The sequence below is a fragment of the Actinacidiphila sp. DG2A-62 genome (genome assembly GCF_035825295.1).
Lineage (GTDB): Bacteria > Actinomycetota > Actinomycetes > Streptomycetales > Streptomycetaceae > Actinacidiphila.
Genome location: NZ_JAYMGI010000002.1, coordinates 7,805,757 through 7,862,701 on the forward strand (window position 1 = coordinate 7,805,757; position 56,945 = coordinate 7,862,701).

The window sequence follows — 56,945 nt, forward strand, 5'->3', positions numbered from 1 at the left end:
CGACGCGCGCGCACCACGTCAGCGCGCCCAGCAGATGGCGGCGGAAGTCCGCGTCGGCGTACGCGGCGGGCAGGTGGCCCAGCGCGGTGTAGAACGTACGCCCGAGGCCGGACCGCCCGCACCACACCAGCGGGTGCGGAGCGCCCATCGCCCCGCCGTCGTACGTGGCCTCGTCCACGGTGGCCAGCACCCGTACGTCCGCGGCCGAGGGGCCGGGACGGAAGTCGTACCACTCGTCGGTCCACGACCAGAGGGCCGGCAGGTGGGCGGTCGCCGGGTGCGCGCGGTCCACGACGGAGATCCGCGCGGGCTGGATCTCCGGGTGACGGGCGAAGCGCGCGCCCACCAACTCCCCGTAGTAGGGCCAGCCGTACTCCGCGCAGGCCGCGGCGTGCACGCCGAGGAACCCGCCGCCGCCGGTGACGTGGGCGCGCAGCGCGCCGCGGGCGCCGGGATCGAGGACGTCGCCGGTGGGGGAGAGGAAGACCACGGCCGCGCAGCCGTCGAGGACGTCCGGGCGCAGGTCCGCCGGGTCCTCGGTGTGCAGTACGGACAGCCCCCGGGAGGCGGCCAGTTCGGCGAGGGCGGCGGCGCCGGCCGGGATCGAGTCGTGCCGGTAGTCCGCGGTCGCGGTGAAGACCACGACGTCCGGGGACGTCACCGCACGCCGTCGGTCGGGCCGTCGGGAAGGCCGTCGGGCGCCTCCGACGCCGACGCCGCGCCGTCCGCGGCGTGCCGCTCGCCGGCGTCGTGCCCGCCGCGCACGGCCGCCCCGTCCGGGCCGTCCGGCCCCGGCACGGGCGCGCCGCAGCGCGCGCACACCGCGGCGCGCGGGTCCTCGCGCATCGCGCCGCACTCGTCGCACACCCGGTCCAGCCAGCACACCGGGTCGCCGCCCTCGGTGAACTCGTGGGCGGGCAGCGGCTGTTCGGCGCCGCCATGGCCGCCCGCGCCGCCGCCGCCCCGCGCGCCCGCTCCGCCGTCGGCTCCGGCGCCGGTTCCCGCTCCGGTTGCCGGCCTCCCGCCTGTGCCGTCCGCGGCTCCCGCGGCCGTACCGGCTGTTCCGCCCGTTGCCGGCCCGCCCGCGTTCCGGCCGTCCGTGGTCATGACGCCTCCGCCTCCTCCTCCGGGCTGGTCGCCCGGCCCGCGGCCACCGTGCTCCGGCGCCGGTCCCGCCCGGCGCCCTCCCGCGTCCGGCCCGGTTCACCGCCGGGCACGCCGCCTGGCTCACGGCCGGTTACGCGGCCCGGTTCACGGCCGGGCACGCCGCCTGGTTCACCGCCGGTTACGCGGCCCGGTTCACCGCCGGGCCCGCCGCCCGGTTCACCGCCGGTTACCCGGCCCGGGACGTCGTCCGGCACACCGTCCCGTGTTCCGTTCCCTACCCCGTCGACGCCCCCGTCGCGCACGGCGTCGCGCAGCAGCGGGCGGGACGCCTCCCGCTCGCGCGCGTCCCACCGGCTCATCGCGCGCCGCAGCGAACGGGACTCGGCGAATCCCAGGCGCGCCGCGCGCTGCGCGGGACCCGCGCAGGTGTGCAGTAGCCCGGCCGACTGCTCGCGCCGTACCGCGTCCAACTCCGCGCGCCAGGTGGTGCCGAACTCGCCCAGGCGGCGCTGCAGGGTGCGCGGGCTGACCGCGAGCATCCGGGCCGCCTCCGCCAACGACGGCCGCCCGTCCGCCAGTTGGGCCCTGATCGCGGCGTGCAGCCCCGGCACCGCGGACTCCGGCGCCTGTCGGGGCGGCGGCAGCGCGTCCGCGGCCCGCCGGATGATGACCGCGAGCGCGGGGTCCGCGGTGACCAACGGCCGGGTCAGATCGGCGCGGTGGAGGGTGATCGTGTCCGCGCCGGTCTCGAAGTCGACGCGGGCCTCGCCGAACGCCTCGGCGTACCCCGCGTGCGCGTCGCGGCGTCGCGGCGCCCGGTGCGCGAAGCCGACGCGGATCGGTGCGAACGCGGTCCCGGTGGCGTGCCGCAGCTGCGCGACGACCACGGCGAGCGCGAACTCGGCGACCACGCCCCGCAGTTCGGCGTCGCCGTGGCGGACCGCGTAGCCGAAGGTGATCTCGTCGTCCGACTCGTGCGAGCTGAACACGGAGTTGCTGCTGACCAGGTGGACGTGGGCGGCGGCGCGGGCGAGCCCCTCGCCGACCGTGGGCGCGGTGCTCAGCAGGTAGTCGAACAGGTCGAGGGTGCCCGGCTCGTACTCCGCCGCGGCCAGCAGGCCCGCGTCCGCGCGTCCGGCACGGGAGACCACCGAGCCCCACAGCCGGTAGGTGTTCGCCGAGGGGGTCCGTACCGTCTCCGGGTCGCGCAGGACGCCCGGGATGCCCGCCGCCCGCACCATGCGCTCCGCGTCCGCGCAGCTGCTCGCGGCGGCTGTGGCGATGAAGCGGGGGACGACCACGCTCTCCGTCATCGCCGGCACCGGTCCGGCGGCGCCCGCGGCGCCCGCGGCGCCCTCCGCCGCCCCCGCCGAGGCGACCGCGTCCCCCGTGCCTGTCGCGTCTCCCGCCCCCGCCGCGCCGGAACCGGGAATTACGCGGACGGGGGCCGGGCCCGGGGCTCGGGTCGGCCGGAGCCGGTCGGCTCGGTCGGCGGGCGGCATCCCGGGCACCTCCGGAGGCTGCTGGACTACGGCTGACTGGCTGGCTGACCGGCTGACCGGCCGGCCGACTCGCGGCGGCCGGCTGCCGCCTGCTCCGGCCGACTGCGGCCGGAGCAGGCCCGATCGCGAGCGGACCGCGATCGGACGCGGCACGCGGACCGCGGCCTCACGGGCCGCCGCGAGGGACGTCATCGCAGCTTACGCGGGATCTGGCGCGTTGTGGCAGGTGGCTGGCACGTTCTGTCCTCCCATGACCGCGGTGTCCGGTACATGATCAGGTGTGCGGCCGGTGTGCCGCGGGCGCCCGCACGGGGGAGTGGCGGGACAGCGGGGGAGAGCCGGTGCGGGCCGCGGCAGCCGTCCGTACCGGCTCCGCCTCGGCGGCGCCCGTCGCCGGCCCGGCCGGCGGTCCCCGGGTCAGCGGTCCAGCCAGTGGGCGCGGCCCAGGCTGATGATCCGCATGCGCAGCCGCGCGGCCCGCACGATGCGCTCGTGCGCCGCCGGGTCCCCGGGGTCCGCGTCGAGGAACGCCGCGGCGGTCATGACCATGTGGTCGACGTAGAGCTGCGCGAGTATCAGCAGCTCGTCGGGCTGCCAGCCGGCCGAGGCGGGCTGGGCCGCCAGACCGGCCGCCACCTCGTCGGCGAACCGGTCCAGCTCGGCCGCGATGGCCTCGCGCACCGGCCGTACCCCGCCGTAGCGCTCGCGGGCGATGAAGCGGATGTGCGGCCGGTGCTCCACGGCGTACGCGGCGGTGATCGCCACGGTGCGGTCGATGATGTCCGCGGAGTCGCCGGACCCCGCCAGCACGTCGCGGACCATCGAGTGCAGGCTGCCCAGCGACTCGGCGACCAGGGCGACCCCGAGGTCGGCCATGCCGGGGAAGTGCCGGTAGAACGCCGCGGGGGAGACGCCCACCTCGCGGGTCAGCTCGCGCAGCCCCAGGCTGCTGAGGTTCTGGTGCTCCAGCAGCCGCAGGCCGGCGTCCAGCAGGGACTGGCGGGTCTGCTGCTTCTGCGCCTGGCGGACGCCGGGAGTGTGACTCATGTCATTCAGTAAACAACCGTTCTCCGACTCTCGCCAGTCCGTGCCCGGCGTAGACTGGAGAAGTCAGTGAACAACTGTGAGCTGAAAACTCAACTCCTCGGAGATGCAGCAGACATGAGCCTCGTCGTCCTCCTTCTCGGCATGGGCGTCCTGATGGGCGCCGCCGCCCACACCTCGCTCACCGTCTTCACCGTCGCGGCCGCGGTCATCGCCGCGTGGCTGGTCGGCTTCGCGGTCCGCGAGCGGATCGGCCGCCACCGCGGCTGAGACCCGCCGCCGAGCCGGCCGGCCGAGCGCCCGCGGCGCCCGCCGATCCCGCCCGTCCACCACCGTCCTCGGAAGGGAACACCGTGAACACCGCAACGCACCCGGCCCCCGCCTCCGCCAAGGCGTCCACCGACGCGCCCGGCAAGGCGTCCACCGACGCACCCGCCAAGGCCGCCCTGTCCGCCGCCGAGCGCGGCCGCCGCGACGCCGACGGCATGGCCGTCGCGTCCTTCCTGCTCGGCCTGCCCGGCCTGCTCGTCATGAACATCGTGCTCGGCCCGGCCGCGATCGTCCTGGCGGTCACCGCGTACGCGCGCGGCACCCGCCGCCGGGGCCGCGCGCTGCTCGGCCTGGCGCTCGGCGTCGCCGACCTGGTGGTCCTCGTCGCACTGACCATCGCCGACCACGGCGTCCTGTGGTCCTTCAGCTGACCCGGCCGGCCGAGCCGGCCTGCTCCGGCCGCGCCGGGCCGGTCAGCCGAGGTCGATCGCCGGGTACAGCGGGAAGCCCGCGACCAGGTCGGCGGCCTGCCCGGCGATCCGCTCGGCCAGGCCGTCGGCCAGCACGTAATTGGCCTTCGACAGGCCGCCCTTGGCAGCCGGGGCCGCGCTCGTCCCGGACAGCACCGCGTCGATCAGGTCGGCGATCTCGTCCATCTCCGCGGTCCCCAGCCCCCGCGTGGTCAGCGCGGGCGTGCCGATCCTGATGCCGGAGGTGTACCAGGCGCCGTTCGGGTCCTGCGGCACCGAGTTGCGGTTGGTGACGATGCCCGACTCCAGCAGCGCCGCCTCCGCCTGGCGGCCGGTCAGACCGTACGAGGACACGTCGATGAGCACCAGGTGGTTGTCCGTGCCGCCGGTCACCAGCTTCGCCCCGCGCTTCAGCAGCCCCTCGGCCAGCGCCCGCGAGTTGTCGACGATCGCCTGCGCGTAGGAGCGGAACTCCGGCCGCGCCGCCTCGGCCAGCGCCACCGCCTTCGCCGCCATCACGTGCGGCAGCGGGCCGCCCAGCACCATCGGGCAGCCGCGGTCGACGTGCTCGGCCAGCGTGTCGTCGCACAGCACCATGCCGCCGCGCGGGCCGCGCAGCGACTTGTGCGTGGTGGTGGTGACGATGTTCGCGTGCGGCACCGGGTCGAAGTCGCCGGTCAGCACCTTGCCCGCGACCAGGCCCGCGAAGTGCGCCATGTCCACCATCAGCGTCGCGCCGACCTCGTCGGCGATCTCGCGCATGATCCGGAAGTTGACCAGCCGCGGGTACGCCGAGTAGCCGGCGACGATGATCAGCGGGCGGAACTCGCGGGCGCTCGCGCGCAGCGCGTCGTAGTCCACCAGGCCGGTGCGCGGGTCGGTGCCGTAGCTGCGCTGGTCGAACATCTTGCCCGAGATGTTGGGCCGGAAGCCGTGGGTGAGGTGGCCGCCGGCGTCCAGGGACATGCCCAGCATGCGCTGGTTGCCGAAGGCCGCGCGCAGCTTCGCCCAGTCCTGCTCGGACAGGTCGTTGACCTGCCGCACGCCGGCCTCGGCGAGCGCCGGGGCCTCCACCCGCTGGGAGAGCACCGCCCAGAACGCGACCAGGTTCGCGTCGATCCCCGAGTGCGGCTGCGCGTACGCGTGCGCGGCGCCGAAGACGCTCTTGGCGTGCTCGGCGGCCAGCGACTCGACGGTGTCCACGTTGCGGCAGCCGGCGTAGAAGCGGCGGCCGACGGTGCCCTCGGCGTACTTGTCGCTGAACCAGTTGCCCATCGCCAGCAGCACGGCGGGCGAGGCGTAGTTCTCGCTCGCGATCAGCTTGAGCATCTCGCGCTGGTCGGTCAGCTCCGCCGCGATCGCGTCGGCGACGCGCGGCTCGACGCCGCGGATCACGTCCAGCGCGCTGCGGAAGGCGGTGGACTCGGTGGTACGGCCGTCCGCCGCATCGGCGGCGGGCGGTGCGGTGAGGTCGTGCTGCTGCGCCATGGCTGTCCTCCGGTCGCGGTACGGGACGGCCCAGGCGCACGGCACATATGTCTTGGACGAGCCGCTCCCCGATGGTTGAACCCATCCCTGCGCGCCAGTCACGGCTCGCGCCGAGCTTATCGCGTCCCGCTCGCGGTCGCTCCGGCTGCCCGGACGCCGGGCGCCGACCACCAGGAGCGCGCGGGGGAACCGCGCCCCCCGCGGTGAACGTCCGGCGTCTAGGCTGCCGGGAGGGGCGACCGGGCCGAAGGGCCGTGACCGGGAGAGGGGAGCGCACGTGAGGGAGTCCGTGCGGGAGCACGTCACCGCCGGGGTCGGCGTCATCGACCTGGACCGCCCGAGCGCGCTGAACGCGCTGGACCTGGCCATGGTGCGGCGGATGACCGACACGCTGACGCGCTGGCGCGCCGACCCCGCGGTCCGCTCGGTGGTGGTGCGCAGCACCTCGCCGAAGGCGTTCTGCGCCGGCGGCGACATCCGGGCGATGCGCGACGCCGGGATGGCCGGCGACGACGCCGCGGTCCGGACGTACTTCTCCGAGGAGTACGCCCTTGACCTGCTGATCGCGCGCTACCCCAAGCCGTACACCGCGCTGATCGACGGCTACGCGATGGGCGGCGGCCTCGGCATCTCGGTGCACGGGTCGGCGCGGGTGGTGACCGAACGCGCGTCGCTGGCCATGCCGGAGAGCGCGATCGGCTTCTTCCCCGACATCGGCGCCAGCTACTTCCTGCCCCGGCTGCCCGGCGCGGTCGGCCGGTGGCTCGGGCTGACCGGCACCCGGATCGGCGGTGCGGCCGCCGTGGAGTGCGGGCTGGCCACCCACTACGTGCCCGCGGCCGAACTGCCGGCGCTGGAGGCCGGCTTGCTCGGCGGCGGGGAGCCGGCCGCCACGCTGGACCTCTTCGCCGCGCCCGCGCCCGTCTCGGAGATCGCCGGGCGCCGCGCCGTGATCGACCGCTGCTTCGGCGCGCCGGACCTGGCCGGGGTGCGCGAGCGGCTGGCCGCGGAGGCGGGGGGCACCGAGACCGGGGGCACCGAGGCGGGGGGCGCCGAGACCGGGGGCGCCGAGGCGGGGGGCGCCGAGACCGGGGGCGCCGAGGAGGACCGGGAGTGGGCCGCGGAGACACTCGCCGTGCTCGACGGCGCCTCGCCGATGAGCCTGCGGATCACCTGGGACCTGCTGCGCGCCGGCGAGGGCGCGACGCTGGAGGACTGCCTCGCCCGCGAGCTGGAGCTGGCCGTACGGACCGCGCGCGAGCCGGACTTCCACGAGGGCGTGCGCGCGCTGCTGGTGGACAAGGACCGCAGACCTGCCTGGTCGTCGCGCGGGTAGCTCAATATGTGAGACCGAGGTGTCAGAATACGGACCGGGCGGCGTAGGGTGACGCCAGGTCCGCCGGCCGTGCGCGCCCGCGGGACCGCCGACGACGACGTCACGACGATTGGAGCGCCATGCCCCGGGAATGGGACGCGCGGACCTACGACTCGCTGCCGCTGCCGCACCTGGGATGGGGCCTGCGGACCCTGGGCAGGCTCCCCTTGCGCGGCGACGAACGGGTCCTCGACGCGGGCTGCGGCACCGGGCGGGACACCGAGGGCCTGCTCGACCGGCTGCCGTCCGGCAGGGTGGTCGCCGTGGACGGGTCGGTCCGGATGCTGGACCAGTTGCGCGAGCGGCTGGCCTGCCGGCTGGACCGGGTCGACGTGGTGCACGCCGACCTGACCCGGCCGCTGCCCTTCGACGGAACGGTCGACGCGGTGTTCAGCGTGGCGGCCTTCCACTGGATCGAGGACCACGACGCGCTCTTCGCCTCGCTGGCCTCCCGGATGCGCGCCGGCGCCCGCCTGGTCAGCGACTGCGGCGGTCGCGGCAACATCGCCGCGGTGAACGCGGCGGTCGCCGAGGTGCGCGGCGCCGCGCCCGGCGGCTGGGAGTTCGCGGGCGTGGCGGACACCGAACGCCGGCTGGCCGCCGCCGGCTTCACCGACGTCGAGGTGCGGCTGCGGCCCGACCCGGCCCGCTTCGAGCCGGGCGAGCAGCTGGAGTCGTTCCTGGCCACGGTGATCCTGGGCCCCGATCTCGACCGGCTGCCGGCCGAGGAGCACGAGCCGTTCGTCAAGGCGGTCGCGGCCCGGCTCGCCGAACCGGTCGTGGACTACGTCCGGCTGGAGATCTCCGCGGTCAGGGCGTAGCCGGGCGGCCGGGAAGACCCGGCGGCGGCTGTGCGTTCAGCGTTGTTAAGGTGTGATCGTTCGCCCGGCCGACCTCCGCACGCGCTCTGCCCCGCACCGCGGCGCCCCACGCGTGCCCCCACGTGCACGCCCTCTGCCCGCCTGCCCGCCGGCTCCTCGCGCGGGCCCGCATCCGCCCGAGGCCGTATGAGCCCGCAGAAGCGTCCCACCATCGCCGACATCGCGGCGGCCGCAGGTGTGTCCAAGGGCGCGGTCTCCTACGCGCTCAACGGCAAGCCGGGCGTCTCGGAGCAGACCCGCGCGCGCGTGCTGGAACTGGCCGCGCGGATGGGCTGGCACCCCAGCAGCGCCGCCCGCGCGCTGTCCGACGGCCGGTCCGGCGCGATCGGCCTGGTCGTGGACCGACCCGCGTGGGTGCTCGGCATCGAGCCGTTCTTCACCCAGCTGATCTCCGGCGTGCAGGCGCAGTTGGCCGGTACGGGCACCGCGCTGATGCTCCAGGTGACCGAGGACGCGGCGGCCGAGGAGGCCGCCTACCGGCGCTGGTGGGGCGAGCGGCGGGTGGACGGCGTGCTGCTGGTGGACCTGCGCGAGGACGACCCGCGGCTCGGCCTGCTGGCCGAACTGGGCCTGCCCGCCGTAGTCGTGGGACACGCCGACCCCGCGCCGGGCCGTCCCTCGGTCTGGCTGGACGACGGCGCCGCGGTCCGCGAGGTGCTCGCCTACCTCGCCGCCATGGGACACCGCAGGATCGCCAGAGTCGCCGGCCCCGCGCACTTCGTGCACACCCGCGAGCGCGGCGAGGACTTCGCCGCCGCGGCCGGCGAACTGGACCTGTCGGAAGTGCGGTGCGTGCACGCCGACTACTCCGGCGACGAGGGCGCCCGCGCCACCCGCCGGCTGCTGTCCGGCGCGAACCGGCCGACCGCGGTGGTCTACGACAACGACGTGATGGCCGTCGCCGCGCTCGGCGTGGCGCAGGAGATGGGCATCGCGGTCCCCGGCGAACTGTCCGTCGTCGCCTGGGACGACAGCGAGCTGTGCCGGCTGGTGCACCCCGCGCTGACCGCGGTCAGCCGCAGCGTCCCCGACTACGGGCGGCGCGTCGCGGCGGCGCTGCTCGCGCTGATCGACGGCGAGGACGTGCCCGACACCCGGCTCGACGCGCCGGTCCTGGTGCCGCGCGGCAGCACCGCGCCCGCCGCGGCCCGCGCCCGCCGCTGACCGCGCGACCCTCCGCGTTCCGGCGTTCCGGCGCACCGGCGCACCGGCGGGGCGACTGTAGCGGCGTTCCGGCGTTCCGGCGGGGGCGGCTGTAGTGGCGCACCCGGTACCGGCGCACCGGCCGTAACGGCTCCGCGCAGGTCACCGGCCAACCCCGGCGGCCTGCCCGTTGTTTCACGGTGTTTCAGGTGTCCGAAGCGTGTCCGACGCCTTGACGTCCCGTGATGCGCGCGAGTTAAATCACGTCGCGATATAAGGCGTGAAACAAGTCGTGAAACAACCGTGCGGGCCCCCTCGCCGCACGGCGCTTCGCGTCACTCGTGCGCGGTCGTCCGTGCCGGCCCCGCCCACCAGGGCGGCCCGGCGCGCCCCCGTGCCCCCCACCGAGAATCCGCCGAGAAAGGCGACGACCCATGAGCGCAGCCCCCCACGGCCGCCGGCCGCGGCGGCGCACGCGGCGCATCCTGCTCGGGATGCTCACCGCGGGCGCCGCGGCCCTCACCCCGGTGCTGGCCCTGTCCGCCACCGCCCACGCCGCCGGCGAGAGCGTGCAGGTGTACCTCACCACCACCAGCGACTCCGGCGGCCGCAACGTCGTCAAGGGACTGGAGCAGCAGGCCCCGATCAGCTTCGCCTCGGGCACCGGCGGCTCCGGCCAGAACGTCACGGTCGACGAGAACACCGCCTACCAGCAGTTCACCGGCGCCGGCGCGTCCTTCACCGACACCGCCGCGTACCTGATGAACTCCAGCGGCGCGCTGTCCGCGAGCACCCGCAACACCGTCATGACCAAGCTCTTCGACCCGGTCAACGGCATCGGCATCGACTTCCTGCGCAACCCGATGGGCGCCTCCGACCTGGCCCGCTCCAACTACACCTACGACGACATGCCGTCCGGCCAGACCGACCCGAGCCTGGCGCACTTCTCCATCGCGCACGACCAGACCGACGTGCTGCCGCTGACCAAGCAGGCCAAGCAGCTCAACCCGGCGCTGAAGGTGATGGGGACGCCCTGGACCCCGCCGCCGTGGATGAAGGACAACGGCTCCTACGTGCACGGCTGGCTGCAGTCGCAGTACTACGCCGCCTACGCGCAGTACTTCGTGAAGTACATCCAGGCCTACCAGGCGGCCGGCGTGCCCATCGACTACGTCTCCGCGCAGAACGAGCCGACCGTCGGCGGCGACTACCCGGGCGCCGACTGGAACGGCTCGGGCCTGGCCTACTTCACCAAGAACGACCTGCTGCCCGCGCTGCACGGCGCGAACCTGTCCACCAAGGTGCTGGCGCTGGACTGGAACCCCGACTCCTACGCCTCCTTCGCTGCGCCCACCGTGGACGACGCCTCGATCCGCAACGACCCCAACTTCGGCGGCATCGCCTGGCACGGCTACGAGGGCAGCGTCAGCACCCAGACCGACATCCACAACCAGTACCCGAACGTGCCCTCCTTCGACACCGAGCACTCCGGCGGGACGTGGATCGGCAACCAGCAGAAGGAGGACATGGAGAACCTGATCGACTACACCCGCAACTGGGGCCAGAGCTGGGTCAAGTGGAGCCTGGCCGTCGACCAGAACATGGGCCCGCACAACGGCGGCTGCGGCACCTGCACCGGACTGATCACCGTGCACAACGGCGACAGCCGCAGCGGGCAGGTCGACTACACCATCGAGTACTACACGATGGGCCACCTCACCAAGTTCGTGAAGCCCGGCGCCCACCGGATCGACTCCGGCGACAACTCCACCATCCGCAACGTCGCGTGGAAGAACCCCGACGGCTCCAAGGCGCTCATCGCCTACAACGAGTCCGCCTCGGCGCAGCAACTGCGCGTCAACTGGGGCAACGAGAACTTCGCCTACACCCTGCCGGCCGGCGCCTCGGCGACCTTCACCTGGTCCGGCACCCAGGGCTCCGGCACCGGCACCGGCCACACCGGCGCCATCACCGGCTACGGCGGCAAGTGCGTGGACGTCGCGGGCGGCGCCAACGCCAACGGCACCGCGGTCCAGCTCTACGACTGCAACGGCACCGCCGCGCAGGCGTGGACCGCCTCCGGGGCCACCCTGCAGGCGCTCGGCAAGTGCATGGACGTGACCGCCGCGGGCACCGCGGACGGCACACAGGTGCAGCTCTACGACTGCAACGGCACGGCGGCCCAGCAGTGGACGAGAGGCTCCGGCGGCACGCTGGTGAACACCGGCTCCGGCAAGTGCCTGGACGCCACGGGACCCAGCTCCGCCAACGGCACCCGGCTGCAGATCTGGACCTGCACCGGAGGGGCCAACCAGCAGTGGACGGCGCCGGCCGCCTGATCGGCCGCCGGGGGAGCGGGAGGAGCCGGAGGAGCCGGAGGTACCGTTTCGTCGGCTGATGTTCCGCCCGACGTTGACCCAAGTGGCCCTGCGCGGGTGGGAGCAACCGTGACCTGACGCCTACTCTTGACGAGCCGTCCCGTGCCGCCGCCGCGTGCCGCCGCCTCCCGCGGCGGCACGCCTGGCGCGTACGGGCGTCTCGTACGCCGCGCCCGCTCACGCGACGAGGAGAGTCCGGTGTCGATCGTCCGCAACGAGGATGCGCTGTGGCGCCGGACGTCGGTGCGCTCCACCGCGATGGCGCTGCCACCGCTGGCCGTGGCGGTCGTCCTCGCGGTCAAGTGGCCGCTGATCGACTCCAGCGCCGGGCGGCTGGGCTCGGCCGACGGGGAGTGGCTGGCCGCGGCCTGCGCCGCCGCCTTCATGACCTGGGTCTGCTCGGCCACCGCGCAGCAGGGCGCGGTCGTCGAGACGCTGCCGCCGGGACGGCTGCTGGCCGCGCAGTTCGCCGCCTCGGCCGCCAACCACGTGCTGCCCGCCGGGGTCGGGGGCAACGCGGTCAACCTGCGCTTCCTGATCCGCCGCGGACTGAGCCCCACCCGGGCGGTCGCCGCGCTCGCGCTGCGGGCCGGCGCCGCGGTGATCGGCCGGTGCGCGCTGCTGCTGGTGGTGCTGGTCTCCTTCCCCGGCGCCCTGCACATCCGCCGGGTGGCCGCCGGCGCCTCGGCGCCGGCGGCAGCCCGCTGGTGGTCGGCCTGGTGGCGGCGGCCGTGCTGACCGGCGCGGTGGCACTGGTCCGCTGTGCGCGGGGCCTGCGCGAGCGGCTGCGCGCGCTGCTGGCGTCGGCCGCCGCCGACCTGCGGGCGCTGCACCGCAACAGGGCGCGGGTCGCGGCGCTGTGGGGCGGATCGCTGGCCTTCCCCGCGACCCACGCGGCGGTGCTGGTCGCCGTCGCGCAGTCGGTGCACGCGTCGGTGCCGGCCAGCGGCGTGGTGGCCGCCTACCTGTGCGCGAGCACGGCGACCGGCTGGCTGCCGACGCCCGCCGGGCTCGGCTCCCTCGACGCCGCGCTCGGACTCGCCCTGGTGACGGCGGGCGCCTCGGCGGTCGCCGCGACGTCGACGGTGCTCGGCTACCGCCTGGTCACCGCGTGGCTGCCGCTGGTCCCCGGCGTGGTGGTGCTGGCGGTGCTGGTGCGCTGCCGCGAGCTGTAGCGACCCGCCCGCGCGAAGCAGCACGGCCGCTGGGGCACGGGAGCGCTCTCCCGTGCCCCAGCGGCCGTCGCCCGTGGTGAGGACGCGCGGGTCAGGCCCTGCGGCGCCCGGTCCACAGCGGGGTGATCACCGCGATCAGCACGGCCGCGACCCCCACCTGGAAGCCGTGGCGGATCCAGTCGACACCGCTGGTGTCCCCGACGCCGAAGGCCGCGGCCAGACCGTTGCCGACCAGGCCGCCGATGATGCCGACCAGCACCGTGGCCCACAGCGGGATGGGCTGCCGCCCGGGCAGCACCAGGCGGGCCAGCAGGCCGATGATCAGTCCGGCGATGATCGCCCACAAGATGGACATGCTGTCCCCTCTTCTCTTCTCTGTCGTCGTCTCTTCGTCTTGTCTTCGTCTGGTCTGCGAGTCCGGTCTTCTCAACCGGCTACTGCCCCATGACACCCGGTACATGCAGCCGGCCCGAGCAGGCGGTGGAACGGGCGTAGGTGACGGAGCGTGGGGAAGACGCCGCTGCGCGAGGCGAACGGCCTGCGCGAGGCGCGCGGGGGACACCGGGGTCAGGGAGGCGGAACCGATGGCGTCACATCTCCTGGGAGGACGCGGCTCGCGCGGCCGGGGCGAACACGCCGTGCACGCCGGGATGGAGCCGGCCGGGCGGGCGGGGTTCGCGGCGCGCGGGGTGATCTACCTCCTGGTCGGGTTCCTCGCCCTGCGGATCGCCTTCGGCGACGGCGGCAAGGAGGCCGACCGGCAGGGCGCGCTGCACCAGATCGGCGCGCAGCCGTTCGGCACGGCGCTGCTGTGGCTGCTCGCGGCCGGGCTCGCCTGCATGACGCTGTGGCGCGCGGCCCGCGCGGTCTACGGCCGGGCGAAGACCGGGAAGCGGCTCGCGGACGCGGGCCGGGCGGTCTTCTATGCACTGGTGTGCTGGGGCACCGCCGCCTACGCGAGCGGCTCCGGCGGCTCCGGCGGAGGGGGCAGCGACAAGGAGTCCAAGGACTGGACGGCCGCCGCGCTGAAACTGCCCGGCGGCCAGTGGATCGCCGGCGCCGCCGGGATCGCCCTGTGCGCGGCGGGAGCCGTCATCGCGGTGCGCGCGGTCCAGCGCCACTTCCTGCGGAAGCTGGAGACCGGCCGGATGGGACGACGCACCAGGTCCGCGGTCACCGCCTCGGGCGTGGCCGGCGGCGTCGCGCGCGGCGCGGTCTACGCCGGCGCCGGCGTCTTCGTGACCGTCGCGGCGGTCCGGTTCGAGCCCGGGCAGGCCAAGGGCATGGACGACACCCTGCGGACCTTTGCGCACACCGCCGCCGGGCCCTGGCTGCTGGCCGCGGTGGCGGTCGGGCTGCTGCTGTTCGGCCTGTTCTCGCTGGCCTCGGCGCGCTGGCGGCGGCTCGACGACACCGGCTCCTGAGCGCGGCGGCAGCCCGGCCGCCGGGTCAGCGCCGACGGCGGCGCCGGGGGGCGTACGACCACCCGGCGCCGAAGCCGGCGAGGTGTAGGGCGACGAAGAACAGCCCCGCGATGGTCAGGCTCTGCGGCGTGAACGCCGCGTCGGTGCTGGTGCTCGTCACGTTGATCAGATAAGCGATCGCGAAGACGACGGCGCCCACGGCTGCGAACATCGCGCGTCCTTCCTGCCGGCGGTCGGCGCGGACGCCGACGACGCTTCCACGGTGGGCGCGGGATGCGCCTCCCCGGCATCGGCTTCCCGCCACGGCGCCCCGCACGCACGCGCGTTCGGGCCGGGGCCGGGCCCTTCGGCACCGGGCGCGCGGCGCCGGCGGGCCGGACGCCCGCGGGGGTCACTCGTCCTTGGTGGGCACCGTGGCCGTCTCCAGGAAGAAGTCGTCGATGCCCTGGACCGCCTGGAGGAAGTCGTCCAGGTTCACCGGCTTGGTGACATAGGCGTTGGCGTGCTGCCGGTAGGCCGCGGTCACGTCGTCCGGGGTGGCCGAGGTGGTGAGCACCACCACGGGGATCAGGCACAGCTCCGGGTCGTCCTTCAGGACGCCCAGGAGTTCGCGGCCGTTCATCCGGGGCATGTTGAGGTCCAGGACGATCAGATCGGGCACGCGGGTGTCAGGGGAGCGCAGGTGCTCGAGTGCGGCGACGCCGTCGGTGGCGCGGGCGATCGAGCGCACCGTCCCCTTGGCGCTGAGCGCCTCCTCCACGAGGAGCGCGTCGGCCTCGTCGTCCTCCACGAGCAGGACCTCGTACGAGTGCTGGGGCAGCAGACTGTTCACGACGGAGCTCCTGGTTCGCAGGGGGAGGGGATGGCGGTCGGCCGGCCGGCGGAACACCAGGCCGGGCCAGCGGCGGCGCGCGCCCTGGCGGGTCATCCCCCAGGCGCGGCCGAGTTCGGGATACGTGGCGCCCGAGCGGGCGGCGTGCTCGGCGGCCTGCGCGGCGCGGCTCTCCACGGCGCGCGCGAGGTGGGCCAGCACCCGCAGCCGCTTCAGCGGCTCCGCGGCGGGGCCCGCCACGCTCATGCCCGCCGGGCGCACGCCCAGCGCGCCCGCGGCGCCTCCCGCGTCCGCGCCCGGTCCCGCCGCCGTGCCCGCGACGGCGGGACCGGCCACGGGCGCGGCGGACGCGGCCGGCGCGGTGACGCGTGCCGCGAGCAGGGTCGCGATGTCGTCGACCGCCCGCTCGGCCAGCTCGGTGAGCAGGGCGTGGTGGAACGGCGCGGAGGACGGAGGGTCGGACACCTGCCCTACCCTATCGTTCGGCGGGGGCCGCGCCGACAATGCCTGTTGTCGTCCGGGGTACGATGGCCCGCCGCACAAACCCGTGGCATGTTCGACCCGCAGGTCCGCCCCCGCGGACCGGCGGGCATGTCCCTTCGAGGAGCCGACGTGACCGGCAGCGGAGCCGTCCCGGGCAACGACGTGCCGGAGGCGGCGGAGCCCGCCTCCGAGCCGCCGGAGCGAAACGACCCCATAGCGCCCCCGCGCGGCCAATGGACGCCCGGCGCCTGGACCACCCGGCGCTGGCTGACCACCGGCATGAGCGCCGCGATCGCCCTGCTGGCGGTCCTCGCCGTCGCCGGGGCCTGGGTCTTCGGCCGCACCACCGACGTCTCCGACCACCTGGTCGGCGTCAGCTCCCCCGCGCTGGTCTCGGCGGTACGGCTGGAGAGCGCGCTGCTGGACCAGGAGACCGGCGTCCGCGGCTACGGACTCACCGGCCAGACCTCCTTCCTCGACCCGTACACCGACGGCGTCGCACGCGAGCGCGACGCCGTGACCCGCATCCGCACGCTGCTCGCCCACGACCACGCCGCGCTCGCCGACCTCGACCGGACGCTCGCCGCCGCCGAGACCTGGCAGAGCAGGTTCGCCCGGCCGATCGCCGCCGCGCCGCCCGGCCGCCCCGTGGCGGTCGCGTCCGAGCGGGCGGACGAGGCCAAGCGGGACTTCGACGCCGTGCGGGCCGGCACCACCCGGCTGCAGCGCACCCTGCAGGCGGTCCAGGCGCACGACCGGGCCGAACTCGACCATGTGCACCGGCTGCGCAACTGGATCTTCTCGCTGATCGTCCTGGTCGTCCTGGTGCTGGTGGTGATGATCTTCGAGGGGCTGCGGCGCGGTGTCACCGCGCCGCTGACCCGGCTCACCGACGACCTGCGCCAGGTCGCCGACGGCGACTTCGACCACGAGGTCACCCCCAGCGGTCCCGCGGACATGCGCGCGCTCGCCGCCGACGTCGACCGGATGCGCGCCCGGCTCGCCCGCGAACTGCGGTTCAGCGACACGGCCCGCAAGAGCCTGGACGCCCAGGCCGTCGACCTGCAGCGGTCCAACGCCGAGCTGGAGCAGTTCGCCTACATCGCCTCCCACGACCTGCAGGAGCCGCTGCGCAAGGTGGCCAGCTTCTGCCAGCTCCTCCAGCGCCGCTACGCCGACCAGCTCGACGAACGCGCCGGCCAGTACATCGCCTTCGCGGTCGACGGCGCCAACCGCATGCAGACCCTCATCAACGACCTGCTCGCCTTCTCCCGGGTCGGCCGGGTGCACGGCGAGACCGCGGAGGTCGACCTGGAGGAGGTCTTTGGCCGGGCCGAGGACGCGCTGAGCCTGGCGATAGCCGAGACCGGCGCCGAGGTGACCCACGACCCGCTCCCGGTGCTGCACGGCGACGCCACCCAACTGGGCATGCTGATGCAGAACATGCTCTCCAACGCGATCAAGTTCCGCTCCCCCGACCGGCCGCCGAAGGTCCACCTGTCCGCCTGGCGGGAGGACGACCACTGGGCCTTCGCCTGCGCCGACAACGGCATCGGCATCGAACCGGAGTTCGCCGAGCGGGTCTTCGTGATCTTCCAGCGGCTGCACACCCGCGACGCCTACCCCGGCAACGGGATCGGCCTGGCACTGTGCAAGAAGGTCGTGGAGTTCCACGGCGGCACCATCGGTATCGACCCCGCCCACGCCCCGGGCGCGCGGATCACCTTCACCCTGTCCGAACCCGCAGTTCCCGCCGTGCTGGAGGCGGCACGCCCGTGACCGCCGACGACACCACCGACGACGTCTCCGTCAGACTCCCGCGGCAGGGCGGTCCCGCCGACGCGGCGGCGGGACCGCCGCGGCTGCTGCTGGTCGAGGACGACCCGGGCGACGCGCTGCTGGTCGAGGAGTACCTCTCCGACGCCCGGCTGGACGCCGACCTCGAGTGGACCCAGACGCTGGCCGGGGCGCTCGCCTCGGCCGCCGAGCGGCCGCCGGACTGCGTGCTGCTCGACCTGCACCTGCCGGACGCGGTCGGCATGGCCGCGGTCCGCCGGATGCAGCGCGCCTGCCCGGACGCGGCGGTCATCGTGCTGACCGGCCTGGCCGAGGACAAGGCCGGCGTCGACGCGGTGGCGGCCGGCGCACAGGACTACATGGTCAAGGGCACGGTCAGCGGCGAACTGCTGGACCGGGCGGTGCGCTACGCCGTGCAGCGCAAGCACGCCGAACGCACCGCGGCGCAACTGCGGGTCAACGAGCAGCGGCAGGCGGAGAACCGCCGGCTCGAACGCGGCCTGCTGCCCACGCCGCTGCTGCACGACACCCCGATCACCCCGACCTCCTGCTACCTGCCCAGCCGCGAGGGCGCCCTGCTGGCCGGGGACTTCCTCGACGCGGTGCAGACGCCGGACGGCACCGTGCACGCCGTCATCGGCGACGTCAGCGGGCACGGCCCGGACGCCGCGGCGATGGGCGTGTGCCTGCGCATCGCCTGGCGCTCGCTGGTCCTCGGCGGCCACCGCGAGGCGGACCTGCTCGGCCCGATGGACCGCCTGCTGGGCGCCGAGCGGACCGCGGGGTCGATGTTCGCCACGCTCGCGCTGCTCGCGCTGCCGCCGGGGACGGGCACGATCCAGGTGGTGCTGGCCGGCCACGAGGCGCCGGTGCTGATCGACGCCGACGGGGTGCGGCAGCTGCGGGTGCCGCCCGGCCTGGCTCTGGGCATCGCGGGCGACGAGGTCCGCTGGCAGGCCACCGAGCTGCCGCTGCCGCAGGCCGGCGCGCTGCTGCTGTGCACCGACGGGCTGATCGAGGGCCACGCGGGTCCGGGCCGCGAACGCCTGGGCACCGACGGCCTGCTCGCGCTGATCGCCTCCGCCGCCGACCGCCGCGGCCAGGACCTGCTGGACCACCTCACCAGCACGACCAAAGCGCTGGACGCGGGCCGGCACCTCGACGACGTCGCCGTGCTGCTGCTGGAGTGGGACCGCCCGCTGTGACCGGCCGCCGGCTGAGCGGCCGGCGCCCGTCCGCGGCGGCGCCGACCGCCTCGACGGCCGCGCGGGGCGGGCGGAGCCGGTGCGGGGGGGCGCGGCGCGCCGGTGCGGGGGGCGCGGCGCGGATCCAGCGGGCAGGCCCTACTTCGCCTCCGCGTAGCAGCGCACCGCGTGCGTCTGCAGCGGGAAGCGCACCGGTGTGGCGCCGAAGACCAGCCGGCGGGCCTCGTCGCCGGCCGCCTCGACGGCCGCCCGCACCGGCTCGGCCAGCTCCCGCGGGGCGTGCACGATCACCTCGTCGTGCTGGAAGAACACCAGCCGCGGCTCCGGGCCGATCGCGGCCAGCCGCCGCCGCAGCGCCGCGAGCATCGCCAGCGCCCAGTCCGAGGCGCTCGCCTGGATCAGGAAGTTGCGGGTGAAGCGCCCCCAGGAGCGGGCCGCGCGGCGGTCGGTGGACGCGCCGTCCCCGGGGTCGGCGTCCTCGTCGAGGAAGCGGTCGGCGGAGGGCGCGGGGGAGGTGCGGCCGAGCCGCGAGCGGACGACCCCGCCCGCCTCGCCGGTCCGGGCCGCTGACTCCACCAGGGCCAGCGCGGCCGGGAAGCGCCGGCGCATCACCGCGAGCAACTGCCCCGCCTCGCCGCTGGTCTGCCCGTACATCGCCGCCAGCAGGCCGATCTTGGCGCGCGGGCGGTCGCCGCGGAACGCGTCGAGGGCCAGCGCCGCGTACAGGTCGTCGCCGGCCGCCGCGGCGCGGACCAGCCCGGGGTCGGCCGACATCGCGGCCAGCACCCGCGGCTCCAGCTGGCCGGCGTCGGCGACCACCAGCCGGTGCCCGGGGTCGGCGACGACCGCGGCCCGCAGCAGCCGCGGGATCTGCAGCGCGCCGCCGCCGCGGGTCGCCCAGCGGCCGGAGACCACGCCGCCCACCACGTACTCGGGGTGGAACCTGCCGTCGCGCACCCAACTCTCCCGCCACGCCCAGCCGTGCGCGGCGTGGATCCTCGACAGCTCCTTGTACCGCAGCAGCAGTCCGGCCGCCGGATGGTCCACCCCGCGCAGCTCGTACGAGCGGGTGGAGGCCAGCCGCACCCCGGCGCGGGCGAAGGCGGGCAGCATCTGGGCCGGCGAGTCGGGGTTGACCGGCCGGCCGCCCAGCGCTTGCTGGATGCGCAGCGCCAGCTCGCCGAGCAGCGCCGGCCGCGCGCCGCCGGCCGGGCGCGGGCCGAGCAGCCCGGTCAGCAGCTCGTCGTGCACCGAGGCGCTCCAGGGCAGGCCGTCGCGGCCCATCTCCACCGCGGCCAGCGCCCCCGCCGACTCCGCGGCGCACAGCAGCCGCATCCGGTCCGGGTGCTCGCCGCCCGCCGTCCGGCGCTGCTGGTCGGCGTGCACCTCCACCAGCGCGGCGAGCGGGTCGACGCCCGGCGGCAGATGACGCCGGTCGGCGGCGAACAGCACCGGCTGGTCGTCCGCGCCGGGCTCGGGGGCGTCCTCCGGCTCGGGGAGGCCGTGCAGCCGCGCCCACGCCGCGCCGAGCGAGCGCGGCCTGCCGTGCCGGCCCTCGCGCCCCAGCAGCAGCGACTCGACGAGCTTCGCGTCGTGGCAGCGGGCCGGGCGACCCGAGCCGCGGTCGAGCAGCCACGGGTAGACCTCGTCGGTGGCCGCCCACACCCAGCGCGGCGCGTCCGCGGCCTCCCGGCGCGCGACCTCGGCCGCCAGATCCGCGTGCCCGCGCGGCGGCCCGGCGACCGCGCCCGCCTCGGTCAGGTCCTGCGACCGCCCGCTTGGGCCCACCGGGTCAGGGACGACGGCCACCCGCGCGCCACCCGCGCCCTCGCCCGCCGCCATCACGCCTCCCGCCGAGCCGTCCCGGCGGACCGCCGCCGCTCCGGCCTTGCGCCGTTCCGCCCCTGCTCCTGGCGCCGACGATAGACGCGGCCACCGACAACCTCATGACGATGGCCCGCACGGCGGGTCAGCCGTGCGGGCCGTGCGGGCAGCACTCAACGCCGGCGCTCCCGGGACGCGCGGCGCAGAGCGCCGGTGACCCGGGGGGCCGGTCAGGACCCGCGGACCGGGTCCCGCGCCTCGAACGCGGCGGGACCGGACCGGCGGGGTGCGGCGTCAGGACCCCTGCTGGGCCTTCTCCACCGACTTGCGCACCTCGTCCATGTCGACCGCGCGGGCCTGGGCGATGACGTCCTCCAGCGCGGGCGCGGGCAGCGCGCCGGGCTGGGCGAAGATCGCCACCTTGTCCCGGACGATCATCAGCGTCGGGATCGACTGGATCTGGAACGCGGCGGCCAGCTCCGGCTGGGCCTCGGTGTCGACCTTGGCGAACACGAGGTCCTCGTGCGCGTCGGACGCCTTGTCGTAGACCGGCGCGAACATCTTGCACGGTCCGCACCAGTCCGCCCAGAAGTCGATGAGGACGAAGTCGTTGGACGAAACGACCTCGTCGAAGTTCTCCTTGGTCAGCTCCAGAGTGCTCATGACCGCTCAACGGGCCGCGACGGCCGGAAATTCCTTCCCGCGCCCGGGGAGCCCTTCACTCGTCCGGGTGGTGCGGGGCCGTACCGCAGTGGCGTGCGGCGGCCCGGCGTCGTTGATCAGCCCATGGCGGCAAGCAAGTGGGTCAGGCAGGAGTTCGCACCGGTCGCGGCGGTCGAGGGCGGCATGATGCCCCCGGCCCGAGCAGAAACGCTTCTGCAGAGCCGGGACGCGCCCCTCTACGCGGCTCTGGCCGACCAGTGGCGGCTGGCCGGCCGCATGGTCCCGGGCCAGACGGACCCCGAATGGGCGGAACTCGTCGGCCGGGTGCCGCGGCTCAGCGGGGTCTGAGCGCGGGGCGCGCTGCGGACCGGACGTCCGGGCGGGTTCCCGGGCGGCTTCCCGGGCGCGGTCCGGGGCTGCCGTCCGGGCGGGATTCCGGGCGGGCTCCGGTGCGCGTCCCCGGGCGCGGTTCCGGGCTCAGCGCGCGGGGCGGCCGGGCGCGGGGAGCGGCCGGCCGGGCGGCGGCCCGTCGTAGCCGCCGCCCGGCCGCATCCGCAGCGGGCGCTCGGCGTACTCCTCCAGCGCGTGCGCGATCCAGCCCGCCGTCCTGGCCACCGCGAAGACCGTCTCGCCGGCCTCCGCGGGCATCCCCGAGGACACCGAGAGCACGCCGAGCGCCAGGTCGACGTTGGCGTGCAGCGGGGAGTGCCGGGCGGCGGTCGACACCACGTCGCGGGCGGCGGCCAGGGCCGGGGCCGCCGCGGGCACGTCGGCGAGCAGTCGCAGCAGCAGCCGGGCCCGCGGGTCCTCGCCCCGGTACAGCCGGTGCCCGAGGCCGGGGACCGGCCGCCCGGCCCGCAGGTGCTCGGCCACCACCGGGCCCGCGCCGCGCTCCAGCACCTCGCCGAGCATCCGGTGGACCAGCCCGCTGGCCTGGCCGTGCAGCGGGCTGTCCAGCGCGCCGAGGCCAGCGGACACCACCGCGTAGGGGTGCGCCCGCGCGGAGGCCGCGACGCGCGCGGCCAGTGTGGACGCGGCCAGGCCGTGGTCGACGAGCAGCGCCAGCGCCGCGTCCAGCACCCGCAGGGACGCCTCGTCGGCGGGGCGCGCCGTCAGCCGCGACCACAGCCGCCACGGCAGCCGCCCGGCGCCCCGGTGCGTCCGCCCGGCCGGCGGCAGCGCCTCGACCAGCGTCGGCAGCAGGCTGCGTGCCGAGCCGAGCACGGCTTCGGGCGACAGGTCGAACCGCAGCGGGTCCGCGGCGGCCGCCGCGACGACCGCGACCCGCAGCCGGTCCACCGGGCCGCTGCCGCCCGGCAGCGCCCCCGCCGCCCGGCGCGCCGCGGCCAGCGGCTCGGGCGGCGCCTCGAAGCGGACACCCGGCCGCAGCTCCCCGGTCCACAGCCACTCGGCGACCTCCTCGTACGAGAACGCCTCGGCCAGCGCGACCGCGTCGACGCCGCGGAAGTAGTAGCGGTCCTCACCGATCAGGGTGACGCCGGTGCGCAGGCGGCCGAACACGCCGCCGGACGCGTCCGGGGCGCCCGGGGCGCCCGTGGCGCCCGTGGGAGTCGCGGGGGTCGCGGCGCCCGGAGGAACCGCGCCCGTGGGGGAGTCCGCGAGGAAGGCGCCCGCCCGGGGCCCGGCCTCGGCCCGGACGGCGAACGGGTCCGTCCCCCCGTCCGGCGTCCCGCCCGCCGCGGCCACCGCGCCCGTCCTGCCACGCCGGGCCAGCGCCGCGACCTGACCGGGGTCGAACGTGCTGCCGCGGCCCCCGGCCGCCCTGCGGCTGTCGAGCAGCCCGCGGCTGACGTAGGCGTAGAGGGTCTCGGGTTTGACGCCGAGCCGCCTGGCCGCCTCGCGGGTACTGATCCGGTCCTCGTGCTCGTGCTCGGCGGCCGGCCGGACGCGGGACGACCCCGCACCGCCCGGCCCGCCACCCGCCGGTCCGTCGCCCGCCGGCTCGCCGACGGGCGGTCCGTCGCCCGTCGCCCCCTCCGCCGACCCCGCCTCCTGGTTCGTCATGGGCACACCGTAGCGGCATCCTCCCCGCCTTGACTATTGATTCAATCAACATTGACAGGTTGACGATCAATCATGGACAGTCGCCTGTACACCCCGCGTCACCCAGGAAGGACCACCCCCATGCCTGTCACTTCGGCGAACGCCCCGATCGACGTACCGCGCGGTCTCAAGGGCGTCGTCGTCACCGAGACCGCGCTCGGCGACGTCCGCGGCGACGAGGGCTTCTACCACTACCGGGAGTTCTCCGCCGTCGAGCTGGCCGAGAACCGCACGTTCGAAGACGTCTGGCACCTGATGTTCTTCGGCGTCCTGCCGGACGCCGCCGCGCGCGCGGACTTCACCGCCAGGACCGCCGCCCTGCGCCGGCTGCCCGACGAGGTGCGCGACGCGCTGCCGGCGATCGCCCGCGCCACCGGGCCGGCCCGCTCGCCGGGCTGCGCACCGCGCTCTCGCTGACCGGGGCCGCGGCGGGCTTCGAGCCGCTCTACGACATCGGCCCCGACCGCAGGCTCGCCGACGCGCTGGCCGCCTGCGCCGCGGTGCCGACGCTGCTCACCGCGCTGCACCGGCTGGGGCGCGGACTGGCGCCGGTCGAGCCGCGCGAGGACCTGCCGCACGCGGCGAACTACCTGTACATGCTGACCGGCCGGGAGCCCGAGCCGGACCGGGCGCGGGCGGTCGAGCAGTACCTGATCTCCACCGTCGACCACGGCTTCAACGCCTCGACGTTCACCGCCCGGGTCATCGCCTCCACGGGAGCGGACCTCGCGGCCTGCCTGGTCGGCGCGGTGGGCGCGCTGTCCGGCCCGCTGCACGGCGGCGCGCCCAGCCGGGCGCTGGACACCCTGGACGCCATCGGCAGCGTGGACCGGATCGACGACTGGCTGCGCGAGCACGTGCTCGCGGGCGACCGGATCATGGGCTTCGGCCACCCCGTCTACCGCACCGAGGACCCGCGCTCGCGGATGCTCAAGAAGATCGCCCGGTCCTTCGGCGGCGACCTGGTGGACTTCGCGGTGCGGGTCGAGGAGCGCGCCGAGGCGATACTCGCCGAGCTGAAGCCCGGCCGCGACCTGCACATCAACGTGGAGTTCTTCGCCGGCGTGGTGATGGAGCTGTGCGGGCTGCCGAGGGAGATGTTCACGCCCACCTTCGCCGCCGCCCGGGCGGTGGGCTGGAGCGCCAACGTGCTGGAGCAGGCGCAGGACAGCAAGATCATCCGTCCGGCGGCCCGCTACGTCGGCCCCGCCCCGGCCCGCCCGGTCCCGGTGGGCTGAGGGCGGGCCGGCCGTGGCCGTGGGCGCGGAGTGCGCGGCGGGCCCGGAGCGCGCGGCGGGCGCGGGCGGTGTCCGGCGGGGCGCGTGGACGACATACTTACCAGTCGGTAGGCTGCGGTGGCAGTGGCTCCCGCCGGACGGCGGGAGCGCGGGCCCTGCGGAGGAGTCAGCGTGCGTGCCATCCAGATCACCGGGTTCGGCGGCCCCGAGGTGCTGCGGCTGACCGAGCTGCCCGACCCGGTGGCCGGGCCGGGACAGCTGCTGGTCGACGTCGCCGCGGCCGGCGTCAACTACGCCGACACCCACACCGTGGAGGACAGCTACCTCTCCAGCAGCACCCTGCCGCTGGTCCCCGGCGGGGAGGTCGCCGGACGCACCGCGGACGGCCGGCGCGTCGTCGCCCTCACCGACAACGGCGGCTACGCCGAGAAGGCCGCGGTCCACGAGTCCCTCGCCCACGACGTCCCGGCGCAGGTGTCCGACGCGCAGGCGCTGGCGCTCGTGGTCCAGGGCGTCACCGCCTGGCACCTGCTGCGCACCTCCTCCCGGCTCGCGCACGGCGAGAGCGTCGTGGTCCACGCCGCGGCAGGCGGCACCGGCTCGCTCGCCGTCCAGCTCGCCAAGGAGTTCGGCGCGGGCCGCGTCATCGCCACCGCCTCCGACCGGGCCAAGCGGGACCTGGCCGTGGAGCTGGGCGCGGACGTCGCGGTGGACCCCGCCCCCGAGGGGCTCAAGGAGCGCCTGGTCGAGGCCAACGGCGGCAGTCCGGTGGACGTCGTGCTGGAGATGACCGGCGGGCCGGTCTTCGACGCCTCGCTCGCCGCCCTCGCCCCCTTCGGCCGGCTGGTGACCTACGGGATGGCCTCGCGGCAGCCCGCCACCCCCGTCGAGCCCGCCCGGCTGATGGGCCGCTCCCGCGCCGTCGTCGGATTCTGGCTCGCCCACTGCCTCGGGCGGCCCGGCATGTTCCACGAGCCGCTCGCCGAACTCCTCGACATGACCGCCAAGGGAACACTGAAGCCGCAGGTCGGCGGCGTCTACCCGCTGTCCGGCGCGGCCCGCGCCCACCAGGACCTGCGGTCCCGTCGCACCCGCGGGAAGCTCGTGCTCGACGTCCGGCGTTGACCCTGCCGGGGCCGAGCGGAAGGCCGGTCGCGGACTCACCCCCGTGGGCGGAACCCGGCGGGGCCCGCCGCTCGTTGCCCCGGTGGGTAGAGAGCATGTGAGGAGCCGCACGCGGCGCCTCGGCAAACCCGCGGCGCACCCGGGCCTGGCCCGGGGAGGTCCGCGTCCGGCACGACCCGGGAGGGGCCTTGACCAGAAACCGTTTCGCGGCCGACCGGGGACTGACGACCCGCATGGTCGTCACCATGTTCCTGATCGGGCTGCTCTATGTCGTCTTCGTCGGCGCGCTGCTGGCGCTGCTGCGCGGATCGTGGCCGCTGATCCTGGTGATCGCCGGGCTGCTGTTCGTCGCCCAGTTCTGGTTCAGCGACCGCATCGCCGCCTTCAGCATGGGAGCCCGCGAGGTCACCCCGGAGGAGGCGCCGGAGCTGCACGGCGTCGTCGACCGGATCTGCGCGCTGGCCGACATGCCCAAGCCGAAGGTCGCCATCGCCGACTCCGACGTGCCCAACGCGTTCGCCACCGGCCGCAACCGCAAGAACACCGTGGTCTGCGCCACCACCGGCCTGCTGCGCCGGCTGGAGCCGGACGAACTGGAGGGCGTCATCGCCCACGAACTCTCCCACGTCGCCCACAAGGACGTGGCGGTGATGACGATCGCCTCCTTCCTGGGCGTGCTCGCGGGCGTGATCACCCGCATCGGGCTGTGGGGCGGCTTCCGCCGCGGCGGCCGTGACGCGAACACGGCGATGATCGCCGTCCTGGTGCCGGTGGTCAGCGCCGTGGTCTACGCGATCAGCTTCCTGCTCACCCGGATGCTGTCGCGCTACCGCGAGCTGTCCGCCGACCGCAGCGCGGCCCTGCTGACCGGACGGCCCTCGTCGCTGGCCTCCGCGCTCACCAAGGTCAGCGGGCAGATCGCCCGCATCCCCACCGAGGACCTGCGCAGGTCCCAGCCGTTCAACGCGTTCTACTTCGCCCCCGCGCTCAGCGCCGGCGCCTCGATGTCGCGGCTGCTGTCCACCCACCCGACGCTGGAGAGGCGGCTCGAACAGCTCGCCGGCATCACCGCGGAACTGGACCGCCGCTGATGGGCCTGCTCGACGTGCTGCTCGGCCGCAGCAAGCCGGTCCGCCCCGACCTCGACCAGCTCTTCGGCCTCACCTCCGCCGCGATCACCCTGCGCGCGGCGAGCGAACTGCGGCCCACCGGGCTCGGCTCGGTGTGCTTCGCCGCCGTGGAGGGCGGGGCGTTCGCCGAGATCCAGCAGGACCTGCACACCCTGCTGGCCACCGAGTCCAGCCGCGACTCCTACGGCTACACCTGGCTGCTCTCCCGGCACGACCCCGAGGACACCACCGGCCTGGTCACCGACCTGCACGCCGTCAACTCCACGCTGGAGCAGCACGGGTTCGGCCCGCAGCTGCTCTGCTCCCTGGTCGGCTTCGCGGATCCGGAAGGACGCTCGCTGGCGCTGGTCTACCTCTACAAGCGCGGCAGCTTCTACCCGTTCGCGCCGCTGCCCGGCGAGAAGCGGGACAACGCGCTGGAACTCCAGGTCAAGGCGCTGGTCCACAACGACCTGCGGCTGGAGGACGACCTGTCGCGCTGGTTCCCGGTGTGGGGCGCGCCGGGGCTGTGACGCGACGGAGGGTCGGCGGAACGGAACGGACTGTGCCTAAGCTGGAGATCATCAGCCGCGCATCCGTGGAGGCATCCGCATGACCGCGTACGACCCGAACGACGTGACCCTCACCCGCGAGGACTGGGTGGCCGACCAGGCCAGGCGCTACGAATCCTCGGGGGGCACCGAGGGCACCGACATGAAAGGCGCGCCGTGCCTGCTGCTGGACTACCTCGGGCGCAAGAGCGGCACCTGGCACCGGACCGTGCTCATCTACGGCCGTGACGGCGAGGACTACCTGATCGTCGCGTCCAAGGGCGGCGCGCCCACGAACCCTCTGTGGTTCGACAGCCTGGTCGAGCACCCGGAGGTCCACCTGCGGGTCGGCACCGAGCGGTTCGCCGCCCGCGCCGAGGTGCTCTCCGCCCAGGACAAGGCCCGCGTCTGGCCCCACCTGCTCGAGGTCTGGCCGCCGTACGCGGACTACCAGAAGAAGACCGACCGGGACATCCCCGTGGTCCGCCTGCGCCGCGCGGGCTAGCCCCCGCGCCCCGGCGCGGTGACGGTGCGCCGCACCCATGGCGCGGCCGCACCCGAGGCGCGGCCCGTGGGCCGGACGGCTCAGCGCCCGGCGCCCAGGTGGAGGTCGAGCGCCGCCAGCGCGGCGGCCAGACGGGGGGTGCCGCAGACGCGGGCGAGGTCCGCGGCGTCGTCGGCGAGGGCGCGCGCGCCCTCGTGGTCGCCGGTCATCGCCCGCGCCAGCCCCGCGCGGGCGGAGTACAGCGCGCGATCGCGCACATAGGCCGCGTCCTGCACGGCCAGCGCCTGCTCCAGCAGGGGCCCGGCCGCGGCCGCCTGCCCGAGGTCCAGCAGCGCCTGTCCGGACTGGGCCGCCAGCTCCGCCCCGTCCAGCCAGTACAGCCACGCGGGCCCCGGGTCCCCGGCCGACCGGTCGAGCTGCCGCTCGGCCTCGGCCGCGGCGCGCCGGAACGGCCCCTCGGCGCCCGCCGCGGCGTGCGCGCGGCCGAGCCGGACCGCGGCGAGCGCGCGTACCGCCGGGGGAGCGCCGCCGGCCGCGCGCACCGCCGCCTCGGCCGCGGCCAGCGCGTCCTGCGGGCGTCCGGCGACGACCGCCTGGAGCGACAGACCGCCCCACAGCCCGACCGACAGCGCGCGGTCCCCGCAGCTGTGCGCGAGCCGCAGCCCGGTCAGGAAGTGGCGCTGGGCCGCCCCGTGCCGGCCGGTGTCGGTGGCCGCCCAGCCGCCGAGCTGCGCGAGGTCCGCCGCGACCCGCAGCAGCCGCCGCTGCACCGCGCCGGTGTGCGCGCCGCGGGACAGCAGGCCCGACACCAGCCGCAGATCCGCCTCGACACGGTGGCTCACGGCCGCGCCGCCGAGCCGGTCGTCCAGCCGGCGCAGCCCCAGCACCCCCGCCTCCAGCCACTCCACGACCGAGCCGTCCAGCGGCCGCAGGCCCCTCGGCGGGGCGGCGCCGTCACCGGTCCCGCCGATCAGGTCGGTCCGGTCGTGCTCGCCGCCGCCCGCCCCGGTGGTGAACGGCCCGCCGGCCGCGCCGGGCAGGCGCACCGCGGCGGAGCGCTCGGCGGCTGGCCGCGCGGCGCCCGGCGGCCCGGCGTTCCGGGCGGGCTCCGCGGCCGTCCTCGGCGCCTGGACCGGCACCCGGCCGCGCCGGCGCACCGCCGCGGAGGAGGCGTTCACGGGGCGGTTCGCCGCGGTCCTCGCCGCGGCGCCGGCGGGGGAGTCGGTCTCCGCCGACCCCGCCGCCGCGCCGGCCGCGGCGGTGGTCTCCGCCGTCCCCTCCGCCTCCGCCGCGTCCCAGTCGGCGATCGCGTCGAGCAGCGCCGGACCGTCGCAGGCCGGGAAGCCGCGCGCGTCGCCGCCGGCGTCGTCGACCAGTGAGGCGAGCGCGGTGCGGCTGCCCTCGACCGTCCACGGCAGGCCGTCGGGCATGCCCCCGTGCGCCGGCAGCCACCGCGGCCACGGCCGGGTCTCCAGCTCGCGGGCCGGGATGCCGAGGGCCCTGGCCAGCGCCCGCTGGCTGTCCGCCTCGGGGACCACGCCCCAGTGCTCCCAGCGCCACACCTTCTCCCGGCGGGCCGCCATCGGCACGCCCAGCGCCCGGGCGTGCTCGGCGATCACCCGTGCCAGGTCCTGGTAGCTCCAGCCGTGCCGGCGCCGGACGTAGGCGAGGGGATGGGCGGACGCGGCGCCGTCCTCGTGAGCCACGTGCTTGCCGTCCATTCCACCCGGTCCCCACTGCCGCGTGCCAACACAACCACGATCAGGCTTTCGAATATCAGGTGCGGCACCGCCCGCGCCAGCCGCACAGCGTCCGACGGCGTGCCGCCGCGCGCCTCAAACCCCGGTAACCATACGGGACTACAGCAAGACAACAGGTGCAGCCTTGTAGCCGGGGGCCGTTTACCGGTTGGCTGTTCGCGATCACTCGACGTAACACGTGCCGTGGAGGGCTGCCCGCGGATGACCCCACCGCCGCCACCCTTCCGCTTCAGCCGTGGCAAGGACGACGTGGCCTTCGACCCCGCTCTGGGTGACGAGGAACTCATCGCTGCCCGTGCCGCGTTGGCGCAGGGACGGTGGACCGAGGTGCGCGCCCTGCTGGCCAGGACCGGCGCCGACTGGGACAGCCGGGGGCACCGCCTGGTGGTGCTGGGCGAGGGGAAGTCCGCCGCCGCCTGGGCGCGGGAGTGGCAGCTCGCGGAGCCGGAGAGCTCGGACGCCACCGCGCTGACCGCCTCGGCCGCCGTCTTCCGCGCCGCCGCGGGCAAGCAGAGCCCGGAGTCCGCCCGCGAGGCGTGCCTGCGCGCGGCCAGGATGACGCCCGGGGACCCCACCCCGTGGCTCGGCCTGCTGGTGCTGGCCCGCCGCACCGGCACCGACGACGACCAGGTCCGCGCCTTCGACCAGGTCCGCGGCCGGCACCGCGGCCACCACCACGCGCACTATCTGATGACCATGTGCCTGGCGGAGCGTCAGAAGACCGACGGGGACGACCCGTTCCACGAGGTGTACGAGTTCGCCGAGTGGGCGGCGGGCGAGGCCGGGGAGGGCTCGCCGCTCGCGGTGCTGCCGCTGGTCGCGCTGGTCGAGCGGTTCCGGGTGCTGGCCGGGGCCGGCGTGCTGCCCGGTGATCCGCGCGGGCTGCCGTACTGGACCAGCTCGCGGGCCCGCACCAGCCTGCGCTGGGCCTTCGACTGGTGGCTGGACTGGGAGGGCGTCAGCCACCCCCGGCTGGCGCTGGACATGAACTACCTGGCCTTCGGCAAGTTCCACTCCGGCGACACCGTCGCCGCTGCGGCGCTCTTCAACCGGATCGGCGCGCTCGCCACCCGCGCGCCCTGGTCGTACACCGACCGCGATCCGAAGAAGGAGTTCCGCTCCGCGCGCAACTACGCGCTCGGTTTCGGCTCCTCGTGAGACCGACGCCGGGCCTGCCCCACCGACACCGCACCAGCTTCCGGGAAGGACCGCAGCCATGCTGACGGGCAGTTCGACCGAGATCAGCACGTTCAAGGGAGAGCAGCGCGCGCTGCGCGCCGACCGGATCGGCACGCCCGGACTGCTGCTGTCGGTCCTCGCGGCGACCGCGCCGCTGATGGTCGTGGCCGGGGTGGTGCCCACCACCTTCGCCGCCGTGGGCATCGTCGGGGTGCCGCTGATCTTCCTGATCCTCGGTGTCGTCCTGGTGCTGTTCAGCTTCGGCTACGCCGAGATGAGCCTGGCACGTGCACAACGCCGGCGCGCTGTACGCCTACATCGCGCGCGGCCTCGGCGGCACCGCCGGCGCCGCCGCCTCCTTCGTCGCGCTGGTCTCGTACAGCATCCTGCAGTGCGGCATCTACGGGATCTTCGGCTTCGAGATCTCCAGTCAGATAGCCCAGCACTGGCACCACACCGTCGACTGGTGGTGGCCGGCGCTCGGCGGCGTGGTGCTCACCGGCGTCTTCGGCGCGCTGAAGATCGACGTGAACGCGAAGGTGCTCGGCGTGCTGCTGCTCGTGGAGACCACGCTGATCGTGGTCTTCGACATCAGCTTCCTGTCCGACGCCGGGCCGCAGGGCGTCTCCGTGCACGCCTTCGACCCCAGCACCATCACCGGCGCGGGCTTCGGCACCGCGCTGTGCTTCGCCATCGCCGGCTTCACCGGCTTCGAGCAGGCCCCGGTCTACGCCGAGGAGACCAGCAGCCCGCAGCGCGTGGTGGCCCGGGTGATGTTCCTGGCCGTCGGCTTCGCCACGCTGTTCTTCGCGTTCAGCGCCTGGGCGATCACCGTGGCCACCGGCCCCGGCCACGTGGTGGCCTCCGCCAGGAACAGCCCCACCATGATCTTCGACCTCAACCAGGCCCGGCTCGGCACCGCCTTCACCGACGTGTTGAACGTCTTCTTCATCACCGGCATCTTCGCCTCGATGCTGAGCTTCCACAACGTCGTGGCCCGCTACGCCTTCGCGATGGGCCGCGACGGCCTGCTGCCCCGCGCGGTCAGCCGCACCACCCGTTCCAGCGGCGCGCCGCTGGTCGGCTCGCTGGCGCAGTCGGTGGTGGCGTTCGCGGTGGTCACCGCCTTCGCGGTGACCGACGACAAGCCGGGCGGCGACCCGTCGTTCGCGCCGATGATGCGGCTGTTCACCTGGGCGGGCAACGTCGGCGCCCTCGGCGTGGTGCTGCTGATGGCGGTCGCGTCCATCGCCGTCATCGCGTTCTTCATCAAGCGCGGCGCGGCCGGCGTCCACCTCTGGCGGCTGGTCACCTCGGGCGTCGCCGCCGCGGCGCTGCTGGTGATCGCCTTCTTCGCGGTCAAGGACTTCCGGATCCTGCTCGGCGCCGACCCCGGCCACGGGCTGCGCTGGATCCTGCCCGGGATCATCGCGCTGGCCGCGCTGGTCGGGCTGGTGTACGGGACGGTGCTGCAGAGCAAGCGGCCCGAGGCGCACGCCAGGATCGGCCAGGGCAACGAGGCGTTCCAGCTGGACAAGGCCGCGGCGACGGCGGCGGAAGCGGGCGGCGCCTCCGTCTGACGCGCCGCGGCGCGCCGCCCGCCCCCGCTGAGCGAGCGCTCAGTCAGTCCTTGCCAAAACTGGAACACGTTCTTAGTATCGCGGGTGTGACAGCAGCAGCGCCGCACCCGTCACCGGCGCCCCCCGCGGCGGGTCCGCTGGCGGGGGTACGCGTCGTCGAGCTGGCCGGGATCGGTCCCGGACCGTTCGCCGCGATGCTGCTCGCCGACCTCGGCGCCGACGTGGTCCGCGTCGACCGCCCCGGCGGGCCGGGCCTCGGCCTCGCCCCCGAGGACGACCTGACCAACCGCAACAAGCGCTCGGTACTGGTCGACCTCAAGGCCCCCGGCGGCGCGCGGGCGGTGCTCGACCTCGCCGCCCGCGCCGACCTGCTGATCGAGGGCTACCGGCCCGGGGTCGCCGAGCGCCTCGGCGTCGGCCCGCAGGCGTGCCTGGCCCGCAACCCCCGGCTGGTCTACGGCCGGATGACCGGCTGGGGCCAGGAGGGCCCGCTGGCCGCCACGGCCGGCCACGACATCGGCTACCTCGCGGTCACCGGCGCCCTCGCCATGACCGGCCCCGCCGACCGCCCGCCGGTCGCCCCGGCCAACCTCCTCGGCGACTACGCGGGCGGCTCGCTCTACCTCGTCACCGGCCTGCTCGCGGCGCTCCACCACGCCCGCGCCCACGGCGAGGGCCAGGTCGTGGACGCCGCCATCGTGGACGGCGCCGCGCACCTGACCACCATGATCCACGCGATGCGCGCCGCCGGCGCCTGGCAGGACCGCCGCGAGGCCAACCTGCTGGACGGCGGCGCCCCCTTCTACGGCGTCTACGAGACCGCGGACGGCGGCCACATGGCGGTCGGCGCGCTGGAGGAGCGGTTCTACGCCCGCTTCGCCGACCTCCTCGGCCTCACCGCGGAACAGGCCGCGCTGCGCGCCGACCCCGCCCGCTGGCCGCGGCTGCGGGAGGCGGTCGCCGAGCGCTTCGCGACCCGCACCCGCGACGCCTGGACCGAGGTGTTCGCCGACGCCGACGCGTGCACCGCGCCCGTGCTCTCGCTCGCCGAGGCGCCGCACCACCCGCACCTGGCCGCCCGCGGCACCTTCACCGACGCCGCGGGCCCCGTCCAACCCGCCCCCGCGCCGCGCTTCTCCGCCACCCCGGCCGCGCTGCGCACCCCGCCCGCGCGCCCCGGCGCGCACACCGCCGAGGTGGCCCGTGACTGGGACGTCCCCGCACTCGGCGCCGCCCCCGCCGGCTGACGCCCCGCCGCCCCGGAAGCCGTCCGCAGACCCGTCCGCAGCACCCGTCCGCAGCCCCCGCCCGCACCCCACCGGAACCCTCACCGAAAGGCCCGACGTTGAGCACCGACGCCTACGTCTTCGACGCCGTCCGCACCCCGCGCGGGCGCGGCAAGGCGAACGGATCACTGCACGGCACCAAGCCGATCGACCTCGTCGTCGGCCTCATCCACGAACTGCGCCGCCGCTTCCCCGGCCTCGACCCGGCCGCGATCGACGACATCGTGCTCGGCGTGGTCAGCCCGATCGGCGACCAGGGCTCGGACATCGCCCGGATCGCCGCGGTCGCCGCGGGGCTGCCCGACACCGTCGCCGGCGTTCAGGAGAACCGCTTCTGCGCCTCGGGCCTGGAAGCGGTCAACCTCGCCGCCGCCAAGGTCCGCTCCGGCTGGGAGGACCTGGTGCTGGCCGGCGGCGTCGAGTCGATGTCGCGCGTCGCCATGGGCTCCGACGGCGGCGCCTGGGCCATGGACCCCATGACGTCCTACCGCACCGGCTTCGTGCCGCAGGGCATCGGCGCGGACCTCATCGCCACCATGGGCGGCTGGTCGCGGCACGACGTCGACACGTACGCCTCGCTCTCCCAGGAACGCGCGGCCGAGGCGTGGAAGGACGGCCGCTTCGCCCGCTCGGTGGTGCCGGTGGTCGACCACAACGGCCTGACCGTGCTGGACCACGACGAGCACATGCGACCGGGCACCACCCCGGAGAGCCTGGCCGGGCTCAAGCCGTCCTTCGCCGACATCGGCGAACTCGGCGGCTTCGACGCGGTCGCGCTGCAGAAGTACCACTGGGTGGAGAAGATCGACCACGTGCACCACGCCGGCAACTCCTCCGGCATCGTGGACGGCGCCGCCCTGGTCGCCATCGGCAACCGGGAGACCGGCGAGCGCTACGGGATGACCCCGCGCGCCCGCATCGTCTCCGCCGCCGTCTCCGGCTCCGAGCCGACCATCATGCTCACCGGCCCCGCCCCCGCCTCCCGCAAGGCGCTCGCCAAGGCCGGACTGACCGTCGACGACATCGACCTGATCGAGATGAACGAGGCGTTCGCCGCGGTCGTGCTGCGCTTCGCCGCCGACATGGGCGTGAGCATCGACAAGGTCAACGTCAACGGCGGCGCCATCGCGCTCGGCCACCCGCTCGGCGCCACCGGGGCGATGATCCTCGGCACCCTCGTCGACGAACTGGAGCGCCGCGACCTGCGATACGGGCTCGCCACGCTGTGCGTCGGCGGCGGCATGGGCGTCGCCACGGTCGTCGAACGCGTCTGACCGCCCGCCCATCCGCCCCCCCCGCACCCCGTCCGCCCGTCCGCCCCCGCACCCCGTCCTCGACCGCCCCCGACCGCGCCCGCACCGGGTCCAACGGAGCCAGCAGACCATGAGCGAGTCCACCACCATCCGCTGGGAGCAGGACGCCGACGGCGTCGTCACCCTCGTCCTGGACGACCCCGGCCAGTCCGCCAACACCATGAACGCCGCCTTCGCCGACTCCCTCGACGCCACGCTGGACCGGCTCGAGGCGGAGATCGGGCAGATCCGCGGCGTCATCGTCACCTCCGCCAAGAAGACCTTCTTCGCCGGCGGCGACCTGCGCGACCTGATCCGCGCCACCCCCGAGACCGCCGAACAGGTCTTCGCCGGCTCGATGCGCGTCAAAAAGGCCCTGCGCCGTCTGGAGACCCTCGGCGTGCCCGTGGTCGCCGCGATCAACGGCGCGGCGCTCGGCGGCGGTTACGAGATCGCGCTGGCCTGTCACCACCGCGTCGCGCTGGACGCGCCGGGGACGAAGATCGGCTGCCCCGAGGTGACGCTCGGCCTGCTGCCCGGCGGCGGCGGGGTGGTGCGCACCGTACGGCTGCTCGGCGTCGCCGACGCGTTGCTCAAAGTGCTGCTCCAGGGCCGCCGGTACAGCGCGCGGCACGCGGTCGAGGCCGGGCTGATCCACCAGGTCGCCGCCGACCGCGAGGCCCTGCTCGCCGCCGCCCGCGCCTTCATCGACGCCAACCCCGAGGCCAGGCAGCCCTGGGACGTGCCCGGTTACAAGATCCCCGGCGGCACCCCGAAGAGCCCCTCCTTCGCCGCCAACCTCCCCGCGTTCCCCGCCAACCTGCGCAAGCAGCTGGCCGGAGCGCCCTACCCGGCGCCCCGCGACATCCTGGCCGCCGCGGTGGAGGGCTCGCAGGTCGACATCGACACCGCGTTCACCATCGAGGCCCGCTACTTCACCGGGCTCGCCTGCGGACCCACCTCGAAGAACATGATCCAGGCGTTCTTCTTCGACATGCAGGCGGTCAACTCCGGCGCCAGCAGGCCCTCCGGCGTGCCGTCGCGGCAGGTGACCAGGGTCGCGGTGCTCGGCGCCGGGATGATGGGCGCGGGCATCGCGTACTCCTGCGCCCGGGCCGGCATCGACGTCGTGCTGAAGGACGTCACGCGGGAGGCAGCCGAGCGCGGCAAGGCGTACTCGGCCGGGCTGCTGGACAAGGCGCTCGCCAAGGGCCGCACCACGCCCGCCGAGCGCGACGCGCTGCTGGCCCGGATCACCCCCACCGCCGACCCCGCGGACCTGGCCGGCTGCGACGCGGTCATCGAGGCAGTCTTCGAGGACGCGGCGCTCAAGCACAAGGTCTTCCAGGAGATCGAGTCGGTCGTCGCGCCGGACGCGCTGCTGTGCACCAACACCTCCACGCTGCCGATCTCGCTGCTCGCCGAGGGCGTGCGGCGCCAGGGGGACTTCGTCGGACTGCACTTCTTCTCGCCGGTCGACAAGATGGCGCTGGTGGAGATCGTCCGCGGGCGGCGCACCGGCGACGAGGCGCTGGCCCGCGCCTTCGACCTGGTGCGGCAGATCCGCAAGACGCCGATCGTCGTCAACGACTCGCGCGGCTTCTTCACCTCCCGGGTGATCGGCCGCTTCATCGACGAGGGCGTCGCGATGGTCGGCGAGGGACTGCCGGCCGCCTCCGTCGAACAGGCCGCCGCACAGGCCGGCTACCCGGCCAAGGTGCTGTCGCTGCTGGACGAGCTGACCCTGACGCTGCCGCGCAAGATCCGCCGCGAGGCGCGCGCCGCCGTCGAGGCCGACGGCGGCGTCTGGCAGGAGCACCCGGCCGAGCGGGTCGTGGACCGCATGGTCGACGAGTTCGGCCGTCCCGGCCGCAGCGGCGGCGCCGGCTTCTACGACTACGCCGACGGCCAGCGCACCGGCCTGTGGCCGGGCCTGGCCGAGCACTTCGGCCGGCCGGACGCGCGGATCCCGTTCCGCGACATGCGGGAGCGGATGCTGTTCGCGGAGTCGCTGGACACCGTGCGGCTGTTGGAGGAGGGCGTGCTGACCTCGGTCGCCGACGCCAACATCGGGTCGATCCTCGGCATCGGCTTCCCCGCCTGGACCGGCGGCGTCCTGCAGTACATCAACGGCTACCAGGGCGGCCCGGCCGGATTCGCCGCGCGCGCCCGGGAACTGGCCGCGGCCTACGGCGACAGGTTCGCCCCGCCGGAGCTGCTGGTGCGCACCGCCGAGGAGGGCGGGCGCTTCACCGACGACGCGAAGGGTTGAGGCAACCCATCCCCGGCGCGCGGTGCGGATCACCGCGCGCCAGCCCGCCGGCCCGTACGCTGTCCCGGTGCGTCCCCGTCCCCTGCGCCTCCTCGTGACCCTGCTCCTCGCCTGCTGCCTCGCGGCCTGCGCCGACGGCGCCGCGGCCCCGGTGAACGGCTCGCCGGGCGTCGGCGACCCGCTCTTCCCGACCGCCGGCAACGGCGGCTACGACGTCGGCCACTACGGGCTCGATCTGTCCTACGACCCGCCGTCCGGCCGGATCGAGGCCACCGCCGCCCTGACCGCCACCGCGCGCGAGCCGCTGGCCTCCTTCGACCTGGACCTGTCCGGGCTGACGGTGACCTCGGTGACGGTCGGCGGGCGGTCCGCGGACTTCTCCCGCAAGGGCACCGAACTCGTCGTCACCCCGGCGCAGCCGCTGCCCGCGGGGCGCCGCTTCGAGACCACCGTGGTCTACCAGGGCGTCCCCGGGCTGCTGACCGACCCCGACGGCTCCCAGGAGGGCTGGTTCCACACCGACGACGGCGGCGCGCTCGCCCTCGGCGAACCGGTCGGCTCGATGGCCTGGTTCCCCGGCGACGACCACCCCTCCGACAAGGCGACCTACGACATCACCGTCACCGTGCCGCACCCGATGACCGTCGTCGCCAACGGCGAACTCGCCGGGACCGCGCCCCGCCCCGGCGGCCGCACCGCCTTCCACTGGCACGTCGCCCAGCCGATGGCCACCTACCTGGCCACCGTCGCCATCGGCGACTACACCGTCCAGCGCTCCCGCACCGCGAGCGGACTGCCGGTGTACACCGCGGTCGACCCGCGCTCGGACGACCCGCAGACCGCCGCGTCGCTGGCCCGCATCCCGGAGATCGTCGACTGGGAGAGCAGCATCTTCGGCCCCTTCCCGTTCTCCTCCACCGGCGCCGTCGTCGCCCACCTCGGCGACCGGCAGGGCGGCTACGCACTGGAGACCCAGAACCGGCCGACGTTCCCCGGCAACGAGGGAACGCCCGCGGTCCCGGTCACCACGCTCGTGCACGAGCTGTCCCACGAGTGGTTCGGCGACTGGGTCACCCCGCACAACTGGCAGGACATCTGGCTGAACGAGGGCTTCGCCACGTACACCGAGTGGCTGTGGAAGGACCACGAGGGCGTCGCCACCGAGGAGCAGAGCGCGCAGGCCGCCTTCGCCGACGCCGACAACTGGGCCTTCGCGCCCGCCTCGCCCGACGCCAAGCAGGTCTTCGCCCCCGCCGTCTACGGCCGCGGCGCGCTCGTCCTGCACGAACTGCGCCGCGCGCTCGGCGACAAGGCGTTCTTCCGCATGCTGCGCGCCTGGCCGGCCGCCCACCCCTACGGCAACGCCTCCACCCAGGAGTTCACCGCCTTCTGCGCCGACTTCACCGGCAAGAACCTCACGCCGCTCTTCGCCACCTGGCTCTACGGCCGCGCCCGCCCCGCCCACCTGTGACCCCGGACCGCCGGTGAGCCCGAGCACGCGCGCCGGCCCGGCCCACCGCCGGGTCCGCGCGCTCAGCCGCGCCGCAGCGGCGCGCCCACCTGGTGCATGTGGGCGAACGCCTGGGCGTAGGAGTCCCACAGGCCGGTCTCAGTGTACGGCACGCCCAGGCGCGCGCAGTGCTCGCGCACCAGGGGCCGCACCAGCCGCAGGTGCGGCCGGGGCAGGCTCGGCATCAGGTGGTGCTCGATCTGGTAGTTGAGCCCGCCCAGCACGAAGTCGGTCACCGGGTTGCCGCGCACGTTGCGCGAGGTGAGGACCTGGCGGCGCAGATGGCCCCAGCGCGCGCCCTCCTCGGGCATCGCCATCCCCTTGTGGTTCGGCGCGAAGGACAGGCCCAGGTGCAGCCCGAACAGGCCGTGGTGCAGCAGCGCGAAGAGCACCGCCTGGGCCGGCGGCAGCGCGCTGAGCAGCGCCGCGTAGGCTGCCAGGTGCGCCACCAGCAGGCCGCCCTCGACCAGCCGCTCGCGCCACGGCATCCGCGGCAGGTCGCGGAAGCTCGCCACCTTCAGCGCGAAGCCCTCCAGCAGCAGCATCGGCAGGAACAGCCACGCCTGGCGCTTCGTCAGCCACCGCGCGAACCCCTCGCGCCGCACCGCCTGCGCCCGCGTCCACACCAGCGCCCCCACCTCCACGTCCGGGTCCTTGCCGACGTGGTTGGGGTGGGCGTGGTGCCGGTTGTGCTTGTCCGTCCACCAGCCGGCGCCCATGCCCAGCAGCAGGTTGCCGTGCAGCAGCGCGAGCGCCCGGTTGGCTCCGGCGCCCGCGGCGATCTGCCGGTGGCCCGCGTCGTGCCCGATGAACCCGGTGCGGGCCGACAGCACCGCCGCGGGCAGCGCCAGGGCCAGCACCCACCACGAGCCCGTCGCGCCGACCAGCACCACCGCCGACCAGACCGCGGCCACCGCGACCGCGTTCGCCGCGATCATGCCCGCGTACCAGCCGGGCCGGCGGCGCAGCAGCCCGGCCTCGCGGACCTGCCGCAGCAGCGGCGCGAACTCGCTGCCGCCGCCCCGCTCCCGGCCTCGGTCCGGGAGCGGCGGCGGGGCCGGGCGGTCGAGCACGGGGCCGGGGACGGCGGAGGCGGAGGCGGGCACGGGTGCTCCTCGGGCAGCGCGGACAGGGGATCGCACGGGTTCTCGCGGCCTGATCCGGCCGCACCCACGACGCTATGGACGCCCGACCGCCGCGGCCATGGCGCTTCCACCCGGCCGTCGCGGGGGCCGACCGGCCGCAGGACCGGGGGATAACCCCACCCGGGCCGGCCGCCACCGCGGAACCGCGCGCCGACCCGGACACCCGCCCGCCGACACGGACACGCTCCCGCCGACCCGGACACCCGCCCGCCGCGGCGGGCACCGCGCGCCGCCACCGACACCGCGCGCCGGACGCGGACATCGCGTGCCCGTCGCCGTCTACGATGCAGGGGACGTCTGCACGAGCCGAGCCGAGGAGCGGGACCATCAGCGGCAACATGTCGGTGGAAGCCAGGATCGCCGGGGAACTGGGCGTACGCGAGGGACAGGTGCGGGCGGCGGTCGACCTGCTCGACGGCGGCGCGACGGTGCCCTTCATCGCCCGCTACCGCAAGGAGGCCACCGGCACTCTGGACGACGAGCAGCTGCGCACCCTGGAGGAGCGGCTGCGCTATCTGCGCGAACTCGACGAACGCCGCGCCGCGGTGCTGGAGTCGATCGAGTCCCAGGGCAAGCTGGACGACGCGCTCAAGGCGCAGATCATGGCCGCCGACTCCAAGGCCCGGCTGGAGGACATCTACCTCCCGTACAAGCCCAAGCGCCGCACCAAGGCGCAGATCGCCCGCGAGGCCGGGCTCGAACCGCTCGCCGACGCCCTGCTCGCCGACCCCGGCCTCGACCCGCAGGAGCGGGCCGGCGGCTACGTGGACGCGGACAAGGGCGTGCCCGACGCGGCCGCCGCCCTGGAGGGCGCCCGCGCCATCCTCACCGAACGCTTCTCCGAGGACGCCGACCTGGTCGGCGAGCTGCGCACCCGGATGTGGGGCCGCGGCCGGCTGGTGTCCGCGGTGCGGGAGGGCAAGGAGGAGAGCGGCGCGAAGTTCTCCGACTACTTCGACTTCGCCGAGCCCTTCACCAAGCTGCCCTCGCACCGCGTGCTGGCGATGCTGCGCGGCGAGAAGGAGGAGGTCCTCGACCTCACCCTGGAGCCCGAGGAGCCCACCGAGGGCCCCAGCAGCTACGAGCGGACCATCGCCCAGCGCTTCGGCATCGCCGACCGCGGCCGGCCCGCCGACAAGTGGCTCGCCGACACCGTCCGCTGGGCCTGGCGCACCCGCTTCCTGGTCCGCCTCGGCATCGACCTGCGGGTCCAGCTGCGCCAGCAGGCCGAGGACGAGGCGGTCCGCGTCTTCGCCGCCAACCTGCGCGACCTGCTGCTCGCCGCACCGGCCGGCACCCGCGCCACCATGGGCCTGGACCCGGGCCTGCGCACCGGCGTGAAGGTCGCGGTGGTCGACGGCACCGGCAAGGTGGTGGCCACCGACACCATCTACCCGCACGCGCCGCGCAACCGGTGGGACGACTCGCTCGCCACGCTGGCCCGGCTGGCCGCCGCCCACCGCGTCGACCTCATCGCCATCGGCAACGGCACCGCCTCCCGCGAGACCGACCGGCTGGCCGCCGACCTGATCAAGCGGCACCCCGAACTGAAGCTCACCAAGGCGGTGGTGTCCGAGGCCGGCGCCTCGGTCTACTCCGCCTCCGCCTACGCCTCGGCCGAACTGCCGGACCTGGACGTGTCGCTGCGCGGCGCGGTCTCCATCGCCCGCCGGCTCCAGGACCCGCTGGCCGAGCTCGTCAAGATCGACCCGCGGTCCATCGGCGTCGGGCAGTACCAGCACGACCTGTCCGAGCTGAAGCTGTCGCGCTCGCTGGACGCGGTGGTCGAGGACTGCGTCAACGGCGTGGGCGTGGACGTCAACACGGCCTCGGCGCCGCTGCTGCGCCGCGTCTCCGGCATCACCGAGGGCCTGGCCGCCAACATCGTCGCGCACCGCGACGCCAACGGCCCCTTCCGCACCCGCAAGGACCTCAAGGAGGTCGCCCGCCTCGGCCCGAAGGCGTACGAGCAGTGCGCCGGCTTCCTGCGCATCCAGGGCGGCGACGACCCGCTGGACGCCTCCAGCGTGCACCCCGAGGCCTACCCGGTGGTGCGCAGGATCAGCGCCGCCGCCGGCGCGGACGTGCCCTCGCTGATCGGCAACTCCGCGGTGCTGCGCACCCTTTCGCCGCAGGACTTCGTGGACGAGTCCTTCGGCCTGCCGACCGTCACCGACATCCTCGCCGAACTGGAGAAGCCCGGCCGCGACCCGCGTCCCGCCTTCAGGACCGCGGCCTTCAAGGAGGGCGTGGAGGAGATGAAGGACCTGCGCCCCGGGATGCTGCTGGAGGGCGTGGTCACCAACGTCGCGGCGTTCGGCGCGTTCGTCGACGTCGGTGTCCACCAGGACGGCCTGGTGCACGTCTCGGCGCTGTCCGACTCCTACGTCTCCGACCCGCACGACGTGGTCAAGTCCGGCGACATCGTGCGGGTCAAGGTGCTGGACGTGGATCTGCCGCGCAAGCGGATCTCGCTGACGCTGCGGCTGGAGGACGAGGCGCGCCCGGCCCGCGGCGACCGGGACCGCGGCGGGGACCGGCGCGGCGGCGGCGAGCGGCGCGGCAACCCGCCCCGGCAGGGCGGTCGCGGCGGCCAGGGCGGCCAGGGACGGCAGGGCGGTCAGGGGCAGCAGGGCGGGCGCAGGGGCGGCGGGCAGGACCGGCCGGCCCCGGCGGCGCGATGGCCGACGCGCTGCGCCGCGCCGGACTGACCGGCGGCAAGTAGCCCGCGCCCGCGGCTCCTCGCGCGCCGCGCCGCGGCGTCCGCGTGGCCGGCCGCCGCGCGGCACCGCGCAACCCGCCCCGCACGGGCGGCCGTCGGGACCCGCGGCGCGCCGCCCGCGCGGCGTGCCGTGCCGGTCCCCGCGAGCTTTGACGTGACCTTGCCAGGGGTAGCCTCGGCCGGTGACCTCAAGAACGCGGACACCCCGCATCACGTGGATGATCCCCGTCGTGGCGGCCGTACTCGCCGCCCTCGCGGCCGTGCTGACCGTCCCCGCCACCGCGCACGCGGCCGACCCGGCGCACACCGGGACCGTGCGCGACGGGCTCAGCCGGCCCCTCTACTCCTACGCCGACGCCATCCGCGAGGCCGTGTGGGTCGACACCGGCCTCGACTACGACGGCGACGGGCACACCGACCGCGTGGCCGTCGACATCGTCCGGCCCGCCGAGCCCGCCGCGGCCGGCCGCAAGGTGCCGGTCATCATGGACGCCAGCCCGTACTACTCCTGCTGCGGGCGCGGCAACGAGGGCCAGGTCAAGACCTACGACGCGGCCGGGGACATCGTCCAGGCCCCGCTGTTCTACGACAACTACTTCGTGCCGCGCGGCTACGCCACCGTGCTGGTCGACCTGGCCGGCACCAACCGCTCCGACGGCTGCGTGGACGTCGGCGGACGGTCCGACGTGCAGTCGGCGAAGGCCGTCGTGGACTGGCTGAACGGCCGCGCCAAGGGCTACAGCGCCCGCTCCGGCGGCAGCGCGGTGACCGCCGGCTGGACCGACGGCGCCGTCGGCATGATCGGCAAGAGCTGGGACGGCACCATCGCCAACGGCGTCGCCGCCACCGGCGTCGCGGGGCTGCGGACGATCGTGCCGATCAGCGCCATCTCCTCCTGGTACGACTACTACTTCCACCAGGGCGCGCCGCTGCAGGACGGCCCCGAGTGGCTGTCGGACACGGTGGAGAGCGACAGCGCCCGCGCCGTCTGCGGCCCCGAGCAGCAGAAGATCGCCGACGGCTCGCCGCGCTCCGGCGACTGGACCCCGTTCTGGACCGAGCGCGACTACGTCAAGGACGCCGGCAAGGTCCGCGCCAGCGTCTTCGCCGTCCAGGGCATGCAGGACCTCAACGTGCGCACCAAGCACTTCGGCCAGTGGTGGACCGCGCTGGCCGCGCACGGCGTGCAGCGCAAGGTGTGGCTGTCGCAGACCGGGCACGTCGACCCCTTCGACTACCGGCGCGGCCCCTGGGTCGCCACCCTCCAGCGCTGGTTCGACCACTACCTGCTCGGCGTGGACAACGGCATCCAGCGCGAGCCGATGGCCGACATCGAGCGGAGCGTCGACACCTGGACCACCGACCCGGTCTGGCCGGCCCCGGCACCCGCGACACCCCGCTCGCGCTCGGCCCGACCGCCACGCCCGGACTCGGCACCCTCGGCACGCACCCGCGCGCGGCGTCCTCCGGCGCCACCGAGTCCTTCACCGACGACCCCGGGCTGTGGGAGGAGGACTGGGCCGCCGCCGCGGACACCGCGACCCCGGCCAAGACCGCCTTCACCACCGGCGTGCTGACCAAGGACCTGCGGATCTCCGGCGGCGGCACCCTCACGGTGACCGCCACGCCGTCCACGACCAGCGCCCACCTGTCGGCGGTCCTGGTGGACCTCGGCCCCGCCGTCATCCGCGACTACCTCGGCGGCGGCGAGGGCATCACCACCGGCGGCACCCGCTCCTGCTACGGCGAGAGCACCGCCGGCGACAGCGCCTGCTTCCTGGACACCTCCGCCGACCAGGAGTCCGTCGACCACACCGTCTTCAGCCGCGGTTGGGCCGACCTCGGCCACTACGCGTCGCTGTCGCACGGCGTGCCGCTGACACCGGGCCGGTCCTACACCATGACGATCCAGCTCGCCGCCACCGACCACGTGGTGCCGGCCGGCCACCGGCTCGCGCTGATCGTCGCGGGCACCGACGGCGGACTGATCCTGCCGCCGGACACCACGCCGACGGTGTCGGTCGACCTGTCGCGCTCGGTGCTGCGGCTGCCGCTGACCGGCGGCGCGGCGGCGCTGCGCGCCGGACCTGCCGCGCCGGCCGGGAAGGCCGTCCGCGCCCCGGCGGGTGCCGGGCCCGCGGCGCCCAGGCCCGCTTTCGACCCGGCGGCCGAGCTGGGCTGACCGGGCGGAGAGGGAACCGCGAGGGTCCGCGGCGCGTTCCACTGGGTAGACACGGTGAGGCGCGTCGCGGGCCGCCCGCGCGCGGCCGCGGCGGGCGAGGCCCACCGCGGGCGGGAGCCGGGAACAGGAGTCGGGGAGATGTCCAATCGCGCGAAGATCGCCATCGGGGGAGTGGCCGTCGGGCTGTTCCTGCTCATCTGGCTGCCGTTCTGGGCGGTCGTGCTGATCATCGTGGGCGTGCCCGCCGCCGCCTACCTGATGCTCGACCCCTCGCAGCGCCGCCGGCTGCGCCGCGTGAGCAGGCGGCAAATCGGTCGCTGACCAGCGGCGTCCCCGGATACGCTGAGCCATCGGGTCAGGGCATCCGACCGAGGGGACGACGTCTTCCATGAGTTCCGCGAGTTCCGCGAGTTCGTCGAGTTCCATGGGTTCCGCGAGCACGGACGCGGCGGACACGCCGGGCACGCCCGCGCACGCCGCCGCACCGGACACGACCGACGCCGCGCCGGCCGGCGTGCCCGCCGGCCGCGTCGTCGCGGTCAGCCGCGACGGCGAGCACCGCTTCAGCAAGGCCAACCAGGACAGCATCCGGCTGCTCGCCGGGCTCGGCGTGGAGGGCCACCAGGGCGTCACCGTCCAGCACCTGTCGCGCGTCGCCCGCGACCCGGACCAGCCCAATCTGCGCCAGGTGCACCTCATCCACGCCGAGCTGTTCGACGAACTGCGCGACGCCGGCTACGACATCCGGCCCGGCGACCTCGGCGAGAACATCACCACCCGCGGCGTCGACCTGCTCGCGCTGCCGGTCGGCACGGTCCTGGCCGTCGGCGGGGCCACCGTCGAGCTCACCGGCCTGCGCAACCCCTGCCGGCAGATCGACCGCTTCCGCACCGGCCTGCTCCGCCAGGTCGTCGGCCGCGACCAGACCGGGGCCGTCGTCCGCAAGGCCGGCGTCATGGGCGTCGTCCGCGGCACCGGCACGGTCACGCCGGGCAGTCGCGTCGACGTCGTCCTGCCCCCGCGCCCGCACCGCCCGCTGGAGCAGGTATGACCGCGAAAGGCACGACGGCGGACGGCACGACGGCGGACGGCACGACGGCAGAAGGCACGACCGCCGCGCCCGTACCGGCGCCTGACGTCCCGGCCGCACCCGTGACCGTGGCCGACGTCCGCTCCGTCGCCGACCTGCTCGCCGTCACCGAGTCCGGCCACCGCGCGAAGTACCTCTGCTTCTGGAAGGACGAACCACGGCGCGACGGTCCCCCGGGCCCCGGCTGCCTCAGCCAGTGGTCGCCCTCGCCGTTCACCGTGGACGGGGTCCGCTACGCGACGGCCGAGCACTGGATGATGGCCGGCAAGGCCCGGCTGTTCGGCGACGAGGCGGCGCGGCGGCGGGCGATCGAGGGCGGACACCCCAAGCAGGCCAAGGACGCGGGGCGTTCGGTGCGCGGCTTCGACGAGGAGGTGTGGCGGCGCGAGCGCTTCGCCCTGGTCGTCGAGGGCAGCGTGCACAAGTTCTCCGCGCACCCGGAGCTGGGCGCCTATCTGCTGAGCACCGGCACGCGCGTGCTGGTCGAGGCCAGCCCGCTGGACCGGGTCTGGGGGATCGGGCTCACCGCCGACGACGAGCGCGCCCGGCGGCCGGCCGACTGGCGCGGGCTCAACCTCCTCGGCTTCGCCCTCATGGAGGCCCGCGCACGGCTCGCCGCCGCGGCGGCGTGACGCCGGCGGTCCGGCAGCCCCACCCGCCGCTGCGGCGCCCCCTCACACCGCCGACCGCCGCCCCCGGCCGCCCCTGACCGCCGCCGACGACCTCCACGTGCCGCCCCCGCGGGCCCGGGAGGGGGCACGTAGAGTGCGGTCGGGGCGCGCGGCCGCGCGTCCGCGAAGGGCGGAGAGGGCCGGCGGAAGATGACGGAACGACTGGTGGTCATCGGCGGCGACGCGGCGGGCATGTCCGCCGCGTCCCAGGCGCGGCGCCGCCGGGACGCCGACGACCTGGAGATCGTCGCCTTCGAACGGGGCCGGCACACCTCCTACTCCGTCTGCGGCATCCCGTACTGGATCGCCGGCGACGTCGACGGCCCGGACGGGCTGGTGGCCAGGACCGCCGACGAGCACCGCGCCCGCGGCATCGACCTGCGGCTCGGCGTCGAGGTCACCGAGATCGACCCCGCGCGCGGCCGGGTGCGCGCCCGCGACGCCGAGGGCAGCGAGGAGTGGACGGGCTACGACCACCTGGTGATCGCCACCGGAGCGGTCCCGCTGCGCCCGCCGGTCCCCGGCATCGACGCGCCCGGCGTCCACGGCGTGCAGACCCTCGACGACGGCGAGGCCGTGCTCGCCGCGCTGGACCGCGACGCGGTGCGCCGCGCGGTGGTGGTCGGCGGCGGCTACATCGGCGTGGAGATGGCCGAGGCGATGCTGCGGCACGGCCTCGCCGTGACCCTGGTGGACCGCGCCGAGCAGCCGATGAGCACCCTCGACCCCGACATGGGACGGCTGGTCCGGCAGGCGCTCGAGGGACTCGGCGTGCGGGTGGAGTCCGGCGCCGCGGTGCGCGCGGTGCTGACCGGCCCCGACGGCCGGGCCCGCGCGGTCGCCACCGACGCCGGCGAGCACCCGGCCGACATCGTGGTGCTCGGCCTCGGCGTGCGCCCCGGCGCCGACCTCGCCCGCGCCGCCGGGCTCCCGCTCGGCGAGCACGGCGGACTGCTCACCGACCGCGCCCAGCAGGTCCGGGGCCACGAGCGGATCTGGGCCGGCGGCGACTGCGTCGAGGTGCTCAACCTGGTCTCCGGAGCGCTCCAGCACATCCCGCTGGGCACCCACGCCAACAAGCACGGCCGGGTCATCGGCACCAACATCGGCGGCGGCTACGCCACCTTCCCCGGCGTGGTCGGCACCGCGGTCAGCAAGGTGTGCGACGTGGAGATCGCCAGGACCGGCCTGAAGGAGTCCCAGGCCAGGGCGGCCGGACTGGACTTCGTCACCGCCGTGGTGGAGTCCACCAGCAGGGCCGGGTACTTCCCCGGCGCCTCGCCGATGACGGTCAAGGCCATCGCCGAGCGCGGCACCGGCCGGCTGCTCGGCCTGCAGATCGTCGGCCGCGAGGGCGCGGCCAAGCGCGTGGACATCGGCGCCGTCGCGCTGACCGCGGGTCTGACCGCGGCCGGCATGGTCGACCTCGACCTCGGCTACGCGCCGCCGTTCTCCCCGGTGTGGGACCCGGTGCTGATCGCCGCGCGCAAGGCCGCGGACGCGGTCGCCGCCGACATCAGGTCACGCTGACCGGGCCGCGTCGCAGCCGCCCTCCGGGCCCGCCGCCCGGCCCGCCCCGCTGACCCGCGGGCCGTCACAGCCAGCCGCGCCGCGCCGCCTGGAGCCCGGCCTGGAAGCGCGTCCGCGCGCCCAGCTCGGCCATCAGGTCCCGCACATGCCGCTGCGCGGTGCGCGGGTGCCACCCCATGTGGCGGGCGATCGCCTCGTCGGTGAGCCCGGCCGCCAGCAGGCCCAGCAGCGTGCGGCGGTGGGCGCCGCGCGCCGAGCCGTCGCCGGCCGGCGCGTCGAACCGCATCGGCACCGCGTCCGCCCACACCGCCTCGAACAGCGCGATCAGCGTGTCCAGCAGCGAGGAGGGGTGGATCACCAGCGCGCTGTCGCTGGAGGCCGGCCGGTCCAGCGAGATCAACCCCATCGTGTCGTCGGCGATGAACATCTTGACCGGCACCCCCTCGGCCACCCGCGCCTGTTCGCCGAGGCCCACCAGGCCGCGGATCGCCGCCAGCCGCCCCGGCATCTCCAGCCCCGCCCGGTCGTACACGCACCGGTAGCGGACGCCGGAGGGCAGCAGTTCGGCCTCGATGTCGTTGGTGCCGAGCCCGCCGACGTACGGCGGCCGGTCGAACGCGCTGACCTCGTGCCGGGCGGCGCGCTGCAACTGCGCCCAGCGCTGCACCGTCGCCTCGCGGGTGGTGACGACCTCCACGATCTCGGTCGGGCTCACCGTGCCCTGCCCGGCCCGGAACCGCTCCATCAGCCGGGCCGCCAGCACCCGTACCTGGAGCAGCTCCTGCTCCCGGGAGCGCACCAGCACCTCCATCGCCATGTCCGGCGGCGCCGGCTGGTAGCGCACCGGGCGCCCCGGCAGCCTGGCCACCAGGCCCTTGGCCTCCAGCGCCGCGAGCGCCGGCGCCACCCGCGCGCCCGGCGCCAGGTCCCGCACCTGGGCCGCGGTGGCCGGCCCGCCGTCGAGCAGCGCCAGGTACACCTCCTGCTGTTCCTCCGTCAGACCCACCGCACCGAGCACGCGCCGCCCCCTGTCCACCTGGGCCCGCGGCCGTGTCCGACACCCGCGTCGGGACCCGCGTCCGCGGCCGCTTCCGGGGCCGTATTCACGACAACGCCGGGAACTGGGCACCCATGATTGCTTCCGGAGCGGCCGCGGCGCATGTGAATGTGACCGGAACCACGATCTTGGGAAGGAAGTGCGGTGCGCTCGAAGAGAGTTCGTCGTTGTCTCGTCGGCGGCGCGGCGGTCGCGCTGACCGCCGTCCTGTCCCCGGGCGGGTGGGGACTGCCGGCCGCCGCGCTGGCCGCCGCGCCCGCCACCGCCCCGGCGTCCGCGAGCGCGGCGGCCCCGTCGTCCGCGACCGCCGCGCCGGCCGGAGCGAAGGCCGCCGCGGCCCGGGGCGCCGCCTTCGACCCGGCGCGCGCCTACGCCCCCGGCTCCCCGGAGCCGCTGCGGACCGGTGACGCCGCGCGGCCCCCGGCCGCGGCAGGGGACTCCGCCGCCGCGACCGGCGCCGCCGACCCCGACGGCGGCTCCCTCGGCGTGCGCGTCACCGGCGACGTGGAGACCCCGCAGGGCGCCGCGCTCTCCGCCGCGCTGCCCGGCGGCGACCTCGTCCAGGTGCACAGCCTCGGCGTCGTCGACCGCGTCCGCCCCGACGGCAGCACCGTCTGGCAGCGCGGCACCGGCTCGCTCTACCGCGACTGGCACCTGACGTACAACGCCTCCGGCGGCTACGTCGCCACGCCCCAGCTCGTCTTCGGCACCGACCCCGCGGACCCGTACTACGTGACCACCGCCTCCTCGTACGCCATGGGCAACACCCAGCCGTACGCGATCGGCGACCTCACCGGCGACGGCGCCCCGGACGTCGCGGTCGCCGAGACCGTGGGCGTCAACCTCGGGGCGGCGAGCTGCGGCAACTGCGGCTGGCCGTTCACGGTGCCCGGCTCCGACCAGCACTTCGGCACCTTCGTCACGGTGCTCGACGGCCGCACCGGCGCCACCGCGTACAGCGAGCTGGACCCCGGCTTCGTCACCCAGCTCGCCGTCTCCGGCAAGGACCTGGTCATCGGCGACGAGACCGGCTCGCCCACCGGCGGCGGGCCCGGCGCCTGGGACTCGGTCTCCTCGGTCCGCGCCCTGTCCCTGCACCGCGGCGGCGCCTCGGGCCGCCCGTCCGCGTTCGCCGCCGCCAACGGCGTCGGCGACGTCCAGGGGCCGCTCGGCGCCACCGAGGACTGGCACGTGTCCACCGGCGCCCAGTGGGGCCTGGTGCTCGGCATCCGACCGGTCGCCGGGGGCGTGGCCTTCACCTGGTCCGACACCCCGCTGGGCCTCGGCGACCCCAGGCCGCCGGACGGGCACGTGGTGCTGGTCGACGCGCACGGCACGGTCCGCTGGGACCACCGCACCGCCGGCTACCCGGTGCTCTCGCGCTACGACGGCAGCCGCGGCCTTCTCGCCGTGGTCGAGCAGACCGACCCGGCCGCCGGCGTCTCGTACACGCTGACGGGCCTGCGCGTGACCGACGGACGCACCGTCACCAGCGCCCGCACCGACGGCGTGCTGCCCACCGCGCTCACCGTCGGCGCCCTCGGCGCGCACCGCGGCGCCTCCTGGATCGTGGCCGGCGCGGTGGCGACGGCGGACCAGGTCTCTCCGCCCTACTACGGCTTCAGCGCGGCGACCGTCTCCGCGTACGACCCCGACGGCGCCCGCACGCTGTGGACGCAGCGCCTGACCGCCGCCGACCCCGACGACCCGCCGCAGCCGGGCTCGGTCCAGGTGGCGACGGACTCCCGCGGCCGGGCCACCGTCGTGGTGGGCTCCTGGCTCGCCTCCGTGGTGCCCTCGCCGGCGCAGCCCGTGGTCGCGCGCTACGACGTGCAGGGACTGTCCGGGGCGACCGGCGCCGTGGACTGGGACCGGGCCGGCGACGTCGCCGACCCGCTGAGCCTCGTCCCCGGCGGCGACGGCGCCTTCCGCGGCGTCACCGCCGAGCAGGACGCCGTCACCTACTCCGCCGCCACCGGCGCCGCCACCCGCACCGCGCCGCTGCTCGCCGACCTCTACGCCGCGCTCGGCGCCGACGTGGACGGCGACCGGCACGTGGACGACATCGCCGGCGGCCAGAGCGGCGCGGTCTACGCCTTCGACGGCCGCACGCTGACCCCGGGCGACGACGCGCCGCGGGTGCTGTGGCGCGCCGACGCGGGAGGCCCGGTGCACGCGATCACCCCGGCCACGGTCGCCGGGCGCCCGGCCCTCGCGGTCGCCGCGACCACCGGACTCACCCTGCTGGACCGGCGCACCGGCCGGGTCCTGCACCGGTTCGCGCTGCCCGGCCAGTACGTGTGGAACGCGTCGGCCGGCACGGTGGGCGGCCGCGGCGTCGTGGTGACCGCGACCGACCGGGTCACCGCTTTCGACACGGCCACCGGCCGCACCCTGTGGACGTACCGGCCGCCGGTCGCCGCCTACTTCGCCAACGCCTCCGTCACCGGCGGCACGGTCGTCACCGAGTACCAGAACCAGGTGGCGAGCCTGGCACGCCCCCACCACCATGGCCGCGATCGGCCTGGACGCCGGCACCGGCCGCACCGCGTGGACCGCGGCCGCCGACCCCGCGACGACCTACGCCGCGCAACTGCCGAACGGCGTCGCGGCCGGCCCCGGCATCCCCGGCGCGGGCGCCGACGGCGCGGCCTTCACCTGGACCGCGTCCGACGGGCGGGGCAGGGTCGACGTCCGCGACGCGCACAGCGGCGCGCTGCTCTACAGCGACACCGACGACACCCTCGCCGGCCACGAGTCCTATGTGCTGGACCCGCGGGTGGGGCTGGTCGCCACCGGCGACAGCGGCTCGGCGTCCATCGGGCCGGACGGCGCGACCGGGTCCGGCTCGGTGCGCGGCACCGACTCCGCCGTCGCCTCGGCCGGCGGCGCGCCGGTCCTGCTGACCGCGCAGATCGGGCTGAACGCCTACCCGGTCTCGGCGCTGTCGGCGGGCGACACCGCGGTCAGCCCGCTCGCCACCTACCAGCCGTTCCAGACCGGCGGGTTGGCCGTCACCCCCGACGACCGGGTGCTCACCACGCCGATCGACTGGCGCGCCCACCAGGTCCTGGTCGCCGAGGCGGGCCAGACCGTGCGCGCCTACGACGTGACCATCCAACACGCGCTGGCCTCAGTCGAACTGACCGGGACCCCGGCCGCGCAGGCCGCCCGGCAGCGCACCCAGGCGCCCGCGGCGCCGGCCGCCCGGCCCTCGGTGCTGTCCCTGGCGGACACCGCGGGCCCGGACGCCCGGGACGCCCGCGTCGCCACCGCCCGGCCCGCGGCGCAGGTGCACGTCCGCGGCTACACCGCCGCGGGCACGCCGCTGCTCACCGCGGCCGAGCCCTCGGGCTACGACCCGGCCGCCTTCCGTGCCTACCTGGGCCTGCGCGGCACCGGCGCGGGGCAGACCGTCGCCGTGGTCGACGCGCCGGGAGACCCGGACATCACCGCGGACGTGGACGCCTTCAGCGCGCGGTTCGGCCTGCCGGCGGTGTGCGCGGCCGGGGCGGACTCCGGCTGCTTCCGCTTCACCGTGCGGGCCGCACAGCCGACCGGGCCCGCGGACCCGAGTTGGGGCCTGGAGACCGCCATGGACGTCGAATGGGTGCACGCGGTCGCCCCGGACGCCGCCGTGGTGCTCGTGGAGTCCGCGGACGGCGGCTTCGCCTCCCTGTTCCGGGCGGTCGACGAGGCCGCCGCGCTGCGCCCCGACGCGATCAGCATGAGCTGGGGCATCCCGCAGGAGTTCACCGACGAGACGTTCTACGACGGCCACTGCGAACTGGCCGCCTCGGTGTGCTCGGTGGCCAGCGGCGACTACGGCAACCCCGGTTCGTACCCCGCGTACAACCCGGCCGTGCTGTCGGTCGGCGGCACCTCGCTGCACCTGGCCGGCGACGGCTCGGTGACCGCGGAGACCGCCTGGTCCGTCAGCGGCGGCGGCCGCAGCTACGTCGAGCCGGTGCCGGCCTACCAGCGCGGCGTGCTGAGCGGGGGCCGCGGCACCCCGGACATCAGCTTCGACGCCGACCCGGCGACCGGCGTCGCGGTCTACGACAGCGCGGGCGTGCAGGGCCAGTCGGGCTGGTTCCAGGTCGGCGGCACCAGCCTGGGCGCGCCCGCCTGGGCGGCGATCCTCGCGTCGGCCGACCAGCTGCGGGCCGCCGCGGGCAGGTCCCGGCTCGCCGCCGCCGACGCCTCGGCGCAGAAGGCGGTCTACGCCGCCACCGCGGCGCTCGGCGACATCACCGCGGGCCCGGCCAACGGCGCCTGCCCGGTGCGCTGTTCTGCGGGCGACGGCTACGACTTCGTCACCGGCCTGGGCAGTCCGCGCAGCGGACTGGACCGGCTGCTCGCGGCGGCCCGCTGAGGCGGGCGGTCCCGGTCCGGGAAGTCCGGGAGAGCGGCGCCGCCGCCCGAGCCGAGGTCATGGCCCGGACGGCGGCGCCGTTCGTCGGCTGCGAAGCCCCGGACCGAGCATTGCCACCACGGGTGGAACTGAGTACCGTCTTAAGGGTACTGAGATCCGCCTGTGGGGGCGTGGCCCCGCGGAAGGGGAGTGTCGCGATGAGGACCGAGTGCGCGTGCCTGTGTGTGCCCGCAGGGCACGATCACGCGATCTGCGGACACACCGCGCAGCCGGGGACGTTCATACGTCTCGCCGGCGCGCTGGAGTTCCCGGCCTGCGCGGCCTGCGCGCAGGCGCTCGCGGCGTCGGCGGCGGGGGCCGCGCCCGCGGCGGCGGAAGCTGCGTCGGGCGATGGGGTCGCGGCGGCGTCGGCGCCCGCGTTGGAGTCGGCGCGGGTGTGAGGCGCCGGGCTCCGGGTGTGAGCGCGGGTGCGGGCGTGGGTGCGGTGCGCTGACGCCGGCTCAGGGCGTCCTGCGGGCGTGCGGGTGCGCCGACGGAGCCGTGGCGTGGCAGGTCTCAGGGCGCGCGGGTCCGCCGGCGGAGCCGTGGCGGGTCTCAGGGCGCGCTGACCGGAGCGGGGGCGGCGGCGAGCCTGCCGAGTGCCTCCATGAGCGGCGGCAGCGCGGGGCCGGGCCGGACCGGGAGCACCTCGCCCGGCACGTCGTCGACCAGCACGAACGCCATGTCGTCGGCCCGTCCGACCAGGCTCCACCCCGGCCCGTCGGCCCGCACCGAGCCGTACGCCGCGCGCACCCGGCCCGGCGGCGGCGGTGACCGCACGTACTCCTCGGCGGCGGCGAGCACCCGGCGCACGGGAGACAGGGGCGCGGACGCGTCGGCCCCGGCGGGGCGCGGGGGCGCGCTCTCGGCCGCGTCGTCCGCCGCGCCTGCCGCTGGGTCTGAGATTGCGTCGGCGGCCGTGTTCGCGGCCGTGCTCGTCGCCGTGCGCGTGGCCGTGTTCGTGGCCGCGCCCTGCGATGCCGCCTCCGCCGGCTCCTGCGCGGCGTCCATCGAGGCGAACTCGTCGCGCCACTCGCGCCAGCGGATCGCTATCTCGTCGGCGCCGAGCCGGCGTTGGGCCGGTCCCCAGACGGAGGTGTCCGGCGGGGTGAGCGGCGGGCCGCCGCCGGTCTCCTCGTCGGGGTCGAAGGGGTCGGGGATGCCCGGCACGGCCACGGCCACCGGCAGCGGCCAGCCGGGGAGCGAGGCGGCCAGGCTGTTCTCGTCCGGCGCCAGGTCGTACTCCAGGCCGCAGTCCCACGCCGCCAGCGCGCAGGCCACCATCCACGCGTCGGTGGTGGCCACCGTCCAACGCGCGCCGGTTCCGTCCTGACCGAAGACCAGCCCGTAGCCGGTGTCGAGGGGCTCCAGGCCGAGCCCGGCGCAGGCGGCGGGATAGTCGTCGCCGAGCACGCCGGGGAACTGCCCCGGCGTCAGCAGCGCGGCCGTCAGCACGAACAGCGCCTCGTCGTCCGGCTCCGGCGGTTGCTCGGCCGCGGTCATTCCAGGCTCCCTGTCTCCTCGGTGGTCCGCGCACCTTAACCAGCGGGTAACCCCCGCGTCGAGGGGGTGCGGCGGGGGAAAATCCGGCAAATTCCGTGGATGCCCTCGGGCATGATGGGGCGCATGCTCACCCTGCGCTCCATCGCCCTCTTCCTGTTGGCCGCCGTGCTGGAGATCGGCGGCGCCTGGCTCATCTGGCAGGGCGTCCGTGAGCACCGCGGGCTGCTCTGGGCGGGCGCGGGCGTCGCCGCCCTCGGGCTCTACGGGTTCGTGGCGACGCTGCAGCCGGACGCCGCGTTCGGCCGCATCCTCGCCGCCTACGGTGGCGTGTTCGTGGCCGGATCGCTGGTGTGGGCCGTGGTCGCGGACGGTTACCGGCCGGACCGCTTCGACGTCACCGGGGCGGTGGTCTGCCTGGTCGGCGTCGCGGTGATCATGTACGCGCCGCGCGGCGGCTGACCGCGGGCGGGGGCAGGGGGTTGCCCGGACCGGCGGTCCGTACCAGGCTGCATAGCGCAGCGGAGACCGGAGGTACGCGATGACCACGAGCAACGGCCTGGCGTGGCTGCTGGACGACCTGACCAGGCGGGTGCCGCACGTCAGGCACGCGCTGGTCCTGTCGAACGACGGGCTGGTCACAGGCGCCAGCGGGGAGCTGGACCGGCCGACGGCCGAGCACCTGGCCGCGGTGTCGTCCGGCTTCCACAGCCTGGCCAAGGGCGCCGGCGGCAGTTCGGGACCGGCGGGGTGCGGCAGACGATGGTCGAGTTCGACGACGGCTTCCTCTTCGTCACCGCGGCGGGGGACGGCAGCTGCCTGTCCGTGCTCAGCGCCATGGAGGCCGACGTCGGGCAGGTCGCCTACGAGATGACGCGGCTGGTCCACCAGGTCGGCGAGCACCTCGGCGTGGCCCCCCGGGGGTTCTCCGCACCGTCCTGACCTGGGCTTACGGCCGTCCGTGGAGGTTATCCACAGGCTTCTGACGGGGTGTTGGCTCGCCGCGCTAGATTCGTGACTGTCAGTGATCGAACTGACGGACACGGTCACCGGCAGGCGGTGACCGGCGAGTCGCAGGGGAGTGGACGGCGATGAGGACGACGGGGACGGCGACGGTGCGCGGCGCGGGGCGTGACGCGAGGCGTGACGCGAACGCTGTCGGCGGGGCCGGCGAGTTGGTGGCCCTGAACCGGGTGCGCGACGCGCTGGGCCTGGAGTTCGACGAGTTCGAGGTGGCCCTGCAGGTCGGCGAGGTGCGGACGGTCGTCTGCGGGCCGGCGCAGTGGAAGGTGCCGCGCGCGGAGTTCGAGCGGCTGCTCGCCGAACGCGACGGTCCGGACGGCGGACCCGAGGCCTTGCGCGAGCGGGTGCGGCTGGTCAGCAGCGGCGGCGCGGCCGAGGCGATGGGGGCGAGCCGCAACCGCTTCGCGCTCATCGCCCGCGCCGGCGAGGTCCGCCCGGTCCGCTGGTACGTCAACCGGTACGGAGCGACGGTGTGGCTCTACCGCGCCCGGGAGATGGCCGAGTTCGCCGAGCGCCGCCCGGACTGGCTCAAGGGGAGACTGCCGCAGCGGCTGCGCGAGACCGAGCAGGACGCGCTGGACCTCCGAGCGCGCGCCTGGCGGGAGCGCCGCGTCGCCCACCTGGTCAGGGACGCCTACGACGCCTGGGACGAGGCGGCGGTCTGGGCCGCGCTGCTGGGGCCCGACGCGGTCGGCGAGGCGGTGCCCGATCCCGGCGAACGCGCGAGGCTGCGACGGCTGCGGGAGACGCTGCCACCGGGCCGGCCCGGACGAGCCTCGCCGCAGACGGTCAGGAACGTCGTCACGGCCGACGACCCCGACGAGATCGGACACGCCCTGCTCCGCCTGGCCGACGCGCTGAGCCGCGCCCGCGCGCGGCAGCCGGCGCCGCGACCGATTCCCCGGCCGTCGCCCCCGATTCCGCGGCCGGTGTCGTCGCAGGCCGCGCGAGACCTGGCGCCGCGGGGCCAGGGACGGCCGCGGGGACTGCGCAGACTGATGCTCGGCCTGCGGCGCCCGGCCGGACGCGCGCCGGGTGGGCCGGGTGGGCCGGATCAGAGTTCGCCGACGCCGGTCAGG

General features: G+C 75.6%; 48 protein-coding genes, 6 pseudogenes and 1 riboswitch (3 of these 55 running past the window's edge). Of the genes and pseudogenes, 35 read left to right on the plus strand and 19 right to left on the minus strand.

Annotated features, from left to right (window positions below; translation table 11 throughout):
• The 4 genes from VSR01_RS34425 to VSR01_RS34440 all read right to left on the minus strand — a co-directional run.
• Positions 1-661, minus strand: partial view of a ThuA domain-containing protein gene (locus VSR01_RS34425; RefSeq protein WP_326452899.1) — the 5' portion only. The gene continues 20 nt to the left of window position 1, outside the view; only the first 661 of its 681 coding nucleotides appear in the window; it begins with the start codon at positions 659-661; its stop codon lies off the left edge, out of view.
• A complete protein-coding gene (locus VSR01_RS34430) occupies positions 658-1,107 on the minus strand; it encodes a hypothetical protein (RefSeq protein WP_326452900.1) in 450 nt (149 codons plus the stop codon). The genes VSR01_RS34425 and VSR01_RS34430 overlap by 4 nt, the downstream gene beginning before the upstream one ends.
• Positions 1,104-2,420, minus strand: coding sequence for an AraC family transcriptional regulator (locus VSR01_RS34435; protein ID WP_326452901.1), 1,317 nt, complete (start codon positions 2,418-2,420; stop codon positions 1,104-1,106). Before VSR01_RS34435 ends, VSR01_RS34430 begins: the two co-directional genes overlap by 4 nt.
• A gap of 606 nt (positions 2,421-3,026) precedes the next feature.
• Positions 3,027-3,656 carry a TetR family transcriptional regulator gene (locus VSR01_RS34440; RefSeq protein ID WP_326452902.1) on the minus strand — a complete coding sequence of 210 codons (630 nt, stop codon included), beginning with the start codon at positions 3,654-3,656 and terminating at the stop codon, positions 3,027-3,029.
• Positions 3,657-3,770: 114 nt separating this feature from the next.
• Here VSR01_RS34440 and VSR01_RS34445 point away from each other — a divergent pair, with 114 nt between their 5' ends.
• The gene (locus tag VSR01_RS34445; RefSeq protein ID WP_326452903.1) at positions 3,771-3,923 is read left to right on the plus strand and encodes a hypothetical protein; all 153 of its coding nucleotides are present in this window, start codon (positions 3,771-3,773) and stop codon (positions 3,921-3,923) included.
• Positions 3,924-4,099: 176 nt separating this feature from the next.
• Entirely contained in the window at positions 4,100-4,354 is a 255-nt protein-coding gene (locus VSR01_RS34450; protein WP_326453969.1) for a DUF4190 domain-containing protein, read from the plus strand.
• Between the two features lie 42 nt (positions 4,355-4,396).
• Here VSR01_RS34450 and VSR01_RS34455 read toward each other — a convergent pair whose 3' ends face one another.
• The gene (locus tag VSR01_RS34455; protein WP_326452904.1) at positions 4,397-5,881 is read right to left on the minus strand and encodes a glycine hydroxymethyltransferase; all 1,485 of its coding nucleotides are present in this window, start codon (positions 5,879-5,881) and stop codon (positions 4,397-4,399) included.
• Between the two features lie 21 nt (positions 5,882-5,902).
• Positions 5,903-5,993, minus strand: a riboswitch (ZMP/ZTP riboswitch).
• A 165-nt stretch (positions 5,994-6,158) separates the two neighbouring features.
• On the opposite strand from VSR01_RS34455, the gene VSR01_RS34460 reads away from it, so the two are divergent.
• The 6 genes from VSR01_RS34460 (at position 6,159) to VSR01_RS34485 (ending at position 12,833) form a co-directional block, all read left to right on the plus strand.
• Positions 6,159-7,217: an enoyl-CoA hydratase/isomerase family protein gene (locus VSR01_RS34460; protein ID WP_326452905.1), complete on the plus strand. Its 1,059-nt coding sequence runs from the start codon at positions 6,159-6,161 to the stop codon at positions 7,215-7,217.
• A gap of 119 nt (positions 7,218-7,336) precedes the next feature.
• The gene (locus tag VSR01_RS34465; protein ID WP_326452906.1) at positions 7,337-8,077 is read left to right on the plus strand and encodes a class I SAM-dependent methyltransferase; all 741 of its coding nucleotides are present in this window, start codon (positions 7,337-7,339) and stop codon (positions 8,075-8,077) included.
• Positions 8,078-8,263: 186 nt separating this feature from the next.
• Complete coding sequence (locus VSR01_RS34470; RefSeq protein WP_326452907.1) at positions 8,264-9,301, plus strand: LacI family DNA-binding transcriptional regulator; 1,038 nt, start codon at positions 8,264-8,266, stop codon at positions 9,299-9,301.
• 413 nt (positions 9,302-9,714) lie between these two features.
• Positions 9,715-11,619: a ricin-type beta-trefoil lectin domain protein gene (locus VSR01_RS34475; protein WP_442785604.1), complete on the plus strand. Its 1,905-nt coding sequence runs from the start codon at positions 9,715-9,717 to the stop codon at positions 11,617-11,619.
• Positions 11,620-11,856: 237 nt separating this feature from the next.
• Complete coding sequence (locus VSR01_RS34480; protein WP_326452908.1) at positions 11,857-12,396, plus strand: hypothetical protein; 540 nt, start codon at positions 11,857-11,859, stop codon at positions 12,394-12,396.
• Complete coding sequence (locus VSR01_RS34485) at positions 12,366-12,833, plus strand: lysylphosphatidylglycerol synthase domain-containing protein (protein ID WP_326452909.1); 468 nt, start codon at positions 12,366-12,368, stop codon at positions 12,831-12,833. The genes VSR01_RS34480 and VSR01_RS34485 overlap by 31 nt, the downstream gene beginning before the upstream one ends.
• Positions 12,834-12,924: 91 nt before the next feature.
• Here the strand turns inward: VSR01_RS34485 and VSR01_RS34490 are convergent, their stop codons facing one another.
• Complete coding sequence (locus VSR01_RS34490) at positions 12,925-13,188, minus strand: GlsB/YeaQ/YmgE family stress response membrane protein (protein ID WP_326452910.1); 264 nt, start codon at positions 13,186-13,188, stop codon at positions 12,925-12,927.
• 229 nt (positions 13,189-13,417) lie between these two features.
• Here VSR01_RS34490 and VSR01_RS34495 point away from each other — a divergent pair, with 229 nt between their 5' ends.
• On the plus strand, positions 13,418-14,257 hold the full coding sequence (locus VSR01_RS34495) for a DUF1206 domain-containing protein (protein WP_326452911.1): 840 nt from the start codon (positions 13,418-13,420) through the stop codon (positions 14,255-14,257).
• A gap of 25 nt (positions 14,258-14,282) precedes the next feature.
• Here the strand turns inward: VSR01_RS34495 and VSR01_RS34500 are convergent, their stop codons facing one another.
• Positions 14,283-14,468 carry a hypothetical protein gene (locus VSR01_RS34500; protein WP_326452912.1) on the minus strand — a complete coding sequence of 62 codons (186 nt, stop codon included), beginning with the start codon at positions 14,466-14,468 and terminating at the stop codon, positions 14,283-14,285.
• Positions 14,469-14,648: 180 nt separating this feature from the next.
• Complete coding sequence (locus VSR01_RS34505) at positions 14,649-15,335, minus strand: response regulator (protein WP_442785739.1); 687 nt, start codon at positions 15,333-15,335, stop codon at positions 14,649-14,651.
• Positions 15,336-15,701: 366 nt separating this feature from the next.
• Here VSR01_RS34505 and VSR01_RS34510 point away from each other — a divergent pair, with 366 nt between their 5' ends.
• A complete protein-coding gene (locus VSR01_RS34510) occupies positions 15,702-17,351 on the plus strand; it encodes a sensor histidine kinase (protein ID WP_326452914.1) in 1,650 nt (549 codons plus the stop codon).
• On the plus strand, positions 17,348-18,574 hold the full coding sequence (locus VSR01_RS34515) for a PP2C family protein-serine/threonine phosphatase (protein ID WP_326452915.1): 1,227 nt from the start codon (positions 17,348-17,350) through the stop codon (positions 18,572-18,574). Before VSR01_RS34510 ends, VSR01_RS34515 begins: the two co-directional genes overlap by 4 nt.
• Positions 18,575-18,712: 138 nt before the next feature.
• Here VSR01_RS34515 and VSR01_RS34520 read toward each other — a convergent pair whose 3' ends face one another.
• Both VSR01_RS34520 and trxA read right to left on the minus strand, forming a co-directional pair.
• Complete coding sequence (locus VSR01_RS34520; protein WP_326452916.1) at positions 18,713-20,416, minus strand: bifunctional 3'-5' exonuclease/DNA polymerase; 1,704 nt, start codon at positions 20,414-20,416, stop codon at positions 18,713-18,715.
• Between the two features lie 276 nt (positions 20,417-20,692).
• Positions 20,693-21,061 (minus strand): thioredoxin, encoded by a 369-nt coding sequence (trxA, locus tag VSR01_RS34525; protein WP_326452917.1) that lies wholly within the window; start codon positions 21,059-21,061, stop codon positions 20,693-20,695.
• Between the two features lie 123 nt (positions 21,062-21,184).
• Between trxA and VSR01_RS34530 the strand changes: the two genes are divergently transcribed.
• Positions 21,185-21,409 carry a hypothetical protein gene (locus VSR01_RS34530; RefSeq protein ID WP_326452918.1) on the plus strand — a complete coding sequence of 75 codons (225 nt, stop codon included), beginning with the start codon at positions 21,185-21,187 and terminating at the stop codon, positions 21,407-21,409.
• A gap of 129 nt (positions 21,410-21,538) precedes the next feature.
• On the opposite strand, the gene VSR01_RS34535 is transcribed toward VSR01_RS34530, so the two are convergent.
• On the minus strand, positions 21,539-23,086 hold the full coding sequence (locus tag VSR01_RS34535) for a citrate/2-methylcitrate synthase (RefSeq protein WP_326452919.1): 1,548 nt from the start codon (positions 23,084-23,086) through the stop codon (positions 21,539-21,541).
• Positions 23,087-23,206: 120 nt separating this feature from the next.
• Between VSR01_RS34535 and VSR01_RS34540 the strand changes: the two are divergent.
• The 5 genes and pseudogenes from VSR01_RS34540 (at position 23,207) to VSR01_RS34560 (ending at position 27,653) form a co-directional block, all read left to right on the plus strand.
• A pseudogene (locus VSR01_RS34540) lies at positions 23,207-24,363 on the plus strand (citrate synthase).
• A 171-nt stretch (positions 24,364-24,534) separates the two neighbouring features.
• Positions 24,535-25,488 carry a quinone oxidoreductase family protein gene (locus VSR01_RS34545; RefSeq protein ID WP_326452920.1) on the plus strand — a complete coding sequence of 318 codons (954 nt, stop codon included), beginning with the start codon at positions 24,535-24,537 and terminating at the stop codon, positions 25,486-25,488.
• Positions 25,489-25,676: 188 nt separating this feature from the next.
• Positions 25,677-26,579: a zinc metalloprotease HtpX gene (gene htpX, locus VSR01_RS34550; protein WP_326452921.1), complete on the plus strand. Its 903-nt coding sequence runs from the start codon at positions 25,677-25,679 to the stop codon at positions 26,577-26,579.
• A complete protein-coding gene (gene pspAB, locus VSR01_RS34555) occupies positions 26,579-27,130 on the plus strand; it encodes a PspA-associated protein PspAB (protein WP_326452922.1) in 552 nt (183 codons plus the stop codon). The genes htpX and pspAB overlap by 1 nt, the downstream gene beginning before the upstream one ends.
• A gap of 79 nt (positions 27,131-27,209) precedes the next feature.
• A complete protein-coding gene (locus tag VSR01_RS34560) occupies positions 27,210-27,653 on the plus strand; it encodes a nitroreductase family deazaflavin-dependent oxidoreductase (protein WP_326452923.1) in 444 nt (147 codons plus the stop codon).
• Between the two features lie 80 nt (positions 27,654-27,733).
• Here VSR01_RS34560 and VSR01_RS34565 read toward each other — a convergent pair whose 3' ends face one another.
• On the minus strand, positions 27,734-29,359 hold the full coding sequence (locus tag VSR01_RS34565; protein ID WP_326452924.1) for a hypothetical protein: 1,626 nt from the start codon (positions 29,357-29,359) through the stop codon (positions 27,734-27,736).
• A gap of 255 nt (positions 29,360-29,614) precedes the next feature.
• Here VSR01_RS34565 and VSR01_RS34570 point away from each other — a divergent pair, with 255 nt between their 5' ends.
• The 6 genes and pseudogenes from VSR01_RS34570 (at position 29,615) to VSR01_RS34595 (ending at position 38,493) form a co-directional block, all read left to right on the plus strand.
• Complete coding sequence (locus tag VSR01_RS34570; RefSeq protein WP_326452925.1) at positions 29,615-30,571, plus strand: hypothetical protein; 957 nt, start codon at positions 29,615-29,617, stop codon at positions 30,569-30,571.
• 58 nt (positions 30,572-30,629) lie between these two features.
• A pseudogene (locus tag VSR01_RS34575) lies at positions 30,630-32,172 on the plus strand (APC family permease).
• Positions 32,173-32,258: 86 nt separating this feature from the next.
• The gene (locus VSR01_RS34580) at positions 32,259-33,419 is read left to right on the plus strand and encodes a CaiB/BaiF CoA transferase family protein (protein WP_326452926.1); all 1,161 of its coding nucleotides are present in this window, start codon (positions 32,259-32,261) and stop codon (positions 33,417-33,419) included.
• A gap of 98 nt (positions 33,420-33,517) precedes the next feature.
• The gene (locus VSR01_RS34585) at positions 33,518-34,732 is read left to right on the plus strand and encodes an acetyl-CoA C-acetyltransferase (RefSeq protein ID WP_326452927.1); all 1,215 of its coding nucleotides are present in this window, start codon (positions 33,518-33,520) and stop codon (positions 34,730-34,732) included.
• Positions 34,733-34,841: 109 nt separating this feature from the next.
• Positions 34,842-37,022 carry a 3-hydroxyacyl-CoA dehydrogenase NAD-binding domain-containing protein gene (locus VSR01_RS34590; protein WP_326452928.1) on the plus strand — a complete coding sequence of 727 codons (2,181 nt, stop codon included), beginning with the start codon at positions 34,842-34,844 and terminating at the stop codon, positions 37,020-37,022.
• 67 nt (positions 37,023-37,089) lie between these two features.
• Complete coding sequence (locus VSR01_RS34595; RefSeq protein ID WP_326452929.1) at positions 37,090-38,493, plus strand: M1 family metallopeptidase; 1,404 nt, start codon at positions 37,090-37,092, stop codon at positions 38,491-38,493.
• 62 nt (positions 38,494-38,555) lie between these two features.
• Here the strand turns inward: VSR01_RS34595 and VSR01_RS34600 are convergent, their stop codons facing one another.
• On the minus strand, positions 38,556-39,638 hold the full coding sequence (locus VSR01_RS34600; RefSeq protein WP_442785605.1) for an acyl-CoA desaturase: 1,083 nt from the start codon (positions 39,636-39,638) through the stop codon (positions 38,556-38,558).
• A 377-nt stretch (positions 39,639-40,015) separates the two neighbouring features.
• On the opposite strand from VSR01_RS34600, the pseudogene VSR01_RS34605 reads away from it, so the two are divergent.
• The 6 genes and pseudogenes from VSR01_RS34605 (at position 40,016) to VSR01_RS34630 (ending at position 47,872) form a co-directional block, all read left to right on the plus strand.
• Positions 40,016-42,402: pseudogene (locus tag VSR01_RS34605) on the plus strand (Tex family protein).
• Between the two features lie 215 nt (positions 42,403-42,617).
• Positions 42,618-44,581, plus strand: a pseudogene (locus VSR01_RS34610) (Xaa-Pro dipeptidyl-peptidase).
• A gap of 138 nt (positions 44,582-44,719) precedes the next feature.
• Positions 44,720-44,902, plus strand: a complete 183-nt coding sequence (locus tag VSR01_RS34615) for a hypothetical protein (protein WP_326452930.1) — start codon at positions 44,720-44,722, stop codon at positions 44,900-44,902.
• A gap of 193 nt (positions 44,903-45,095) precedes the next feature.
• Positions 45,096-45,632, plus strand: a complete 537-nt coding sequence (locus VSR01_RS34620; protein WP_326453972.1) for an MOSC domain-containing protein — start codon at positions 45,096-45,098, stop codon at positions 45,630-45,632.
• Positions 45,629-46,303: an NADAR family protein gene (locus tag VSR01_RS34625; protein WP_326452931.1), complete on the plus strand. Its 675-nt coding sequence runs from the start codon at positions 45,629-45,631 to the stop codon at positions 46,301-46,303. Before VSR01_RS34620 ends, VSR01_RS34625 begins: the two co-directional genes overlap by 4 nt.
• A 189-nt stretch (positions 46,304-46,492) precedes the next feature.
• Entirely contained in the window at positions 46,493-47,872 is a 1,380-nt protein-coding gene (locus tag VSR01_RS34630; RefSeq protein WP_326452932.1) for an FAD-dependent oxidoreductase, read from the plus strand.
• 64 nt (positions 47,873-47,936) lie between these two features.
• Here VSR01_RS34630 and VSR01_RS34635 read toward each other — a convergent pair whose 3' ends face one another.
• The 4 genes from VSR01_RS34635 to VSR01_RS34650 form a co-directional block, all read right to left on the minus strand.
• The gene (locus tag VSR01_RS34635) at positions 47,937-48,878 is read right to left on the minus strand and encodes a helix-turn-helix domain-containing protein (protein ID WP_326452933.1); all 942 of its coding nucleotides are present in this window, start codon (positions 48,876-48,878) and stop codon (positions 47,937-47,939) included.
• A gap of 779 nt (positions 48,879-49,657) precedes the next feature.
• Entirely contained in the window at positions 49,658-50,158 is a 501-nt protein-coding gene (locus VSR01_RS34640) for a hypothetical protein (protein ID WP_326452934.1), read from the minus strand.
• A 153-nt stretch (positions 50,159-50,311) separates the two neighbouring features.
• Positions 50,312-50,449, minus strand: a complete 138-nt coding sequence (locus VSR01_RS34645; protein WP_326452935.1) for a hypothetical protein — start codon at positions 50,447-50,449, stop codon at positions 50,312-50,314.
• Between the two features lie 93 nt (positions 50,450-50,542).
• Positions 50,543-50,689 (minus strand): hypothetical protein, encoded by a 147-nt coding sequence (locus tag VSR01_RS34650; protein WP_326452936.1) that lies wholly within the window; start codon positions 50,687-50,689, stop codon positions 50,543-50,545.
• A 409-nt stretch (positions 50,690-51,098) separates the two neighbouring features.
• Here VSR01_RS34650 and VSR01_RS38115 point away from each other — a divergent pair.
• The 3 genes and pseudogenes from VSR01_RS38115 to VSR01_RS34665 all read left to right on the plus strand — a co-directional run.
• Positions 51,099-51,338 (plus strand): annotated as a pseudogene (locus VSR01_RS38115) (outer membrane protein assembly factor BamB family protein); the annotation flags it as partial.
• Between the two features lie 100 nt (positions 51,339-51,438).
• On the plus strand, positions 51,439-53,304 hold the full coding sequence (locus VSR01_RS34660) for a S53 family peptidase (RefSeq protein WP_326452938.1): 1,866 nt from the start codon (positions 51,439-51,441) through the stop codon (positions 53,302-53,304).
• Between the two features lie 197 nt (positions 53,305-53,501).
• Positions 53,502-53,744 (plus strand): hypothetical protein, encoded by a 243-nt coding sequence (locus tag VSR01_RS34665; RefSeq protein WP_326452939.1) that lies wholly within the window; start codon positions 53,502-53,504, stop codon positions 53,742-53,744.
• Positions 53,745-53,898: 154 nt separating this feature from the next.
• Here the strand turns inward: VSR01_RS34665 and VSR01_RS34670 are convergent, their stop codons facing one another.
• A complete protein-coding gene (locus VSR01_RS34670; RefSeq protein WP_326452940.1) occupies positions 53,899-54,846 on the minus strand; it encodes a hypothetical protein in 948 nt (315 codons plus the stop codon).
• 123 nt (positions 54,847-54,969) lie between these two features.
• Here VSR01_RS34670 and VSR01_RS34675 point away from each other — a divergent pair, with 123 nt between their 5' ends.
• The 3 genes and pseudogenes from VSR01_RS34675 to VSR01_RS34685 form a co-directional block, all read left to right on the plus strand.
• Complete coding sequence (locus VSR01_RS34675; protein ID WP_326452941.1) at positions 54,970-55,305, plus strand: YnfA family protein; 336 nt, start codon at positions 54,970-54,972, stop codon at positions 55,303-55,305.
• 79 nt (positions 55,306-55,384) lie between these two features.
• A pseudogene (locus VSR01_RS34680) lies at positions 55,385-55,785 on the plus strand (roadblock/LC7 domain-containing protein).
• 149 nt (positions 55,786-55,934) lie between these two features.
• Positions 55,935-56,945: the 5' portion of a DUF6397 family protein gene (locus VSR01_RS34685; protein WP_326452942.1), read on the plus strand. Its footprint extends 69 nt past the window's final position; 1,011 of the gene's 1,080 nt are visible here — the first part of the coding sequence; the start codon lies at positions 55,935-55,937; its stop codon lies beyond the right edge, outside the window.
• A protein-coding gene (locus tag VSR01_RS34690; RefSeq protein ID WP_326452943.1) for a DEAD/DEAH box helicase crosses the window boundary here: on the minus strand, positions 56,921-56,945 show its end. The gene runs 2,489 nt beyond the window's last position; the window shows 25 of its 2,514 coding nt (coding positions 2,490-2,514); its start codon lies off the right edge, out of view; its stop codon occupies positions 56,921-56,923. The genes VSR01_RS34685 and VSR01_RS34690 overlap by 94 nt on opposite strands.

Coding starts and splice junctions, on each gene's coding strand:
- VSR01_RS34470 (WP_326452907.1), top strand. CDS start 8,264: ATGAGCCCGCAGAAGCGTCCCACCATCGCCGACATCGCGGCGGCCGCA.
- VSR01_RS34435 (WP_326452901.1), bottom strand. CDS start 2,420: ATGACGGAGAGCGTGGTCGTCCCCCGCTTCATCGCCACAGCCGCCGCG.
- VSR01_RS34640 (WP_326452934.1), bottom strand. CDS start 50,158: ATGCCGAGCACCAGGCCCCACTGGGCGCCGGTGGACACGTGCCAGTCC.
- VSR01_RS34465 (WP_326452906.1), top strand. CDS start 7,337: ATGCCCCGGGAATGGGACGCGCGGACCTACGACTCGCTGCCGCTGCCG.
- VSR01_RS34475 (WP_442785604.1), top strand. CDS start 9,715: ATGAGCGCAGCCCCCCACGGCCGCCGGCCGCGGCGGCGCACGCGGCGC.
- VSR01_RS34560 (WP_326452923.1), top strand. CDS start 27,210: ATGACCGCGTACGACCCGAACGACGTGACCCTCACCCGCGAGGACTGG.
- VSR01_RS34500 (WP_326452912.1), bottom strand. CDS start 14,468: ATGTTCGCAGCCGTGGGCGCCGTCGTCTTCGCGATCGCTTATCTGATC.
- VSR01_RS34630 (WP_326452932.1), top strand. CDS start 46,493: ATGACGGAACGACTGGTGGTCATCGGCGGCGACGCGGCGGGCATGTCC.
- VSR01_RS34455 (WP_326452904.1), bottom strand. CDS start 5,881: ATGGCGCAGCAGCACGACCTCACCGCACCGCCCGCCGCCGATGCGGCG.
- VSR01_RS34675 (WP_326452941.1), top strand. CDS start 54,970: ATGCTCACCCTGCGCTCCATCGCCCTCTTCCTGTTGGCCGCCGTGCTG.
- VSR01_RS34505 (WP_442785739.1), bottom strand. CDS start 15,335: ATGAGCGTGGCGGGCCCCGCCGCGGAGCCGCTGAAGCGGCTGCGGGTG.
- VSR01_RS34670 (WP_326452940.1), bottom strand. CDS start 54,846: ATGACCGCGGCCGAGCAACCGCCGGAGCCGGACGACGAGGCGCTGTTC.
- VSR01_RS34530 (WP_326452918.1), top strand. CDS start 21,185: ATGGCGGCAAGCAAGTGGGTCAGGCAGGAGTTCGCACCGGTCGCGGCG.
- VSR01_RS34535 (WP_326452919.1), bottom strand. CDS start 23,086: ATGACGAACCAGGAGGCGGGGTCGGCGGAGGGGGCGACGGGCGACGGA.
- VSR01_RS34495 (WP_326452911.1), top strand. CDS start 13,418: ATGGCGTCACATCTCCTGGGAGGACGCGGCTCGCGCGGCCGGGGCGAA.
- VSR01_RS34590 (WP_326452928.1), top strand. CDS start 34,842: ATGAGCGAGTCCACCACCATCCGCTGGGAGCAGGACGCCGACGGCGTC.
- VSR01_RS34445 (WP_326452903.1), top strand. CDS start 3,771: ATGAGCCTCGTCGTCCTCCTTCTCGGCATGGGCGTCCTGATGGGCGCC.
- trxA (WP_326452917.1), bottom strand. CDS start 21,061: ATGAGCACTCTGGAGCTGACCAAGGAGAACTTCGACGAGGTCGTTTCG.
- VSR01_RS34615 (WP_326452930.1), top strand. CDS start 44,720: ATGTCCAATCGCGCGAAGATCGCCATCGGGGGAGTGGCCGTCGGGCTG.
- VSR01_RS34665 (WP_326452939.1), top strand. CDS start 53,502: ATGAGGACCGAGTGCGCGTGCCTGTGTGTGCCCGCAGGGCACGATCAC.
- VSR01_RS34660 (WP_326452938.1), top strand. CDS start 51,439: ATGGCCGCGATCGGCCTGGACGCCGGCACCGGCCGCACCGCGTGGACC.
- VSR01_RS34570 (WP_326452925.1), top strand. CDS start 29,615: ATGACCCCACCGCCGCCACCCTTCCGCTTCAGCCGTGGCAAGGACGAC.
- VSR01_RS34490 (WP_326452910.1), bottom strand. CDS start 13,188: ATGTCCATCTTGTGGGCGATCATCGCCGGACTGATCATCGGCCTGCTG.
- VSR01_RS34625 (WP_326452931.1), top strand. CDS start 45,629: ATGACCGCGAAAGGCACGACGGCGGACGGCACGACGGCGGACGGCACG.
- VSR01_RS34520 (WP_326452916.1), bottom strand. CDS start 20,416: ATGGCGGCGGGCGAGGGCGCGGGTGGCGCGCGGGTGGCCGTCGTCCCT.
- VSR01_RS34440 (WP_326452902.1), bottom strand. CDS start 3,656: ATGAGTCACACTCCCGGCGTCCGCCAGGCGCAGAAGCAGCAGACCCGC.
- VSR01_RS34430 (WP_326452900.1), bottom strand. CDS start 1,107: ATGACCACGGACGGCCGGAACGCGGGCGGGCCGGCAACGGGCGGAACA.
- pspAB (WP_326452922.1), top strand. CDS start 26,579: ATGGGCCTGCTCGACGTGCTGCTCGGCCGCAGCAAGCCGGTCCGCCCC.